The sequence below is a fragment of the Klebsiella sp. JB_Kp042 genome, assembly GCF_040065275.1.
Taxonomy (GTDB): Bacteria; Pseudomonadota; Gammaproteobacteria; order Enterobacterales; family Enterobacteriaceae; genus Klebsiella; species Klebsiella quasipneumoniae.
On the sequence record NZ_JBEAJL010000091.1, the window covers coordinates 1 to 56,977 of the forward strand.

The 56,977-nt window shown below is 59.3% G+C and carries 53 protein-coding genes (1 of these 53 cut by a window edge); 13 read left to right on the top strand and 40 right to left on the bottom strand.

Annotated features, from left to right (window positions below; translation table 11 throughout):
* Window positions 1–173: 173 nt before the first annotated feature.
* The gene (gene mtnK, locus ABLV54_RS16885; protein WP_023288798.1) at window positions 174–1,373 is read right to left on the bottom strand and encodes an S-methyl-5-thioribose kinase; all 1,200 of its coding nucleotides are present in this window, start codon (window positions 1,371–1,373) and stop codon (window positions 174–176) included.
* Window positions 1,374–1,474: 101 nt separating this feature from the next.
* Here mtnK and mtnA point away from each other — a divergent pair, with 101 nt between their 5' ends.
* Window positions 1,475–2,503, top strand: coding sequence for an S-methyl-5-thioribose-1-phosphate isomerase (gene mtnA, locus ABLV54_RS16890; protein WP_050532997.1), 1,029 nt, complete (start codon window positions 1,475–1,477; stop codon window positions 2,501–2,503).
* A 59-nt stretch (window positions 2,504–2,562) separates the two neighbouring features.
* Here the strand turns inward: mtnA and ABLV54_RS16895 are convergent, their stop codons facing one another.
* From ABLV54_RS16895 to codB, 7 genes are all read right to left on the bottom strand, one after another.
* Complete coding sequence (locus ABLV54_RS16895; RefSeq protein ID WP_101881417.1) at window positions 2,563–3,831, bottom strand: histidine phosphatase family protein; 1,269 nt, start codon at window positions 3,829–3,831, stop codon at window positions 2,563–2,565.
* 26 nt (window positions 3,832–3,857) lie between these two features.
* Window positions 3,858–5,216 carry an MFS transporter gene (locus tag ABLV54_RS16900; protein WP_023288801.1) on the bottom strand — a complete coding sequence of 453 codons (1,359 nt, stop codon included), beginning with the start codon at window positions 5,214–5,216 and terminating at the stop codon, window positions 3,858–3,860.
* Between the two features lie 110 nt (window positions 5,217–5,326).
* Window positions 5,327–6,136: an inositol monophosphatase gene (locus ABLV54_RS16905; protein WP_050532995.1), complete on the bottom strand. Its 810-nt coding sequence runs from the start codon at window positions 6,134–6,136 to the stop codon at window positions 5,327–5,329.
* 121 nt (window positions 6,137–6,257) lie between these two features.
* A complete protein-coding gene (locus tag ABLV54_RS16910) occupies window positions 6,258–7,214 on the bottom strand; it encodes a LacI family DNA-binding transcriptional regulator (RefSeq protein WP_072096504.1) in 957 nt (318 codons plus the stop codon).
* A gap of 145 nt (window positions 7,215–7,359) precedes the next feature.
* On the bottom strand, window positions 7,360–8,598 hold the full coding sequence (codA, locus tag ABLV54_RS16915) for a cytosine deaminase (protein WP_023288804.1): 1,239 nt from the start codon (window positions 8,596–8,598) through the stop codon (window positions 7,360–7,362).
* Complete coding sequence (locus tag ABLV54_RS16920; RefSeq protein ID WP_348814197.1) at window positions 8,595–9,830, bottom strand: PucR family transcriptional regulator ligand-binding domain-containing protein; 1,236 nt, start codon at window positions 9,828–9,830, stop codon at window positions 8,595–8,597. The genes codA and ABLV54_RS16920 overlap by 4 nt, the downstream gene beginning before the upstream one ends.
* Window positions 9,827–11,089, bottom strand: coding sequence for a cytosine permease (gene codB, locus ABLV54_RS16925; protein WP_044521587.1), 1,263 nt, complete (start codon window positions 11,087–11,089; stop codon window positions 9,827–9,829). The genes ABLV54_RS16920 and codB overlap by 4 nt, the downstream gene beginning before the upstream one ends.
* 452 nt (window positions 11,090–11,541) lie before the next feature.
* Between codB and ABLV54_RS16930 the strand changes: the two genes are divergently transcribed.
* From ABLV54_RS16930 to ABLV54_RS16940, 3 genes are read left to right on the top strand one after another with little or no spacing between them, the layout of a single operon-like run.
* Entirely contained in the window at window positions 11,542–12,150 is a 609-nt protein-coding gene (locus ABLV54_RS16930; protein ID WP_050532994.1) for a methylthioribulose 1-phosphate dehydratase, read from the top strand.
* 12 nt (window positions 12,151–12,162) lie between these two features.
* Complete coding sequence (locus tag ABLV54_RS16935) at window positions 12,163–13,659, top strand: FGGY-family carbohydrate kinase (RefSeq protein WP_248860983.1); 1,497 nt, start codon at window positions 12,163–12,165, stop codon at window positions 13,657–13,659.
* On the top strand, window positions 13,656–14,684 hold the full coding sequence (locus ABLV54_RS16940) for a 2-hydroxyacid dehydrogenase (protein WP_023288808.1): 1,029 nt from the start codon (window positions 13,656–13,658) through the stop codon (window positions 14,682–14,684). The genes ABLV54_RS16935 and ABLV54_RS16940 overlap by 4 nt, the downstream gene beginning before the upstream one ends.
* 41 nt (window positions 14,685–14,725) lie before the next feature.
* Here ABLV54_RS16940 and ABLV54_RS16945 read toward each other — a convergent pair whose 3' ends face one another.
* Genes ABLV54_RS16945 through ABLV54_RS16965 form a run of 5 tightly spaced genes read right to left on the bottom strand, consistent with a single transcriptional unit; the run spans window position 14,726 to window position 20,193 of the window.
* Window positions 14,726–15,667 (bottom strand): sugar kinase, encoded by a 942-nt coding sequence (locus ABLV54_RS16945; RefSeq protein ID WP_050532993.1) that lies wholly within the window; start codon window positions 15,665–15,667, stop codon window positions 14,726–14,728.
* 11 nt (window positions 15,668–15,678) lie between these two features.
* A complete protein-coding gene (locus ABLV54_RS16950; RefSeq protein ID WP_032455105.1) occupies window positions 15,679–16,683 on the bottom strand; it encodes an ABC transporter permease in 1,005 nt (334 codons plus the stop codon).
* A complete protein-coding gene (locus tag ABLV54_RS16955; protein ID WP_050532992.1) occupies window positions 16,680–17,669 on the bottom strand; it encodes an ABC transporter permease in 990 nt (329 codons plus the stop codon). Before ABLV54_RS16955 ends, ABLV54_RS16950 begins: the two co-directional genes overlap by 4 nt.
* Window positions 17,666–19,168, bottom strand: a complete 1,503-nt coding sequence (locus ABLV54_RS16960; RefSeq protein WP_348814199.1) for a sugar ABC transporter ATP-binding protein — start codon at window positions 19,166–19,168, stop codon at window positions 17,666–17,668. The genes ABLV54_RS16955 and ABLV54_RS16960 overlap by 4 nt, the downstream gene beginning before the upstream one ends.
* A 44-nt stretch (window positions 19,169–19,212) precedes the next feature.
* Window positions 19,213–20,193 carry a sugar ABC transporter substrate-binding protein gene (locus ABLV54_RS16965; protein ID WP_049015310.1) on the bottom strand — a complete coding sequence of 327 codons (981 nt, stop codon included), beginning with the start codon at window positions 20,191–20,193 and terminating at the stop codon, window positions 19,213–19,215.
* 408 nt (window positions 20,194–20,601) lie between these two features.
* Between ABLV54_RS16965 and ABLV54_RS16970 the strand changes: the two genes are divergently transcribed.
* Window positions 20,602–22,911 (top strand): molybdopterin-dependent oxidoreductase, encoded by a 2,310-nt coding sequence (locus ABLV54_RS16970; protein ID WP_050532990.1) that lies wholly within the window; start codon window positions 20,602–20,604, stop codon window positions 22,909–22,911.
* Window positions 22,912–23,018: 107 nt separating this feature from the next.
* On the opposite strand, the gene ABLV54_RS16975 is transcribed toward ABLV54_RS16970, so the two are convergent.
* Window positions 23,019–23,561 carry an acireductone dioxygenase gene (locus tag ABLV54_RS16975; RefSeq protein WP_023288815.1) on the bottom strand — a complete coding sequence of 181 codons (543 nt, stop codon included), beginning with the start codon at window positions 23,559–23,561 and terminating at the stop codon, window positions 23,019–23,021.
* On the bottom strand, window positions 23,558–24,247 hold the full coding sequence (mtnC, locus tag ABLV54_RS16980; protein ID WP_023288816.1) for an acireductone synthase: 690 nt from the start codon (window positions 24,245–24,247) through the stop codon (window positions 23,558–23,560). Before mtnC ends, ABLV54_RS16975 begins: the two co-directional genes overlap by 4 nt.
* A 141-nt stretch (window positions 24,248–24,388) precedes the next feature.
* Here mtnC and ABLV54_RS16985 point away from each other — a divergent pair, with 141 nt between their 5' ends.
* Window positions 24,389–25,534: a pyridoxal phosphate-dependent aminotransferase gene (locus ABLV54_RS16985; protein ID WP_072096474.1), complete on the top strand. Its 1,146-nt coding sequence runs from the start codon at window positions 24,389–24,391 to the stop codon at window positions 25,532–25,534.
* Here ABLV54_RS16985 and ABLV54_RS16990 read toward each other — a convergent pair whose 3' ends face one another.
* The 4 genes from ABLV54_RS16990 to dsbG all read right to left on the bottom strand — a co-directional run bounded on the left by ABLV54_RS16990 (window position 25,535) and on the right by dsbG (window position 29,345).
* On the bottom strand, window positions 25,535–26,161 hold the full coding sequence (locus ABLV54_RS16990) for a ParB/RepB/Spo0J family partition protein (RefSeq protein WP_023288818.1): 627 nt from the start codon (window positions 26,159–26,161) through the stop codon (window positions 25,535–25,537).
* Window positions 26,146–27,369 (bottom strand): DUF3440 domain-containing protein, encoded by a 1,224-nt coding sequence (locus ABLV54_RS16995; RefSeq protein WP_050532988.1) that lies wholly within the window; start codon window positions 27,367–27,369, stop codon window positions 26,146–26,148. The genes ABLV54_RS16990 and ABLV54_RS16995 overlap by 16 nt, the downstream gene beginning before the upstream one ends.
* A gap of 113 nt (window positions 27,370–27,482) precedes the next feature.
* Window positions 27,483–28,415 carry a LysR family transcriptional regulator gene (locus ABLV54_RS17000; RefSeq protein WP_044521604.1) on the bottom strand — a complete coding sequence of 311 codons (933 nt, stop codon included), beginning with the start codon at window positions 28,413–28,415 and terminating at the stop codon, window positions 27,483–27,485.
* Window positions 28,416–28,595: 180 nt separating this feature from the next.
* Window positions 28,596–29,345, bottom strand: coding sequence for a thiol:disulfide interchange protein DsbG (gene dsbG / locus ABLV54_RS17005; RefSeq protein WP_023288821.1), 750 nt, complete (start codon window positions 29,343–29,345; stop codon window positions 28,596–28,598).
* Window positions 29,346–29,755: 410 nt separating this feature from the next.
* On the opposite strand from dsbG, the gene ahpC reads away from it, so the two are divergent.
* Window positions 29,756–30,319, top strand: a complete 564-nt coding sequence (ahpC, locus tag ABLV54_RS17010) for an alkyl hydroperoxide reductase subunit C (RefSeq protein WP_002894394.1) — start codon at window positions 29,756–29,758, stop codon at window positions 30,317–30,319.
* A 241-nt stretch (window positions 30,320–30,560) separates the two neighbouring features.
* On the top strand, window positions 30,561–32,126 hold the full coding sequence (gene ahpF / locus ABLV54_RS17015; protein WP_017899084.1) for an alkyl hydroperoxide reductase subunit F: 1,566 nt from the start codon (window positions 30,561–30,563) through the stop codon (window positions 32,124–32,126).
* A gap of 76 nt (window positions 32,127–32,202) precedes the next feature.
* On the opposite strand, the gene uspG is transcribed toward ahpF, so the two are convergent.
* The 4 genes from uspG to dcuC form a co-directional block, all read right to left on the bottom strand.
* Window positions 32,203–32,631 (bottom strand): universal stress protein UspG, encoded by a 429-nt coding sequence (uspG, locus tag ABLV54_RS17020; protein WP_002894401.1) that lies wholly within the window; start codon window positions 32,629–32,631, stop codon window positions 32,203–32,205.
* Between the two features lie 188 nt (window positions 32,632–32,819).
* A complete protein-coding gene (rnk, locus tag ABLV54_RS17025) occupies window positions 32,820–33,230 on the bottom strand; it encodes a nucleoside diphosphate kinase regulator (RefSeq protein WP_032455114.1) in 411 nt (136 codons plus the stop codon).
* 177 nt (window positions 33,231–33,407) lie between these two features.
* Complete coding sequence (rna, locus tag ABLV54_RS17030; protein ID WP_023288823.1) at window positions 33,408–34,205, bottom strand: ribonuclease I; 798 nt, start codon at window positions 34,203–34,205, stop codon at window positions 33,408–33,410.
* Between the two features lie 92 nt (window positions 34,206–34,297).
* Window positions 34,298–35,671 (bottom strand): anaerobic C4-dicarboxylate transporter DcuC, encoded by a 1,374-nt coding sequence (gene dcuC / locus ABLV54_RS17035; RefSeq protein ID WP_048297043.1) that lies wholly within the window; start codon window positions 35,669–35,671, stop codon window positions 34,298–34,300.
* A 335-nt stretch (window positions 35,672–36,006) separates the two neighbouring features.
* Here dcuC and pagP point away from each other — a divergent pair, with 335 nt between their 5' ends.
* Together pagP and cspE are read left to right on the top strand one after the other, a co-directional pair.
* The gene (gene pagP / locus ABLV54_RS17040; RefSeq protein ID WP_023288825.1) at window positions 36,007–36,528 is read left to right on the top strand and encodes a lipid IV(A) palmitoyltransferase PagP; all 522 of its coding nucleotides are present in this window, start codon (window positions 36,007–36,009) and stop codon (window positions 36,526–36,528) included.
* 194 nt (window positions 36,529–36,722) lie between these two features.
* Window positions 36,723–36,932 (top strand): transcription antiterminator/RNA stability regulator CspE, encoded by a 210-nt coding sequence (gene cspE, locus ABLV54_RS17045; RefSeq protein ID WP_002439184.1) that lies wholly within the window; start codon window positions 36,723–36,725, stop codon window positions 36,930–36,932.
* A 67-nt stretch (window positions 36,933–36,999) separates the two neighbouring features.
* Here the strand turns inward: cspE and crcB are convergent, their stop codons facing one another.
* A complete protein-coding gene (gene crcB / locus ABLV54_RS17050) occupies window positions 37,000–37,383 on the bottom strand; it encodes a fluoride efflux transporter CrcB (protein ID WP_002894459.1) in 384 nt (127 codons plus the stop codon).
* Between the two features lie 89 nt (window positions 37,384–37,472).
* Here crcB and ABLV54_RS17055 point away from each other — a divergent pair, with 89 nt between their 5' ends.
* Together ABLV54_RS17055 and tatE are read left to right on the top strand one after the other, a co-directional pair.
* Complete coding sequence (locus tag ABLV54_RS17055) at window positions 37,473–38,261, top strand: deaminated glutathione amidase (RefSeq protein ID WP_050532987.1); 789 nt, start codon at window positions 37,473–37,475, stop codon at window positions 38,259–38,261.
* 242 nt (window positions 38,262–38,503) lie between these two features.
* Window positions 38,504–38,710 carry a twin-arginine translocase subunit TatE gene (gene tatE / locus ABLV54_RS17060; RefSeq protein WP_023288827.1) on the top strand — a complete coding sequence of 69 codons (207 nt, stop codon included), beginning with the start codon at window positions 38,504–38,506 and terminating at the stop codon, window positions 38,708–38,710.
* 190 nt (window positions 38,711–38,900) lie between these two features.
* Here the strand turns inward: tatE and lipA are convergent, their stop codons facing one another.
* The 15 genes from lipA to leuS all read right to left on the bottom strand — a co-directional run bounded on the left by lipA (window position 38,901) and on the right by leuS (window position 54,371).
* Window positions 38,901–39,866: a lipoyl synthase gene (lipA, locus tag ABLV54_RS17065; protein ID WP_023288828.1), complete on the bottom strand. Its 966-nt coding sequence runs from the start codon at window positions 39,864–39,866 to the stop codon at window positions 38,901–38,903.
* 180 nt (window positions 39,867–40,046) lie between these two features.
* Complete coding sequence (locus ABLV54_RS17070) at window positions 40,047–41,006, bottom strand: YbeF family transcriptional regulator (protein WP_071997598.1); 960 nt, start codon at window positions 41,004–41,006, stop codon at window positions 40,047–40,049.
* A 129-nt stretch (window positions 41,007–41,135) separates the two neighbouring features.
* Window positions 41,136–41,780: a lipoyl(octanoyl) transferase LipB gene (gene lipB, locus ABLV54_RS17075; protein WP_023288830.1), complete on the bottom strand. Its 645-nt coding sequence runs from the start codon at window positions 41,778–41,780 to the stop codon at window positions 41,136–41,138.
* 104 nt (window positions 41,781–41,884) lie between these two features.
* On the bottom strand, window positions 41,885–42,148 hold the full coding sequence (ybeD, locus tag ABLV54_RS17080) for a DUF493 family protein YbeD (protein ID WP_002894474.1): 264 nt from the start codon (window positions 42,146–42,148) through the stop codon (window positions 41,885–41,887).
* A 112-nt stretch (window positions 42,149–42,260) separates the two neighbouring features.
* Window positions 42,261–43,460, bottom strand: coding sequence for a D-alanyl-D-alanine carboxypeptidase DacA (gene dacA, locus ABLV54_RS17085; RefSeq protein WP_248860985.1), 1,200 nt, complete (start codon window positions 43,458–43,460; stop codon window positions 42,261–42,263).
* A 139-nt stretch (window positions 43,461–43,599) separates the two neighbouring features.
* Window positions 43,600–44,748 (bottom strand): endolytic peptidoglycan transglycosylase RlpA, encoded by a 1,149-nt coding sequence (gene rlpA, locus ABLV54_RS17090; RefSeq protein WP_050532986.1) that lies wholly within the window; start codon window positions 44,746–44,748, stop codon window positions 43,600–43,602.
* 11 nt (window positions 44,749–44,759) lie between these two features.
* Window positions 44,760–45,872, bottom strand: coding sequence for a peptidoglycan glycosyltransferase MrdB (mrdB, locus tag ABLV54_RS17095; RefSeq protein WP_004885876.1), 1,113 nt, complete (start codon window positions 45,870–45,872; stop codon window positions 44,760–44,762).
* A complete protein-coding gene (gene mrdA / locus ABLV54_RS17100; protein WP_023288833.1) occupies window positions 45,872–47,773 on the bottom strand; it encodes a peptidoglycan DD-transpeptidase MrdA in 1,902 nt (633 codons plus the stop codon). Before mrdA ends, mrdB begins: the two co-directional genes overlap by 1 nt.
* 27 nt (window positions 47,774–47,800) lie before the next feature.
* Window positions 47,801–48,268, bottom strand: a complete 468-nt coding sequence (rlmH, locus tag ABLV54_RS17105) for a 23S rRNA (pseudouridine(1915)-N(3))-methyltransferase RlmH (RefSeq protein WP_002894620.1) — start codon at window positions 48,266–48,268, stop codon at window positions 47,801–47,803.
* Between the two features lie 3 nt (window positions 48,269–48,271).
* Window positions 48,272–48,589 carry a ribosome silencing factor gene (gene rsfS, locus ABLV54_RS17110; RefSeq protein ID WP_023288834.1) on the bottom strand — a complete coding sequence of 106 codons (318 nt, stop codon included), beginning with the start codon at window positions 48,587–48,589 and terminating at the stop codon, window positions 48,272–48,274.
* A gap of 222 nt (window positions 48,590–48,811) precedes the next feature.
* On the bottom strand, window positions 48,812–49,441 hold the full coding sequence (locus tag ABLV54_RS17115) for an adenosylcobalamin/alpha-ribazole phosphatase (RefSeq protein WP_023288835.1): 630 nt from the start codon (window positions 49,439–49,441) through the stop codon (window positions 48,812–48,814).
* Window positions 49,442–49,509: 68 nt separating this feature from the next.
* The gene (gene nadD / locus ABLV54_RS17120) at window positions 49,510–50,160 is read right to left on the bottom strand and encodes a nicotinate-nucleotide adenylyltransferase (RefSeq protein WP_032455122.1); all 651 of its coding nucleotides are present in this window, start codon (window positions 50,158–50,160) and stop codon (window positions 49,510–49,512) included.
* Window positions 50,153–51,184, bottom strand: a complete 1,032-nt coding sequence (gene holA, locus ABLV54_RS17125) for a DNA polymerase III subunit delta (protein ID WP_049015338.1) — start codon at window positions 51,182–51,184, stop codon at window positions 50,153–50,155. The genes nadD and holA overlap by 8 nt, the downstream gene beginning before the upstream one ends.
* Window positions 51,184–51,774, bottom strand: a complete 591-nt coding sequence (lptE, locus tag ABLV54_RS17130; RefSeq protein WP_004885890.1) for an LPS assembly lipoprotein LptE — start codon at window positions 51,772–51,774, stop codon at window positions 51,184–51,186. The genes holA and lptE overlap by 1 nt, the downstream gene beginning before the upstream one ends.
* A gap of 14 nt (window positions 51,775–51,788) precedes the next feature.
* Window positions 51,789–54,371 carry a leucine--tRNA ligase gene (leuS, locus tag ABLV54_RS17135; protein WP_044521615.1) on the bottom strand — a complete coding sequence of 861 codons (2,583 nt, stop codon included), beginning with the start codon at window positions 54,369–54,371 and terminating at the stop codon, window positions 51,789–51,791.
* Between the two features lie 226 nt (window positions 54,372–54,597).
* Between leuS and ABLV54_RS17140 the strand changes: the two genes are divergently transcribed.
* On the top strand, window positions 54,598–55,080 hold the full coding sequence (locus ABLV54_RS17140; RefSeq protein WP_025999140.1) for a zinc ribbon-containing protein: 483 nt from the start codon (window positions 54,598–54,600) through the stop codon (window positions 55,078–55,080).
* Window positions 55,081–55,389: 309 nt separating this feature from the next.
* Here the strand turns inward: ABLV54_RS17140 and ABLV54_RS17145 are convergent.
* Window positions 55,390–56,977: part of a filamentous hemagglutinin N-terminal domain-containing protein coding region (locus ABLV54_RS17145; protein ID WP_348814198.1), annotated on the bottom strand (this coding region is incomplete at its 5' end). The annotated region continues 157 nt past the right edge of the window; the window shows 1,588 of its 1,745 annotated nt.

The following is a 56,977-nucleotide window of genomic DNA, read 5'->3' on the forward strand; positions in this document are numbered from 1 at the left end:
TGGCGGCTTTCGCCTTACCCGGCCTACAAAAGACTGCAATATCAAACCGTTATGCAGTTATCTGTAGGCCCGCGCAAGCGCAGCGCCGCCGGGCAATCTCAGAAGATTGCACTTTTTAGGCTTTGCTCCCTCTCCCTGGGGGAGAGGGCCGGGGTGAGGGCAACAGGCCGCGCTCAGCTGTACTGGCGCACCCGCGCCAGCAGCTCGTCGACGCTGTCGATACGCTCGGCCAATACGATCAGCGCTTTGCCCAGGGTAATGGCGTGGCGCAGGCACTCATGCCGCATGGCGTCATCCTGGATAGTGTCGATATCCGCGACGTGCGACAGCCCGACGCTGCGGCGGATCAGTTCGCTGCCGCAGAAGCCGACCGCGTCCGCCCAGACCTTTTTCAGAAAGGCGGAGGCGTAGCCGGGGTAAGCCAGCGCCGCGTCGCGGGTTTTCTCCGCCGCCAGCGCCTGGAAGCGCTCGGCAAAGGTGGTCCACAGCTGGTGGATGTCGTTCAGCCGCTGCTCGCGCGCGGCGGCGGCGTCGCGAATGCCGAGCTGGCCCGGCAGGCCGCAGTAGTTCAGCAGCAGGTTGCCGATGGCGGTGCCGATATCGAAGCCGATGGGGCCGAAGTAGCCGAACTCGGCGTCGATGGCCTTCAGGCTGCCTTCGGCAACGAAAATCGACCCGCTGTGGATATCGCCATGCAGCAGCGCTTCCGCATGGGCAAAGAAACGGTGCTTCAGCGCCGCCACCGCCAGCTTAAGCTGGGCGTCGTCGCGCAGGGCGGCGACATCGGCCTCCAGCTCCGCCGGGTAGTTATTGCGCGCGTGGATCTGATACGGGTCGTTAAAGAACAGATCCTCGGTGATCTCGCACATCGCCGGGTTAATAAACTGCGCCACCTGCGCCTTTTTCTCGTGGGGATGGAGATAGAAATCGCTGGTGTGAAACAGCACCTGTGCCAGATAGTCGCCAAGCTGGCGGGCCGCCTGAGGGTAGTAGACGTTAGCGATAAGCTCCCCGCGCCAGATGCGGTGGTCAGAAAGATCTTCCATCACCATCACCGCCAGTTCGGGATCAAAGTGATGGATTTTTACCGTGTGCTGCGGGCTGTGCTGATAGTGGGCGACCAGGGTCTGCGCTTCCAGACGGGCGCGGTCAAGGGTCAGCGGCCAGGATTCGCCGACGCAGCGCACGTAGGGCAGGGCCTGTTTGACGATCGCCCGGCTGACGCCCTGGCGATCGAACACTTTAAACACCAGATTGAGGTTGCCATCGCCCACTTCCTGCGCGCTGACCAGCTCAGATGGGTTGTCGATGCCGGCGAACTGCTGCGCGTAAGCCACGGCGTCGTGGGCGGTGAAGGTATGGTATTGCGACATTGCCTCGATCCTCGAATTCTGATTAAGCCGTTCAGACGTCTATACTTCTGGATTTCATCCTGACACAATGTGATACAACAACGCAACAGGGATTTAACGACATGCAGACATTACAGACCACCAGCCTGCGGGTGAGTGAAAATCAGCTTTTTATTCTCGACCAGCAGGCCTTGCCGCAGGAAAAACGCTGGCTGGCGGCGGATAACGTTGCGCTGCTGGTGGATCATATTCACGCCCTGCGGGTGCGCGGCGCGCCGTTGATTGGCCTGTCCGCCAGCCTGCTGCTGGCCCTGCTGGCCCAGCGCGGCCTGAGCCGGGATGAACTCCAGCAGGCGCTGGAGACGCTGCGCGCGGCGCGGCCGACGGCGGTCAACCTGATGAATAATCTGGATCGCATGAAGCAGGCGCTGGCCCGGGAGGATTACCCGCAGGCGCTGGAAGCGGAAGCCCTGCGTCTGGTCGAAGAAGATAAACAGCTGTGCGACCGCATCGCTGAGGCAGGCAGTGCGCTGGTGAAGCCCGGTAGCCGCCTGCTGACCCACTGCAACACCGGTGGCCTGGCGACCGCCGGGGTGGGGACCGCCCTGGGCGTTATCGCGCTGGCGCACCGGCAGGGAAAGGTGGCCAGCGTGTGGGTCGATGAAACCCGGCCGCTGCTGCAGGGCGGACGTTTAACCGCGTGGGAGCTGGGCGAGATGGGCGTGCCCTATCAGCTGATCACCGATTCAATGGCCGCCAGCCTGATGGCGCAGGGGCAGGTGGATGCGGTGTGGGTCGGCGCCGACCGTATCGCCGCCAACGGCGATGTGGCGAATAAAATCGGCACCTATTCGCTGGCGGTTTTGGCCCATTACCACCAGATCCCGTTCTACGTCGCTGCGCCGCAGACGACCCTCGATCGCCATTGCCCGAACGGGGCGGCCATCCCCATTGAGCAGCGCGCCGCGGCGGAAGTGACCGGGGTGGCGGGCAGCTTTGGCGCGGTACAGTGGGCGCCGACCGGGGCCGCCGTTTACAATCCGGCGTTCGACGTCACGCCTGCCGGGCTGATTAGCGGCTGGGTGCTGGACAGCGGGGTGGTCACCCCGGCGCAAGTTGCCGCCGGGGCGTTTGCGCCGGACCACGGATAGCGGACCCTGTGCCGGGCCTGGAAAAAACGGTTTCCCGGGCCCGGGCAATCGCCTGGCCGCTACGGCAGGACCATCGCTACCGCCGGGGCGGAGGGCCGGTCGATACGCTGACCCAGCGCGGTGATAGCCGCCTGGAAGGGACACAGCGTACCGACGTCGGTCTGACGGCAGCCCGGCTGACGCCACTCCTGACGCAGCATCGGGTGCTGCGCGTCCGGCGTCTGCAGACGACGCAGGTCGTCGAGGCCTTGCGCCTGGAAATAGACCCGCAGATAGCGTTCCCCGCTCTTCGCGTCGCGCCAGCGCTCCAGCACCAGGCTACTGCCCGGCGGGATATTTCCCCGGCTGTAGCCCGGCAGCTGCCAGCTAAAGTTCATCAGCGTGCGCACCATGGCGATATTGGTGTCATGGGCCACCAGCAGCAGCCAGCGTACGTTCGGATTCGCCTCTGGTTTGACGCCGTCGAGCATGGCGTTGAGCAGCACCGACCCGCGTTTTTGCGCGGTATACAGCACGTCGTTGCTCAGATCGTAGTTTTCCGTTAACAGCGGCAGCAGGGCGGTGATCTGACTGGCCTGGGCGATCTTGCCCCACGCCAGCTGGCTGAGAGGCAGGTTTTCACTCCAGCCGAGACGCAGCGTCTCCACCATATTGGCCATCACGCTCAGTCCGCTAATGGTGGTTTTCCCGCTTTTACTCTGCTCGACCTGCCACGGGGTGTCGAAGACCGGACAGGGCTTATCGGCCTGACAAACCGCCTGTTTCAAAAGCTGGATGGCCGGCGCCAGCGCCTGCCGACGCTGCGCCAGATCCCCGGCCTTCTCTTTTACCGCCGCCAGCTGGCGGGCGGGGTCGGTTTGCGTGGCGGCGAATTTGTCGGTCTGAAACAGCGGATCGGCGTCCCCGCTGACGTAATGGATAGCGACGCCGCAGCCGGGGAAGGCGCCATCCACCAGCGCCTGGGCGGTCGCCCGCGTCCGCTGCAGCGGGCTGGCGCGCACGTAAATCGACTCCGCCGTCGGGCATCCCGACTGCAGCAGGCCAAGCTGGCGATAGTGCTGGCCTTCCTCACGCCCTTTATTGACCACGGCGGCATAGCCATGACCGGTGAGCTCGCCGTCATGGGTGGTCCACTCGGTCCACGGTCGTCCGGTGGCGGCCTCGATGGCTTCCCGGTTGCCGGCCGTCGGCGGACGAATCCCGTGGCGGCTAAGCTCCACCACTTTCTCCAGCTGCCAGTCCGCGGCGGCGGCAGATTGCAGCGCCAGCAGCGGCAGCGCGCAGGCGATAAACAGGCGTAACAGCCCCTGATGTCTTGCAGGCATCATATCTTCTTCCTTAATTCGTTAATCGGTTATGAGGAGAACGAGGTCTGCCGTTCGACGGCATGGCGCCGGGCGACGATGGCGGCAGTGGTAAAACAGAGTAGCGCGGAACCCAGACCGGTACCCACCCAGAACAGCGCCAACGTGCTGAAATCATACAGCGTTTTGCCGTTCTCAAGGATAGCCGTTTTATCAATAATGATCCCGGTGAGAAACTCGCCCAGGCCGGCGCCGGCGTAGCTGGCGATGCCGATGGTGCCGAGCGCGGCCCCCGCCGCTTTGCGCGAGGAGATATCGACGGCGATCAGCCCGCCGAGAAAGCAGGTCAGAGCGCCAATGGTTGCCCCGAAGATAATCATCGCCAGAATATCAGTGTAATAATTGTGCGGCGACCAGAGCATCAGGGCGAAGCCGGCGGTGTTCAGCAGGCTGATAAACCCGGCCATCACGCTGCGGTTGCGCGGGAAAAAGCGGTCGGAGAGCATGCCGGCGATGATGGTCCCGGCGATGCCGGCGATGGCGTTGACGCCGATAATCCCGGACGCCTCCAGCGTGGAGTAGGCTTTATCCTGCTCCAGAAAGAAGATCCCCCAGGAGTTGACGGCGTAGCGGTCGATGTACATAAAGGCGGAGGCGAGGGCGAGGGTCCACAGCGCCGGGTTGCGCAGCGCCAGCAGCTGGTTTTTAAACACCGAGCCGCGGGCTTCGGCCTCCTCCTGCGGTTCATCGCGGATGACGTTGATGGACGGGAAGCCGCTGCTCTGCGGCGAATCGTGCATGAACAGCACCAGCAGCACCACGCCGGCGGCGCCGAGCGCGGCGGTGGACAGGTAGCCCATCTGCCAGCCAAACCCGGCGATCACCGCGGCGATCACCATATAGGTGACGGCCTCGCCGATATTATGTGCCGTCGACCAGATGCCATAGAAGGTGCCGCGCTCCTTAACGCCGTACCAGCGCGCCAGCGAGACCGCGCAGGGGCCGACGCCCATCGACTGCGCCCAGCCGTTGATCCCCCAGAAGATGGCCAGCAGCAGGGCGTTGGTGGTCATCCCCATCATCAGGTTCATCCCGGCGCTGAGCAATAAACCGAGGCTCATATAGCGCACCACGTTGGCGTGATCGGCGATAAAGCCGTTGACCAGTTTGCCGATGGCGTAGCTGAAGAACAGGGTGGAGCCGATCATGCCGAGCTCCGTCGGGGTGATCCCCAGCTCCACCAGCGCGCTTTTGGCGACGGTGAACGATAACCGGCAGACGTAAAAGGTGACGTAGGCCAGGGTCATGGCGATAAAGGTTTGCCAGCGCACCCGGCGAAAACGGTGTTCATCAAACGCGGCGCCCGCTTTCGGCGGCGACGCCCGGAAAAAAGCGATAATTCCAGACATAGGTGGTTCTCCGCAGGTCGGAGGCCTGACTGATTGATGTGGTTCGTCCGTGAATGAAGTTATCGTTACTGTGTAGAGTACATAATCAGAAATAGCCTGACCCGTAAGGGTTAATGTAATGGTTGTAGGATCATCTTTTTCAGCTGCGGGTAGAGCGTCTGGCTGGCCAGCAGCAGCGGGTTGCCGCGCTGGATCCCCTCCAGCGCCAGAAAATCGTTGCTGGCGCCGCCCGCTTCGCGCATCAGCACCAGCCCCGGCAGGGCGTCCCACGGGTTCATGTGCGGCTCGTAGTAGCCAATCAACCGGCCTGCCGCCGCCCAGGCGCTCATCAGCGCGCCGGAGCCGTTGCGGATAAACATGCCGCCGTCGCTGAGCAGCGCCTGCAGAAACGGCAGAAAGTCCGCCGGGGTGACGCGATGCGAGGTGCCGACGCCCATCACCCCCTCCCTGACCGTCGTCGCGGGGTGCGGACGGATCGGGGCGTCGTTGAGCCAGGCGCCATGGCCCCGCAGGGCGTGAAACAGCTCGCGATGGTTGGGGTCATAGACCACGCCGATGACCGGTTCGCCGTCGGCGACGATCGCCAGCGACAGGCACCAGGTGTGCAAGCCGTTGAGGAAACAGCTGGTGCCATCGATGGGGTCGACCACCCACAGCACCCGCGCGTCGGACAGGCGGGCGCCGCTCTCTTCGCCGAGAAAACCATCCTCCGGAAACGCGCTCTGAATGCGCTGTTTCACAAAGGCCTCCACCCGCTTATCGGCCACGCTGACCACATCCTGCAGATCGTCGCCCTTATGGTCGACGGTCAGCGCTTCGCGTTGTTGATAGTATTCAAACGCCAGCTCAGCCCCCGCTTTCGCCAGCTCGCAGGCCAGGCGGTAGCGGGTCTGTAGCGCTTCTGATTCCTGAGATTGCATAGTGACTCCCTATTTTGCACACGTGTGCATTTTGCGTGAAAAAAACAGCCCCGAAGGGCCGAATGAGTGTGGCCGGGTTTCACAGAAGATTCTGTGATCGATCCAGCATAAAATGATTTTTTCATTTCGCACTTTGACGAATAATTAGTTTCACTGGCACTTCGCGATGGCGCGAGGGCAGGCTGAAGCGGGCGATCCGCGTCATCAACAGATCCACCGCGTGGTGGGCCAGCAGGGCGGTATTCTGTTGAACGGTGGTGAGCTGATAGGGGCGCCAGTCCGCCTGCGGGATATCGTCAAAGCCGACGATGGCCGGTAGCGGGGCGGCGGCGGGGGCGTCCCGCAGGCCGTCCAGGGCGCCCAGCGCCAGCATATCGGTGGCGCAGAACAGGGCCTGCACCCCGGGGTTTTCAGCAACTAATTCTCTGGCGGCCTGGTGGCCGGCCTGATAACCGCCGCCGTCGCAGAAGCGGCTGGTCACTGTCATGCCCGACGTCTGAGCGATGAACGCGTCATAACGCTGGCGGGTGCTGAAGTTCTCGCGATTTTCGCCAATAAAGCCAACCTGCCGCCAGCCTCGACGACTGAACAAGCCCGCCACCAGCTTCGCCCCCTGGGCGTTATCGCTGCACACCCGGTCGCAGCCGGCGAGGTCCGCATGACGGTTGATCAGGGTGACGGGGATCTTGCGCGCCAGGTACTCTTCCGCCAGCGACAGCGGCGGCGCGCCGGAGGTGATGATCACGCCGGCGACGTGGTAGCTCAGCAGCTGTTTAAGCGAAGGGGCGAGCTGCTGCGGATCGTCAGCGTTCATCAGCAGCGGCATAAAGCCGTTGAGCGCCAGCTGATGGACCAGCGGCGCCAGCAGTTTGCTGCGAAACGGGTTGTCGAAACCGGCGGTGACGATGCCGATAAAATTACTGCTGCCGGTGATCATCGTCCGGGCGATGATATTCACCTGATAGCCCAGAGCTTCCGCGGCGCTCAGCACCTTCTGCCGGGTCTTCTCCGACACCGAGGCGCCGGGGGTGAAGGTCCGGGAGACCGCCGAGCGCGAGACGCCGGCCAGTCTGGCCACATCCTCGGCCTTAATCCATTTTTTATCGCTCATCGTCGTTTCGCGCCGTCTGTTTTCCAGGAAGCCGACGCCCGGGCGGGCGTCGGTCACGCACACTGCCTGAAAAGGTATCACAGAAAGGCGCCGACGCGCAGCGCCTTGCGCCTTATGCCGGGTAGCGGATGTGCTCCACCTCACGCTGTAAAATCACCTTACCGTGGCGAATGGAGGTTAGCACCCGCGCCTGGCGGCGGACGGCCTCGTAGTCGTTTTCCGCATCGAGGATCAGCAGGTTAGCCGGGCGGCCTTCGGCGAGGCCGTAGTTATCGCCCAGACAGAGCGCCCGGGCGCTGTTGTCGGTGACGAAGTCGAGGCAGCGCTGCAGATCGTCATAGCCGAGCATATGGCAGATGTGCAGTCCGGCATCCAGAATGCGCAGGATATTGCCGTTCCCCAGCGGATACCACGGATCCTGAATCGAGTCCTGAGCAAAGCAGACGTTGATGCCGGCGCGATCCAGCTCCGCCACCCGGGTGACGCCGCGCCGTTTCGGCCAGCTGTCAAACCGGCCCTGCAGATGAATGCTTTCGGTCGGGCAGGAGATAAAGTTGATCCCCGAGGCTTTCAGCAGGCGAAACAGCTTCGAACAGTAGGCGTTGTCATAAGAGCCCATCGCGCAGGTGTGGCTGGCGGTGACCTGCGCCCCCATACCGCGCACCCGGGCCTCTTCCGCCAGCACTTCGAGAAAACGCGACTGCGGATCGTCGATTTCATCGCAGTGGACATCCACCAGGCGGCCATAGCGCTGGGCGAGGTCCATCAAAAACATCACCGAACTGACCCCTTTGTCGCGGGTGTTTTCATAGTGCGGAATGCCGCCCACCACGTCGGCGCCCATCTCGATGGCGCGCGTCATCAGCCCCCGACCGTCGGGGTAGGATTCAATCCCCTCCTGCGGAAAGGCGACAATCTGCAGATCGATGAGATCGGCGGCCTCTTTTTTCACCGCCAGCAGCGCCTGCAGGGCCGACAGCGACGGGTCGGTGACATCCACATGGGTCCGGACGTGCTGGACGCCGAAATCGCGCAGCATGCCGATGGTTTTCAGCGCCCGCTGGCGGGTGTCCTCCGGGGTGATGCTCGCTTTGCGCTGGCTCCAGCGGGTGATGCCTTCAAACAGGGTGCCGCTGCGGTTCCACTCCGGCTCGCCCGCGGTGAGGGTGGCGTCAAGATGAATATGCGGCTCGACGAAGGGGGGGATCGCTAGCCGGCCCTGGGCGTCGATATCGCCGGCGACGGCGGTCTGCATCGCGGTTTGGGCGGTCATGCGCTGAATCAGGCCGTCCTGCAGCTCAAGGGTAAACAGCGCCTCCTGGCGGCGCAGGCGGGCGTTAACAATTTTCATGGTTGGTCCTGTAAATGGTTTTGCGATAAACGCCAGATCACCAGCGCGACCGAGGCGTTGAGATGAAACTGAGGGTGGCTGACCGGGTAGCCGGTCAGTTTTTCAATACGCTGGATGCGCTGATGCAAGGTGTTGCGATGGAGACCCAGCCGGTCGGCGGCCCGCACCACGTTGCCGTTCTCCTGCTGCAGCGTCTCGAGGGTCTCCAGCAGCAGCCACGGCGCTTTACGGCCCGGCTCGATCAGGCAGCCCAGGGTGTCGTGCATAAAATCGTTGAGCAGCGCCGGGTCGCTGACCGCGGACAGCAGTTTGATAAACCCCAGCTGCTGATAGTCGCTGATCCGCTGGGTCGGCCGCAGGGTATCGCAAAGATCCAGTGCCTGTCGCGCCTGCGACAGCGCCCGCGGGTAGCCCTGCAGCTGCCTGACCGGCGCGGAAAGGCCGCAGAGCAGCGACAAACTCTCTTCTCCCTCCGCCAGCGTCTGCAGCCACTGCTGTAGCCACTTTTTCTGCTGAAAGCCTTCCCCCTCCTCATCCGGCAGCAGGAAAAGGAACATATTGCTGCGCTCCAGCAGCGGGAAGGGGTTGCCCTGCTGGTTGAGCTGCAGCTGCAGCTGCTGGCGCACGCTGCGGTGGGCCTGCTGCAGCCAGGCTTCGGCCTGTTCGGGCGGAAACTGGCGAAACAGGCGGGACAGTCCCTCCAGGCGCAGCGCCGCCAGCCGCAGCGGGCGGGTAAAATCGAGCTGCTGGTGGAGGGCGCGCAGGTGGAGCATCTGCAGGTCCGGATAGTCGCCGGTGACCAGCTGCATCAGGATGTCGCGCTGCGACTGCAGGGCGCTTTCGCTGCGAACCAGCGCGGTGCCGACCCGCTCGGTGACAATCACCATCTTCAGCAGGTAGGGCTGCTCGATCAGTGGAATGCCCAGCTCGTCGGCAAGCGCGATCAGCGTGGCGGGAATGGCGTGGATATAGGCCTCGCCGGTGAGGATCACCATCCCGGCGATGCCGCGCTGTTTGCCCTCCATCAGCAGCTGGATCAGGTTGGCTTCATCCCGGGGATGGTTGATGCCAGTGATAAAGACCAGCTCGCCGCCCATGATCCACTCGGCGATATGCTCATTTTCCGCCACGTAGTACCAGCGTACCGCCCGCTGCAGCCCTTGCTTTCCCGCCCGCAGACGCAGGGCGGAGAGTCCCTCAAGGGCCAGCAGTTCGCTGACCGTCAGGCTCATGGCTCCTGCTCCGCGACGGCGGCAGGCTGACGCTTGCTTAGCAGGGTCAGGGCGATATAGACCAGCGCGGAGACGGTGATCCCCACCAGCGGCGCGATCCACGGCGACAGATAAGCCACCACCGCGCCGGCGGCGTAGGCGCCGAGTCCCAGCCAGTTAAAACGCGGCAAGCGGGCGTTCTGCAGCAGGGGATAGCGCCCGCCGCGGGCGAACCAGTAGTCGGCGAGGATCACCCCGCCGATGGGCGGGATAATGCTGCCCAGCAGCACGAGGAACGGGATCAGCATTTCGTACATACCGCCAATGGCCAGCACAATGCCCACCCCGGCGGCGGCGAGGGTCAGCGTGCGGCGACGTTCGCTGCGCAGCAGATGGCAGGCGGCGGCGGAGACGTTATAGATGGTGGGGCCCTGGATGGTCAGCAGATTGAGACACAGCATGATCACCGCGGCCACCGACAGCCCCTGCAGGATCAGCACTTCGACGATATCGGCCTGTTGATAGACGATAGCGCACCAGGCGCCGGCGACGATCATCAGCCCGTTGCCGACGAGGAAGCTGCCCATGCTGGCGAGAATGGCGGTACGGCTGGAGTTGGCCAGCCGGGTCCAGTTTGTCGCCTGGGTGGCGCCGCTGGCGAAGGTGCCAAAGACCATGGTGATGGCCGCCGACCAGGTCATGGCGTCGCCTGGCGCAATGCGGGTCATCGCCTGCCAGCCGCCGGCGTGGCGCAGCGCCAGATACATGGAGACCACCAGCAGCACGAACATCAGCGGCACCGACAGGCGCGACAGCGCGTCCAGCCCCTTGTAGCCCACCAGCGCGGTGACGCAGAACAGAATGCCAAACAGCACCATCAGCGGCAGGGTCAGCGCCTCGGGCAGGGCGAGGATCTTCACCAGCGAGATAGCGACCGTGGCCGTCCCCCACGCGTACCAGCCCAGCTCGGCAAAGCCAAGGATAAAATCGGCCAGCTTGCTGCCGATCTCGCCGAAGCAGAAGCGGCCCATCAGCACCGTATTCAGGCCGCTGCGCGCGGCGATCCAGCCCAGCGATGCGGCATACAGGGCCAGCAAGGCGTTGCCGATGAAGGCTATCCACAGCAGATTGACGATGGAAAAGGAGACGCCGAGTTTACCGCCGGCGAACATCGTGCCGGTGAAAAAGGTAAAGCTGAATAACACCATGGCGATGGAAAATACGCCTTTACGTCCGGCGGCAGGCGCTTCGACGAGGGGAAAATCATTGCTGTTTGACATCCTGGAACCTCTGGCTGGTTAGATGGGCGGTGATAGCCGGAAGTAGCAAGAGATGTGCCAGGAAAAACCGGGCACGGGGAATAGCGCGCGGTGTGCAATATGCACAGTTATTGCAGGATGCAGGGGAAGTAATGCCATTTTAGTGTGCATCATGCCATGTTTTGCACCAGTCGGGGGCAGAGGAGAGCGGCGACGGTATTCCCGGCGCAGGCGGAGAATTTCAGCCAGCAGAATCCGCCAGCGTTTTGGCGCCAGACAGGAGGGAATCGTAGCGGAATCACCGCGGTTGGTTAAATTGCTGTGAATAAAGGTTATTTAATATGCATTTATGATATAACCATTTGGCTTATGTGTGTTTCCTGAAATATTGTTCCCTCCGGTTAGCGGTGTTAGTATCGGGTAAATAGCCATTTAGACGGCTAAATAAATTATCGCTAACCTAAGGAACTGCTATGTGGCAAGAAAGACTCGCGCAACTGGTTACCACCTGTCATTGGATCGGCGCGAAAGGCTGGGCGCCGGCGACCGGCGGCAATATGTCGGTGCGTCAGGATGACACCTGGTGCTGGCTAAGCGAGTCGGGCCGCGACAAAGGCAGCCTGACGACCGAGGATTTCCTGCAGGTGGAGATCGCCACCAACCAGGCCCCTTCCGGACGGAAACCGTCGGCCGAGACCGGCCTGCACACGCTGGTCTATCGCCTGTTCCCGGAGGCCAACGTGGTGCTGCATGTGCATACCGTCAACGCCACCGTGCTGTCGCGCATCGAAAAAAGCGACACGCTGGCGCTGCAGGGGTATGAAATGCAGAAAACCCTCAGCGGGCAGCACAGCCATCTCGACACCATTCCGGTCGCCATCTTCGATAACGATCAGGATATTGACGCCCTGGCGGCGCGGATTGCCGATTATGCGCAAACCCGCCCGCTGCGCTACGGCTTTCTGCTGCGCGGACATGGCCTGACCTGCTGGGGGAAAGATATTCAGGAGGCCCGCCGACAGCTGGAAGGGCTGGAGTTCCTGTTCGAGTGCGAGCTGATGCGCCGCCGCTACGAGCCTTGAGCCGGAGCAGGTATGGATTTTTATCTTGGTATCGATATCGGCACCTCCCGGGTGAAAGCGGTGCTGTTTGATCAGCATTTCACCGCGCGCGCCAGCGCCGCGGAAAACACCTCCCCCCGCCTGTCGGCCAATGGCTACGCGGAACAGGATATGACCCAGCTGTGGCATTCGGTGCTGGCTATTCTGCGCCAGATTGCCCGCCACCCGGCGCTGCAGGCGGGGCGGCTGCGGGCCATCGGCCTCGCCGGGCAAGGGGAGGGAGTCTGGCTCAGCGATGAGCAGGGCGAACCGGTGGGCCCGGGGATCCTGTGGAGCGATACCCGCAGCCACGCGCTGATGAGCGACCTGCTGCGCCGGCCCGGCTTTGACCGGCGCTATTTCGCCGATACCGGCACCCACCTGCAGCCCTGCAATACCAGCCTGCAGCTGTACTGGCTGAAACAGTATCAGCCGGAGCGGCTGGCGGCCGCGCGCTATCTGTTTTTCGCCAAGGACTGGATCCGCTTTCGCCTGACCGGCGTGGCGGCGCTGGAGCTGACGGACGCCAGCAGCTCGTTACTCAATCAGCAGAGCGGCAGCTGGTCCTCGGTGGTGATGAACGAGATGGGGCTGGATGAACTGCTGCCGCTGTTTCCCCCGCTGCTGGCCCCGGATGCTCCGGCCGGCACGCTGAGCGACGCGGTGGCGGCGCTAACCGGGCTGCCCGCCGCGACGCCGGTGGCCGCCGGGGCGCTGGATCTCTGCAGCGCCGCGCTGGGCTGCGGCGCGGTCAACGAAGGGGACATCTACACGATCCTCGGCACCACCTGCTGCACCGGGATCGTCTGCCGCGGCCCGCAGACGGTGAACGAGGCGACGCGCTTTGTCACCCATACCGAAGCCGGACAGGTGATCTCGCTGTTTCCGATGCAGGCCGGTACGCCAAACATTGACTGGCTGCAGCAGCATATTTCGCTGGACGCCGATCTGGGTCGGCTGGAGCAGGCGATCGCGGACGTGGAGCCGGGCAGCGGCGGCGTCTTCTGGCAGCCGTACCTCAATGGCGAACGCGCGCCGTTTTACAGTCCCGACGCGCGGGCCGGCTTTATCGGCATTAGCCCGCACACCACCCGCGCCGAACTGCAGCGCGCGGTGTTTGAAGGCCTGGCCTTCGCCATTGTCGATGCGCTGCAGGGTTATCCGCAGGGCGGCGAGCTGTATCTGACCGGCGGCGGCGCCGCCTCGGCCACCTGGCTGCAGATTATCGCCGACTGTACCGGGCGCACGGTGGTCTCCAGCGCCTTTAACGAACTGAGCGCGCGCGGGGCGGCGATTCTGGCGGCCCGCAGCGTCGCTGCGCTGGCCGAGACGCCTCCGCTGGCGCAGACCCGCTATCAGCCGCGCCCTCAGGCGCATGCCCGCTATGCGGCGCTGTATCCCGTTTATCGCCTGCTGCGCGAGCAGATGCTGCCGGTATGGCAGGCCAGGCAGGCCGCTCTTCAACATCTTTCTCAGGAAGTACAACCATGAAAATCGTTTTTACCGCCGAGCATGCTGGCGACCTTAGCGCCTTCCACCAGCTGGGCGAGCTGCTGGTGGAGGGATGGGCGCTGGGCAAACCGAAACTCAGCGCCGGCCAGCTGATTGAGCTGGCCCACGACGCCGAGGTGCTGGTGACCAGCTATGATGAAGTGACGGACGCGGTGATGGCCGCCTGTCCGCGCCTGCAGGTGATCGCCTGTACCCGCGCCAATCCGGTGAATATTGATACCCAGGCCGCGCAGGCGCGCGGCATCCGGGTGCTCTACACCCCGGGGCGCAATGCCGATGCCGCCGCGGAGCTGACGCTTGGCCTGATGCTCAGCCTGGCGCGCCACATTCCGCAATCCCATGCGGCGCTGAAGCGGGGGGAGTTCACGCAGGCTGATAATGCCGCCGCCGCCACCCAGCAGGGCCTGCGGCGGGATGTGGTCTGGGACGTGAGCCCGGAAAGCCCCTATGAAGTGTTTAAGGGCAGTGAACTGCGCAATAAAACGTTGGGGCTGGTGGGCTATGGCAACATTGGCCGCCGGGTGGCGCGTATCGCCCGGGCGTTCGGCATGGCGGTGCGGGTGGTGGATCCGTTCGTCGCCGCAGAGGATATCAATGAGCCAGGGCTACAGAAAACGACCCTCGAGGCGCTGTTCCGCGACGCGGATATCGTCAGCCTGCATCTGAGCAGCGGACCGCACAGCGACGGGCTGGTGAATGCGGCGCTGTTAAACAGCATGAAGCCCGGCGCGCTGCTGATCAATACCTCCCGCGCGGCGGTGGTCGACGAAGCGGCGCTGATTGATGCCCTGCGTCACGGCCCGCTGGGCGGCGCGGCGCTGGACGTGTATCACCGAGAACCGCTGTGGCGCGATCACCCATTTGTCACCGAGTTTGATAACGTGATTATTACGCCGCATATCGCCGGGGCTACCCGGGAGAGTATCGCCAAACACACGGCGATGATTGCCGCCGATCTTCAGCGCTATGTCGCCGGAGAGCCGCTGCTGTACCAGTGGCGTTAAGCCGCTAGCGCCGCCGCGCCTGCGGCAGCGCGGGTCCAGCGTCAGGGGCGATGGGCCGCCATAAAAGCCTGGGTCTGTTCCCAGTCCACCACCCCGGCATCCGATCCCATCCCGGTCGCCACCAGCGCGGCCACCGCCGAGGCGACGTCGCACGCTGCTTTCACGCTGAGTCCGCGCGCCAGCGCGGCTATAAACCCGCCGCAGTAGCTGTCGCCGCAGCCGGTGGTATCCACCGCCTCGACCGGCCACGGCGCAATATGCTCCAGCATGCCATCGCGGCCGATAAGCCAGGAGCCGTTCTCGCCGTCTTTCAGAATGCAGGTGCCCACGCCCAGCGCAAAGAAAAAGCGGGCGATGGCCTCCGGCTGCGTCTCCCCGGAGAGAAAGGCGGCTTCCTCCAGGGAAGGCATGAAATAATCCACCGACGGCAGCAGGGGCCGCAGCAGTTCCAGAGTGTGTTCATTCGGGGCGATAAGATCAAAGCTGGTGGTGACCCCGCGCGCTTTGGCCGCCTGCAACAGCCGCGCGCTCTGTCCCTGGTCCATTGCCGCCAGCAGTCCGGTCCCGCCGTGATGCAGGAAGCGACAGTCAAGGACGGCGTCAAATTCCGCCTCACTGACGAACAGGGCGTCAGACGCCCCCCGGCAGTGCAGGGCCGGACGTTCGCCGTTGGGGCGAATCGGCAGGATCGTCGCCGAGGTCTCCTTCAGCGCGGTGCGCTGGATAAGCGAGCAGTCGATGCCCAGCCGGGCATAGCTGGCGAGGATAAAGTCGGCTTTTTCATCTTCGCCCAGGCAGGCCACCGCTGCGGTGCGGATCCCGAGCTTCGCGGCGTTAATATTGGCCCCCGCGGCGGTGCCGGCGGGGTTGAGGCGAATTTGCTCAATAAAGGCGACGCCGCCGCGCGGCGGGATCGCCACCACCGGGCGCCCGGCGATATCCAGAATAGTCAGGCCGACAAACACGGCGTCAAAGGTTGCCATCGTTCTCCCGTTTAGCGATGCGTTTGGCGCAGGCGCGCCTGCCAGAAGGATAGGGCGAGGGCCACCACCAGAATCACGCCGACCAGCGCGTCTTTCACCAGATAATTGAGCCCCATCAGGTTCAGACCATTATCAATAATGGCGAGGAACAGCACGCCGCCCAGCGTGCCGGCGATGCTGACCCGGCCCAGACGGTTAAAGGCGGTGCCGATAAACACCGCCGCAATGGCGTCCATCAGATAAGACTGCCCGGCCAGCGGGGTAAATTGCCGCAGGTTGGCGGAGAGGATCACCCCGCCGACGGCGCAGAGGGCCGAGGCGGCCACCAGCACGCCGAGCATGGTCAGGCGATCGCGGATCCCGGCGATGCGCGCCGCTTCGCTGTTCTGACCGATGGCGCGGATATATTTGCCCCACAGGGTACGCTCGGTGACCAGCCAGGCCGCCAGCCACAGCGCCAGCACGATCGCGACCGGCGTGGGGATGCCGCCAAGGTTACCCACCGCCAGGTCGTGATACTCGGGGGCCATCCGCCGATAGGCTATCGCGCCGCCGCCATCGGTATAGATGCGTTCGGCGCTGCTGGCGATAAACCAGGTGCCGAGGGTGGCGAGGAAGGGGCGGATCCGGCAGATGAGGATCAGAAAGGCATTGAGCAGGCCAATCAGCACCCCGCCGAGCAGGGCGCAGCCCACCGCCGCCTGCCACGGCAGATGCCAGGTTTTCAGGGCGACGAGGGCGAAGGCGGCGCCAAAATCGAGCGCGACGCCTACCGACAGGTCAATCGCGCCCGCGCTGACGATCAAGGTCATCGCCATCGCCACAATCAGCAGGATCGCGCTGCCCTGCAGCAGGTTGGCCCAGTTATCCACGGTTAAAAATACCGGATTCGCCCAGCCGAACAGGGCAATGGCCAGCAGGGTGATGACGCCGAATCCGGCCCGCGACAGCCAGGCCAGCGGGCTGCTGACCGTCTGTTCCGCAGGCGCTGGGGTTTTCAAGGTGATTTGGCTCATGCCTCGCCTCCTTTGTGTCTGACCGCCGATGCCGCCAGCACCACCAGGATCAGGCCGCCTTTAATGGCGCCCATCCAGAAGATATTGACCCCCAGCAGGCCGAGCCCGTTAGAGAGGGCGTTAACCAGAATCGCCCCCAGCAGCGCGCCCCAGATGGTGACCACCCGACGACGCGAGAAGGCGGCGCCGATAAAGGTCGCCAGCACGGTTTCCAGCAGCAGCGGCGTAGCCGTTCCGCTGGAGCTGCCGGAGCCCTGGCTGAGCAGCGGCAGAATAGCCAGCCCGGCGGCGATGCCCGCTAACAGCCAGACCAGCAAGGTTAAGCGGCGCACGTTCAGGCCGCTCATCTGCGCCATATCGCGATTGCCGCCCACCGCCTGCACATGCTGGCCGAAGCGGGAGTGATGGAGCAGGAACTGGAACAGGATAAACACCCCCAGCAGATAGACCAGCGGCCAGGGCAGGCCCAGCACGCTGTTTTCGCGAAAGGCGACCATCAGCGGATCGCTGACCGCGATGCGCCGCTGGCCGGTCAACAGGTCCGTCAGGCCGGTAAACGCCACCGAGGTCGAGAGGGTGGCCAGCAGCGGCGGCAGGCCGGCCGCCAGCACCAGGAAGCCGTTGATCGCCCCGCAGAGCAGGCAAACCGCCGTCAGCAGCGCCAGCAGCAGGAGATACGGCGTGTGCCATTCGGCCAGCCCAAGGCTGAGCAGCGCGACGCCGAGCACCGCGGTCGCCGGCAGGGAGAGGTCGATGCCGCCGGAGACCACGTCATCTCCGCCAACGGCGATGACGCAGACCAGGCCGAAACAGAGGATCGCCAGCGGAACGCTCTGGACCAGCATCAGGCTGATATTTTGCCAGCTGAGGAAGTAGGGCGACTGCACGCTCAGCCACACCAGCAGCGCCAGAAACAGGATCAGGGGGAATTTTTCAATAATCGTCGCCAGGCCCGGACGGCTGCGACGCTGGATAGCGGTACTCATGGTGAAGGCTCCTGTCCGCCATTGATCGCCACCAGCAGGGCGTCGAGGGTCAGCCCGCGGGTGGGCAGATTGGCCGCCAGCGCGCCGCGCCAGAGGACGAGGATCCGGTCGCATAGTCCGAGTAATTCGGTGGCGTCGCTGGAGGAGACCAGCACCGCCCGTCCTTGATCGGCCAGCCGGCGCGTACGTTGATAAATATCGCGGCGGGCGCCGATATCAACCCCAAGGGTGGGTTCATCGAGAATAAACAGCCGGGCATCGGTACCGAGCCAGCGGGCGAGGATCGCTTTTTGCTGGTTGCCGCCGCTCATGTAGCGTACCGGCAGGGCCGGGCGTCCCGGGCGGATCGCCAGCTGCGCTATCCAGTCGCGCGCTTTCTGCTCGGCAAGCCCCCGCCGCTCCCAGCCAAAGGTGGCGGTCTCCGGCAGCGAGGCGAGATTAATGTTGTCAGCGGTGGTGAAAGGCAGGATCAGCCCCTGATGACGGCGGTCACGCGGGACCAGCGCCATTCCGGCGCGGATCGCCTGCTTTGGCGTACGGATACGTCGCGGCTGGCCGTCGAGGTGGATCGTACCGCGCTCCGCCGGGCGTAAGCCGTAGAGTAAGTCGACCAGCACATCGCGCCCGGCGCCGAGCAGGCCGGCGACGCCGACGATCTCCCCCGGGTGAATATCAAAAGAGAGGTCCTGTAGCTGCCGTCCGTCGCTCAGCTGGCGCACCGAGAGTAATGGAGCCGCCCCGTTGTCTGCCGCCGGGCGCTGGCGCGGGGTATACAGCTGGTCGATTTCCCGGCCGACCATCATGGCGATCAGCGTCTCGGTATTCTGCAGCAGGTCGCGGTCCGGGTAGCCGACCACTTCCCCGTTGCGCAGCACGGTGCCGCGGTCGCAGAGGGTGGCTATCTCATTGAGGTAGTGGGAAATATACAGAATGGCAATGCCCTGGTCGCGCAGGCGCAGAATGGCGGAGGAGACCAGACTGGCCTCCTGGGCCTCGAGGGGGGCGGTGGGCTCGTCGAACACCACCAGCCGCGCCGCGCCGTCGATCAGCGCGCGGGCGATTTGCACCAGCTTGCGCTCGGCCAGGCTCAGATCCCGCACCAGACGTTCGGGGTCGATCGCCAGCTGCCAGTTTTGCTGGAAAAATTGCGCCGTGGCGGCCCTCATCCGTCGGCGATCCAGCGCCCCCCAGCGGGTGCGATACTCCTGACCCAGAAACACCGATTCCGCGACGGTAAAGTGCGGGATCAGGTTGAGCTCCTGGTGGATCACGCGGATGCCGGCGGCTTCGATGGCTGCCGGGTTGCCGAGGGGCAGCGGGCGGCCGTCGAGGGTCGCGCTGCCGCTGTCGGCCTGATAGACGCCGGCGAGGATTTTGATCAGCGTCGATTTACCGGCGCCGTTCTCGCCAATCAGGCCATGAATTTCCCCCGGATTGAGGCGCAGGGTAACCGCATTAAGCGCCGTTACGCTGGCAAAACGTTTGCCGATCTGGTCCATGACCAGACCCGCGGCGGGGCGCTCCCCGCCAGGGTGTTGATTTATCACTGCAGTTCGCCGTATCCCAACTGTTTATACACCGCTTTCGCTTCCTGCGGACCTTTCACCGGTATGACCGGGATAAAGGTTTGCACCGGCAGTTTCTGACCGGCAAAGTAGCGGGCCACGTTATCGGCGGAGGTCTGGCCGATCAGATGCGGCTGCTGCGCGACGTTAGCCACGAAGGGGCTGCCGGGCTCCGCCATGATCTCCAGTGTCTCCGGGCCGGCATCGATGGCCGTCACTTTCACGTCCTTATCACGACCGGTCTCTTCCAGCGCCTGGACGATGCCGATGGCCGGTTGATCCCAGCAGGCGACATGGATGGCATCCAGTTTGCCTTTCGGATACTGGCTGAGTAATTCGAGGGTTTTCTTCCGCGCGTCTTCCGGCGAGTTGGCGAACTGTTCCGCGAGTTCAGGCTGGATAATATGAATATCCGGATAATCCTTAAGGACATATTTCCACTGATCGTAGCGAATTCCGCAAATACGCAGCGCGCTGGAGAACGCGTTAAATACCGCCACATTACCTTTGCCGCCTAATTCGTCCGCCATGTAGCGACCGATGGTGGAGCCCAGAGTGTAGTTATCGGAGGTGGAATTGTTGACCGAATATTGTGAAACATGATCCACGGTGAATACCGGGATGCCGGCATCACGTAAGGCTTTAAATTTGGGTTCGACGGCGCTGTCGCCGAGAATACTAATTACCGCGTCCACCTTGCGTGACAGTAAAATATCGTGATTATTGGCATGAACCTGATTATCCCGGCCGCCATCGACGCCAATGACTTTGCCCCCCAGCTTCTCCACTTCTTCTGTCGCGCCTTTGAAAGCCTCGCGATCCCAGAAATGCTGGGTGCCTACGACGGCAACGCCAATGGTTTTTCCCTGTAAGGAGAGGGCGTCAGCGGCGGTGACGCTCAGCGAGGCAAGGGAAAGCAGTCCCAGCGCGGCAGGCAATAATTTTTTCTTCTGCGACATTGTTATTATGATCCTGTGATGAAGGTGGTTGCGGACCGGTAGCATGACAAGAAGCACCTCGCCACCTCAAATACAAAATAAGTCTAAGTTATGCCGGCAATGTTATATCGCGGAAACGCCAGAGAAAAAGTTTATTTTGTCATGAAGAACCTGAAAATATTTCATGATGCCGGCTAGGCCTTTTTATTTTGTGGTTTTATTTTTGGTTTGTTCTGTGTTTATTTAGCGGATAAAGACAGTTTTCTTAATATTATGAGTGCATGGGAAATACGGCCTCTACTGCGAAAAAGAGAAGATTGCGCGGGCTAATGCTTTTTTTAGCAGAGCAATGTCTGGCCGGGTAAACAATATTACCGCATTTCCCCGCTTTATTTTAACGAACCTTAGGCTGAGAAGAACGCGGGCGCTATGAAGAAACAGCATAATTATACGGTGATGCACTGGGGAACCTGGCAGGTGGAGAGCCGCGAGGGCGAGATCGTGGCGGTTAAGCCGGTGCCCTGGGATAAAAACCCCTCACGCATCGGTCAATCGCTCCCCGACGCGGTGACCAGCCAAACGCGCATTCGCCGCCCGGCGGTGCGCGTCGGCTATCTGCAGCACGGGCCGGCGTCACGAGAAGGACGAGGCAAGGAGCCCTTTGTCGAAGTCAGCTGGGAGGTGGCCCTGGACCTGGTGGCTCGCGAGCTGCGCTCGGTCAAGGCGCGCTGCGGCAATGCGGCGATTTACGGCGGCTCCTACGGCTGGGCCAGCGCCGGGCGCTTTCACCATGCGCAGAGCCAGCTGCACCGTTTTCTTAAGGGCTTTGGCGGGTATACCGCCAGCACCAATACCTATAGCAGCGCCGCGGGCGAGCGCATTCTGCCGCATATTCTCGGGCCGCTGAGCCCGCTGCACCGTCAGCATACCCATTTTTCCGAGCTGGCGCGGGAGTGTCAGCTGTTTGTCGCAATTGGCGGTCTGCCGCTGCGCAATGCCCAGGTCAACGGCGGCGGCGCCAATGACCATATGCTGCCGTACTGGCTGGATAAGATGCAGGCCAACGGCACGCGGTTTATTAATATCAGTCCGGTGCGCAATGACCTCAGCGCAGTGGCCGACGCCGAGTGGCTGGCTATTCGGCCGGGCACCGATACCGCACTGCTGCTGGCGCTGAGCTATGTGCTGATCGCTGAGTCCCTCTACGACCAGGCGTTTGTCGCCAGCCATACCGTCGGGTTTGCCCCCTATCGCGCCTATCTGTTGGGCGAGCATGACGGCGTGGCGAAAACCCCGGCGTGGGCGGCGGCGATAACCGGCCTGGACGCGCAGCGCATCGCCGACCTGGCGCGGGAGATGGCCCGCCACCGGACGATGGTGAATATCTCCTGGTCTATCCAGCGCGCCCGTCAGGGGGAGCAGGCCTACTGGGCGACGGTGGCCCTGACCGCGCTGCTGGGACAGATCGGCACGCCGGGCGGCGGCCTCGGGTTTGGCTATGCCTGTACCAACCTGGCGGGCGCGGTGCGAAAAGCGTTTTCCGGCCCGCGCCTGCCCGCCGGGGAGAATGCGGTGGACAGCGTCATCCCGGTGGCGCGGCTGTCCGATATGCTGTTGCACCCGGGAGAAGCCTATGAGTTCGACGGTCAGCAGCTGCATTATCCCGACATCCGTCTGGTCTACTGGGCGGGAGGCAATGCGTTTCATCATCACCAGGATATTAACCGACTGTGCGAGGCCTGGCGCCGTCCGGAGACGGTGGTGGTGCATGAGCAGTACTGGACCGCGCAGGCCAAATTCTCCGACATCGTTCTGCCGGCTACCACCTCGCTGGAGCGAGAGGATATCGGCAGCGGCGGTCACGACGGGTTTATGATTGCCATGAGCGCGCAGATCCCGCCGGTGGGCGAGGCGCGTGATGATTACGCTATTTTCCTCGATCTTGCCGGGCGGTTGGGCTTCGGAGAACAGTTCAGCGAGGGGCGGGACGCCGGGCAATGGCTGCGCCATCTCTATGAGGAGTCAAGACCGCGGGCGCAGGAGGAGGGCATTGCGCTGCCCCCGTTCGAAGACTTCTGGCAGCAAGGGGTGCTGGAGTACAGCGCGCCGGCGCGGCCGCAGGTCTTTCTCGCCGATTTTCGCGCCGATCCGCAGCGCTATCCGCTTTCCACGCCCTCCGGCAAGATTGAACTCTTTTCCGCTACCGTCGCCGGGTTTGGCTATCGCGAATGCCCTGGCCATCCCTGGTGGGATGAGGAAGAGGCCGCCCGGCAGCGACAGGAGGCGGCGCGCTGGCCGCTTCATCTGCTCTCCAGTCAGCCGCGCGCCCGTCTGCACAGTCAGTACGACCACGGCAGCGTCAGTCGGGCGACGAAAATTCAGGGACGCGAGCCGTTGTGGATGCATCCGCAGGATGCGCAGGCAAGAGACATTCGCGAAGGCAGCGTGGTGAAAGTGTATAACGACCGTGGGGCGATTCTGGCGGGCGTGCACCTGAGCGAGCAGATTTTGCCGGGGGTGGTACAGATGTCCACCGGCGCCTGGTATGACCCTCTGGATCCGAATGAAAAAGGATCTCTCGATAAGCACGGTAATCCCAACGTGTTAACCGAGGATCGCGGCAGTTCGCGCCTGGGACAGGGCTGTAGCGCCCAGAGCTGTTGGGTGGAGATCGCCCCGTGGCGAGAGGAACTGCCGCCGATCACCGCCTTTGACCCGCCGAAGTTTATTGCGGTTTAGGTGTCAGGGATCGCCGGCGGCGGGTCGGCTATCCCGGAGAAGGCGCGGTATGCGCCGCCTCCGGGAAAGCGCGCGCCAGGCGGTTTAAGGCTGATGACAGGGCGACGTTACGCCAGCCGTGGGTAGGCGCTGGCGATATCGTCGCCGGTAAACTGGGCGATCCAGCCTTCCGGGTTATCAAAAATGCGAATGGCGGTGAAGTTCGGTTCTGAACCCATATCAAACCAGTGCGGAGTGTGGGCGGGAACCGAAATCAGATCGTTCTTTTCGCACAGCACCTGGAACACCTCGTCGCCAATGTGCAGGCAGAACAGGCCGGCGCCCTCGACAAAAAACCGCACCTCGTCTTCGCCATGAGTGTGTTCGTTCAGGAATTTTTCCCGCAGCGCCTCTTTCTGCGGGTTATCGGCGCGCAGGCTGATGACGTCCCAGCTCTGATAGCCCTTTTCGGCGACCAGTTTGTCAATCGCATGCTGATAGGCGGCAATCACAGTTTCTGCGCTGGGGGCCGCGCCGAGATCGCGGTCAGCCTGCCAGCGCTCAAAACGGACGCCTTTGGCGTTAAGCTGCTCCTGAATCGCTTTGGCGTCGGTGCTGTGCCAGACCGGCGTTTGCGGATCTTTCACGGAAAAAAGGGTTAATGCGCTCATGCTGGGATCTGCTCCGGATGAATGTCGTCAAAACGCTGAACCTGAGGGTGGCGGCTTGCCGGGTCGCGGTCGCCGCGTACCAGCTGGACAGTGCGCAACCCCGCGGCTTCGGCGGCGTCGAGTTCCTGATGGATATCCGACAGGAACAGGATGGCCCCGGGGGCGTGGCCCAGGTGTTCAGCAATATTGCGGTAGGACTGCGCTTCGCGTTTGGCGCCTACCAGGGTATCGAAATAGCCCGTAAACAGATGAGTAATATCACCTTCATCGCTGTAGCCAAATAACAATTTCTGCGCTGCCACGGAGCCAGAAGAATATACATACAGATCAATGCCCTGTGCTTTCCATTTCTCCAGCGCCGGCAGCACGTCCGGGTAGAGATGGCCGGTAAAGTCGCCGTTGAGGTAGCCATCGCGCCAGATGATCCCCTGCAGCGCCTTCAGCGCAGTGGATTTCCGATCTTCGTCCATAAAAGCGAAGAGGGTAGCAATCAGGTCGGCGGTGCTGGCGGCGGGGGCGTCTGTCTCGCGGCGCAAGTTGTCGAGGATCGTTCTCACCGGTTCAGCGTGCTGTTGAGCGGTCACAAAGCCGGCCAGTCGTTCGCGGGCGTAGGGGAACAGCACGTTATGCACGAAGCGGATATCGCTGGTGGTGCCTTCTATGTCGGTCACGATGGCGCGGATCATGGTTTCTCCAGAGTGGGCGTAGCGTGGAATAACATTAGCATTTAGACGTCTAAGCGTCTTGATTGCCAAATATTAACATCGTGTTATAGTGGCTTCAACAACAGCATTACAATCGGTACAAAAAGAATGAGTAATAACCCATTGATTCCAGAGAGTAAACTCCCGTCACTTGGCACCACCATTTTTACCCAGATGAGCGCTCTCGCCCAGCAGCATCAGGCCATAAACCTGTCGCAGGGCTTTCCCGATTTCGACGGCCCGCGCTATCTTCAGGAGCGTCTGGCGTACCACGTGGCGCAGGGGGCGAATCAGTATGCCCCGATGACCGGCGTGCCGGCGCTGCGCGAGGCGATCGCTGACAAGACGGCGGAGCGGTATGGATATCGACCCGACGTCAACAGCGATATCACGGTCACCGCCGGGGCGACGGAGGCCCTGTACGCGGCGATTACCGCTCTGGTGCGCCGCGGCGACGAGGTGATCTGTTTCGATCCCAGCTACGACAGCTATGCTCCCGCGGTGGCGCTGGCCGGTGGCGAATTACGCCGTATTGCCCTTCAGCCGCCGCATTTTCGCGTCGACTGGCAGCAGTTTGCCGCGACGCTGAGCGACAAAACCCGGCTGGTGATCCTCAACACCCCGCACAATCCCTCGGCCACGGTCTGGCAACGCGAGGATTTTGCCGCCCTGTGGCAGGCGATTGCCGAACGCGAGATCTATGTTCTCAGCGACGAGGTCTATGAGCATATCAACTTTGCCGAAGACGGCCACGCCAGCGTGCTGGCGCATCCGCTATTGCGCGAGCGGGCGGTGGCGGTCTCTTCGTTTGGCAAAACGTTTCATATGACCGGCTGGAAGGTTGGCTACTGCGTGGCCCCGGCGGCCATCAGCGCGGAGCTGCGCAAGGTGCACCAGTATCTGACCTTCTCGGTAAATACCCCGGCGCAGCTGGCGATCGCCGACATGCTGCGCGAGGCGCCGGATCACTACCGAGAACTACCGGCCTTTTACCGTGAACGCCGCGATCTGTTTATTGAGGCGCTGCGCCCCAGCCGGCTGGAGCTCCTGCCGTGTGAGGGGACCTATTTCCTGCTGGCGGACTACAGCGCCATCTCCGACCTTGACGACGTCAGCTTCTGCCGCTGGCTGACGACAGAGGTTGGGGTGGCGGCGATCCCGCTCTCCGTCTTCTGCGCCGACCCGTTCCCGCATAAGCTGATCCGCTTGTGCTTCGCTAAACAACCGGAGACCCTGCTGGCCGCGGCGGCGCGTTTGTGCGAGCTGTAGTTACTTTATGGTCCACGCCTGAGAGAACTGGCGGTCGGCGAACATCTCTGCCAGGCCGCTAATCTGCTTCAGGCGCAGCACCTCATCGGCATCCATCCCCAGCTCTTTGCCGATCTTCTGCGGCGTCCAGCCGAGCCGGGTTAGCTCGCGGACAATATCTGACATGGCGTGAATTTGGTGGCGTCCGCGCGCCCGGTTGTGGCGTATTGTCGCTGCCATCAGCCCGTCGCGTGAGGCGTTTTCATGCGTCAGGCAGGTGACCGGTAGATAGCCTTTCAGCTTTTTTTTCAGCGACGCTTTGCTGCAGGCCAGCTCATGGCGGTGAAAACCGTCGACAATCGCGTACCCCTGCGGTCCCTGCCTGATGACCACCACCGGCTGGGTAAAGCCATCGGCCTCCAGCGAGGTCTGCAGCAGGCGCTTCTCCGGCGGCGCCACGTTATTCGGATTATAGTCGTTCGGGATAACCTGCTCCTGTTTGACCCACAGCACACAGTCAACGGGCTGCGAGCGGAAGGGGCTGTGTTGGTGGAGCACCTGGCGAAACGCGTTGATAGCCTCGATACGCGCTTCGTCATCCAGCGTTTGCAGGAAATCCTCCAGCGCCTGCGTTAGTTGTTGTTGCATAATATCCCCCATTGTTGGCGATGTTTTTCCATACGTTTTCGGTAGCGCTGATAGTGGCTGCTTTTGGTTGGGCTGAAGGAGAGCTGGCGGCACCAGTAGTCATTATTGAGTAGCACTTTGCAGATCCGTCGCCAGGAGGGGATATCTTTGGTGCCAACGTCCGCGGGCTGAGTATCAGGGATCTCTTCCATGCCTTTTTTCTGGTACCAGCGCAGGTAGACGGCGATCTTATTGCGGTAATGCTCGGCGGTGGTTTCCGGCATGCTGTCGAGCAGAAACAGCGCATAGCTTTTCCATGTCAAATGGTCCGGTTTGTCGATTTTTCGGTGACCGTAGAATTGGTTATCATGCCCGGCATAGACGCCGCCGCTGTGCGCGCCGCTCACCCGCTGGCACATCGCGGCCCAGCGCTCCGGCTCCAGCACATGGTACAGCCATAGCCCCTGGCGCTGCTCCGGACCGAAGGGCTCGCAGATGCGCATATAGCGCAGCGGCACACCGGCCTGATACATCAGATCGTACAGCGGGTTATAGGGCTGGCCGCTTTTAGCAAACCAGGTCCAGACATCGGCGGTTTTCCAGTCATAGATCGGGTAGATGTACCAGGCGTGGCCGCCCGGCGCCGAGGTGGTCCACGGTTTATCGTCGGCGAAGCGCTGTTTTCGCTGAGAAGAGATGGTCATAAAGCGATTCAGCGACTCATCTGCCCGAATACCCACCAGCACGGCGGCGGGACGGCGCTGTGAAAACCACTCGGCAAAGTGGCTGACGAAGGCTTCAAAGCTCATCCCCGGCTGATAAAACGAAAAATAGCCCGGGTGGGTAATGGCCCAGGAGGGGGGCTGGCGGACCCAGGCGGTGCCGGGCTGCCAGCATTGCCATTGCGGCTTATACTGCGTCAGGGCATTTTGGGTAGTGAGCGGCAGGGCGACCCAGTAAAAGGTATCGATAACATCCTGATAGAGGGCGCGCAGTTTTTCACAGTGAGCGATGGTGCAGGAGAACTGCGCTTCCCAGTCAATAAACAGCACACTGATTTTCTTACCCTGCAACCGCGCTGCCTGCGCGGTTAAATGGAGCATAACGGTAGAGTCTTTTCCGCCAGAGAAAGAGACGCAAATGCGTGAAAAATTATCCATAACCCAATCGATCCGCTGCTCCGTCGCCTGCAGCACCGATTCCGCTAAGGGATATTTGATAAACGACATGACCATTAATCCTTTAATAGTAGAGATTCCCGTTCGCTCAGTATAAACGATGACGAGCGGGAAATTAATGGTCGACTTTCCCTTCCTTTGGGGAGGGTCAATAAGTCGGATCGTTATTGGCTGTTATTGAATTGGGGACGTGATATCTCTCTGTCATTCATTAAAATGGTGATTAATTCAGATAAAAAATGATTTTGTGCGGATGATTGATGGTAGTTAATATATATCGTAATGTCTGGAAAAAGTTCGTTTATATCGAGGACGTGAAGTTGCATGGCTGGCGAAATAAAATCATATAAATAGGACGGCAAGAAACCAATCAAATCGGTTTTATTGATCATGTTAAGAATGGTCATAAAAGAGTCGCTGCGAAAGGCAATATTACGCGGGTTCAGCCAGGGCGTGCTGCTTTGCTGAACGCGCTGGATAACGGGATCGTTGGTAATATAGTGGGTGAAAAACTCCTGCGCCAGCGCGTCAACTGACGTGAGCGCCTCGCGCCGCGGATGGTTCGTCCGACACACCGCGAGGGTCTGCACCGTCTGATAGGGCTGACAGATGGTGGCGCGGTTGGTGATGGGCATTCGGGTGAACACCAGGTCAGCCTGGCGATATGCCAGCAGCTCCTCAGCCGATTCGGTGGTGGTCAGGTTATGATGCTCAATTTGCAAGTTGGCCTGATGACAAAGCTGGTTAATCATAAAGTGGCTGTTTACTGAACAGAACAGCGGGGGGCCATATATTACAATACGTTTACGCAGATCGGAGCGGTTATTGAGATTGATCGTTTTTTCCAGCTGCTCCAGATTTTGCTGCAGGTGGTAATGAAGATTCACGCAGGCGGTGGTGGGCGTCATTCCCTTCCCGACGCGCACAAATAGCGGATCGTCTAACTGCTGACGCAGACGCTGTAATGACTGACTTACCGCTGACGGGGTGATAAATAACATCGCCGCCGCTTTGCTGATGCTTAAATGCTGATAGATACATTCAAAAATAACCAATAAATTTAGATCGAACTTTTTCAGATCGTAAAGATTTGCCATTAACACAGTCCTGTTTATTGCCAGTATAAGTTAAAATATTTCTAACGATAATATATTGCGTCTTAGTATTTGCGGTGTGAATTTAATTGTGGGCAAATAAAATTAAGTTTTGCTTAATATATCTTACTATCGGCAGTGGCACCAGCGGTCGGATTCGCCAGGCGCCACACCGGGACGAAATTACTCTTTTTCACCCATCATAATAGACAGCTTCTCTTTATCCGGCAGGCCGACCACCTGCTGCAGCATATTATCCTTATTCATATAATAAATAGCTGGCGTGACGTTGGCCCCCAGATCGTCCATTAGCTGCTGGTTGACGTTGAGCATTTTCATCTTCTCCGGCGGGATAGCCTTCGGTATCGTCAGGGCCATTTTGCCGTTCGATTGCTCGTAATCGTGCCAGGTTTTCGCCGGATCTTTACTGGCGAGGATCGCCGCGGCGGTGGCCGGGCTCTCCGGCTTGATCACGCCCACCAGCAGGGTGCGGATCTGCACTTTACCGGCCTCCACCCAGGGACGGGACTGCTGCCAGAACTGTTTGCAGTAAGGGCAGAAGGGATCGGCAAAGACATACAGCACGATGGGGGCGTCCTTGTCGCCATCCTGCAGCCAGTGGGCGCTGGCCATCTTCTTCCACATCTCCTGTCCCGCCGGCGTGTAGAGCGCTTTTTGAAATAACTGCTCGCTGAGGTTGTTGCCGTTTTCGTCGTACATATAACCGGAAATGGCATGTTTGCCGTCAGGCGTGAGGTAGATGGCGACGCCCATATCCTGGTATTTCCCCAGCCAGCCCTTCATTCCCCCCGGCGCGTCAAAGGGTTTGATGATGGTAATGCCCTGTTTTTCAATTGCTTTTACCGGGGCGGGCAGTTCTTCCGCATAGCTACAAAAAGGTAAAAGGCTGAGCAACAGCAGACGTTTTAACATGAGTATTCCTTGTAAAATCAGCAGGAAAGGAAGAAACATTGCCAAACCTATTACAGTTATAGGCAGGATCAGCAGAACGACGGATTGTCCTTTCCTGGCGTGGGTGATGTAATCCTGGATGCTGTTACATTAAGGTAATGTAGAGCGCAACACATAGCCAGTCTGACTGGCGCTGAACCTACCTTCGGGTATTTCAGGTAACGGGGCCGCCTGAAAGGGTGGCCTTTTTACTTTTGTCGCGGCAAATGATGCGAAAAACAGCGAACTGCGCTGAACGCGTCGACAGGTTCACATAGTTGTCTTGTTCCGGTTGTTAGATAACGCTTATTGATTCGATAATGTAAACGCATTGGTCGGGTCAGGAAAAATTCGTTAACTTAGACCTCAACGAAAACACGGAGGAAGTATAGATGTCCTTAATTAACACCAAAATCAAACCGTTCAAAAACCAGGCATTCAAAAATGGTGAATTCATCGAAGTCACCGAGAAAGACACCGAAGGCCGCTGGAGCGTCTTCTTCTTCTATCCGGCTGACTTCACCTTCGTCTGCCCGACCGAACTGGGCGACGTGGCTGACCATTACGAAGAACTGCAGAAGCTGGGCGTAGACGTTTACTCTGTTTCTACCGATACCCACTTCACCCACAAAGCGTGGCACAGCAGCTCTGAAACCATCGCGAAAATCAAATACGCGATGATTGGCGACCCGACTGGCGCCCTGACCCGTAACTTCGACAACATGCGTGAAGATGAAGGTCTGGCTGACCGCGCCACCTTCGTGGTTGACCCGCAGGGTATCATCCAGGCGATCGAAGTTACCGCTGAAGGTATCGGCCGTGACGCGTCTGACCTGCTGCGTAAAATCAAAGCGGCGCAGTATGTTGCTTCCCACCCAGGCGAAGTGTGCCCGGCGAAATGGAAAGAAGGCGAAGCGACGCTGGCTCCATCCCTGGACCTGGTCGGCAAAATCTAATAATCACGGCGTCTTTCGCATCATAGCGGCGTTGGCTGCGCTTGATCACCCCGGTCACTTACTCGTGTAAGCTCCCGGGGGTTCATAAGCTTGCCGCCTTGCTCTGACGCGAAATACTTTGGAAATTACTTCAGTCATGGGCGCACCTGCGCCCATTTCATTCCAACACCATGATGCAAGCGCATTCAGGCAGCCTGACAAGGCCGCTTGCATGATGATGTTTTAAGCCCAGGAGATAACAATGCTCGACACCAACATGAAAACCCAGCTCAAGGCCTATCTTGAGAAGCTGACCAAGCCTGTTGAGCTGATTGCCACGCTGGATGACAGCGCTAAATCGGCAGAAATCAGGGAACTGCTGGCTGAAATTGCTGAACTGTCAGACAAAGTCACCTTTAAAGAAGACAACACGCTGGCGGTACGCAAGCCATCGTTCCTGATTACTAACCCCGGTTCCGACCAGGGCCCACGCTTTGCGGGCTCCCCGCTGGGCCACGAGTTTACCTCGCTGGTGCTGGCGCTGCTGTGGACCGGCGGTCATCCGTCGAAAGAGGCTCAGTCTCTGCTGGAGCAGATCCGCGATATCGATGGCGACTTCGAGTTTGAAACCTACTACTCGCTCTCCTGCCATAACTGCCCGGACGTGGTCCAGGCGCTGAACCTGATGGCGGTGCTCAACCCGCGTATCAAACATACGGCGATTGACGGTGGGACGTTCCAGAATGAGATCACCGAGCGCAACGTGATGGGCGTGCCGGCGGTGTTCATGAACGGCCAGGAGTTTGGTCAGGGGCGGATGACGCTGACGGAAATCGTCGCCAAAGTGGACACCGGTGCGGAAAAACGCGCAGCGGAAGAGCTGAATCAGCGTGACGCTTACGATGTGCTGATCGTCGGTTCCGGCCCGTCCGGCGCGGCGGCCGCGGTTTACTCTGCGCGTAAAGGGATTCGTACCGGCCTGATGGGCGAGCGCTTCGGCGGCCAGGTGCTGGATACCGTGGATATCGAAAACTACATTTCGGTGCCGAAAACCGAAGGCCAGAAGCTGGCCGGGGCCCTGAAAGCGCACGTTAGCGACTATAACGTCGATGTGATCGACTCCCAGAGCGCGACCAAACTGACGCCAGCGGCGACAGAGGGCGGCCTGCATCAGATCGAAACCGCCTCCGGCGCGGTGCTGAAGGCGCGCAGCGTCATCATTGCCACCGGGGCGAAATGGCGCAACATGAACGTGCCGGGCGAAGATCAGTATCGCACCAAGGGCGTAACCTACTGCCCGCACTGCGACGGCCCGCTGTTTAAAGGTAAGCGCGTGGCGGTGATCGGCGGGGGGAACTCCGGCGTGGAAGCCGCCATCGACCTGGCGGGCGTCGTGGAACACGTGACCCTGCTGGAATTCGCACCGGAGATGAAGGCCGACCAGGTGCTGCAGGATAAAGTCCGCAGTCTGAAGAATGTCGACATCATTCTCAATGCGCAGACCACGGAAGTGAAAGGCGACGGCAGCAAGGTCACCGGTCTGCAGTATCGTGACCGGGTGAGCGGCGATGAGCATCACGTCGCGCTGGCGGGCATCTTCGTCCAGATCGGCCTGCTGCCTAATACCACCTGGCTGGAAGGCGCGGTTGAGCGTAACCGTATGGGCGAGATCATCATCGATGCGAAGTGCGAAACCAACGTTAAAGGCGTATTCGCCGCCGGTGACTGCACCACCGTGCCGTACAAGCAGATTATCATCGCGGCAGGGGAGGGGGCGAAAGCGTCGCTGAGCGCCTTCGACTATCTGATCCGCACGAAAACCGCATAACAAGTCAGACAATAGACCTGCATAACAAAGAGGCTACCCAGGGGTAGCCTCTTTTTTTATGCGCTTTTCCTCAGCCTTACCTGACGACCATCACCGGGATATGGGCGTGACGGATGACGCTCGAGGCGTTGGAGCCCAACAGGTGAGTACTGATGGAGGGATTGCGTGAGCCAATCACCACCACGTCGGCGTTTATTTCGCTGGCCAGTTCGTTGACCATGTCGCGCACGCTGCCGAAACGCACATGCAGCTTGATCCGCGATGGGTCAATGCTGAAATGGCTGACCATGGTCTGCAGGCGGGTTTCCGCCTCGTGCTGCAGATGTTCCTCAAAACGCCGCAGGTCGGCGGTAAAACGGCTCATCGTGAAGCTCGCTGAACCGGGTAAGACGTGGAGCAGATGGATCACCCCGTCCTGCTGGGCCAGAAACTCCGCATGCCGGACGGCTTTATCGCTCAGCGCCATCTCAAAGACATCAACCGGCATAATGATAGTCTTATACATATGCAATCCTCCTTGTTCGTTTGCGTCTATATCAACATATTATATGCGGATATTGTGTCATTCAGGTCGCAAAACTGTCAGTCAGGCAGGCGCAAAGCGTAAAAAAAGGTTAGCGGGGGGAAAGACAGCAGAAAGAGGATGTGTGGACATCCTCTGAATAAAGCGCGATACGCCTCAGGCAGCGGGGATTAACGGTGGAATTCGCCAGCGGCTTCCGGCTGGTACAGCAGCGCCAGCACTTCCAGGTGCGTCGACGCCCCGCCCGGCAGCTCCCAGTGAATGGTGCTGCCGACCTTGAGGCCGAGCAGCGCGGCGCCCACCGGCGCGAGGACGGAGAGCTGGCTGGCGCTGTCGGTCACCTGCGTCGGAAACACCAGCGTCCGCACGCGCTCTTCACCGCTGGTTAAATCGCGGAATTTAACCGTACTGTTCATGGTGACGACATCGTGCGGCATCGCTTCCGGCGCAAGCATTTGCGCGCGGTCGAGCTCGTCGTTCAGGGCATCGGCAACCGGCGAGCTGGCGAAAGCCGGCTGCTCCAGCAGCCTGTCGATACGTTCGGCATCCAGTTCGTTAATGATGATTGCGGGTCTGGTCATTGCATACTCCATGTTATCCAGGAACCTGTCCGTAAAAGAAAACCCTCGCCGAAAAAGGCAAGGGTTAAGGTTCTCCCATCATACTGAGAGTTGCCGGCAGTTTGAAGTGATGAAACGCACAATCAGCGCGCAACGCCTCCGGCGAAGGGCGTTTTCTGAACAGTATGCCGCGTTGCGCTAGTGGCCAACCTTATCGAGGATAAACTGCGCGCCGCAGTTACCCGGGTGAGGCTGGGGCAGAAAGGCGGAGGTGGCCAGTGGGGCGTTGATGGTCGCGGCGTTGAGCGAGATTTGCATCTCGGTCAAATAGGCAGGATTACCGTTACAGGTTAATTTAAACGCCTTCACGCTCTGCGGACCCCAGGCGCGGGCCACGGCGGCGTCGAAGTCGGCCCGACTGACGGTTTGGCCATAGTGTTTGGCAAGGAAATCACCAACCGGGCTGCGCTTAATTTCCCCGTTCAGGCGCACCATGGCGCCAAAATAGCTGTCGGGATCGAAGCCGAAGCAGACACCATGTTTGGCATATTCGTAACGTTCGAGGCAGGAGGTGCCGCCCGCGCCCGGCATTACGCTATTCAGTTTGTTGGCCATCTCCAGCGACAATCCCGTCTCCGCCGCCTGACATTTGCGGTTCGCTTTCACCTCCGGCATGTCGGGCAGCGGGCGCGTGGCGCAGCCGTAGCGCATCCAGCGTCGTTCATCCACTCCGCGCGCGGCAATGGACTTTGGCAGCCCGGGCCACAGGCCGTGCACGGTCAGAAAATCGGCTTTATTCGCGGTTTCCTGCTGCAGGCGGCACTCTTCCGGTTCGTTGCGGTTACGGTCATACATGCTCTGACAGAATCCGGTTTGCCAGGAGAGGGCCAGGACATAGCGGTCAAAATCAGCGTATCGCGTCGCGGTGAGCGGTTCAGCGCCGGCCTGAGTGGCGGTAAGCACAAGGGCAAGCGCGGCGAATTCCTTCCTGAACATGTTTATTCCTGATTGTGGATGGCAAAAGATAACGGGGAGTTATTAAAGCATAAAAAAGGCGCCTGCTGGCGCCTTTTCACGTGGTTAGACCATTAGCGGACCGCGCTGCCCGGGACGAGGATCTCGGTCGCGACAATCACCACCAGCAGGCCAACCATCACCGGCACCGAGGTGCGTTTGACCACTTCGAACGGGGAGATCTTCGCCATCCCGGCGACGGCCACCACCACGCCGGAGACCGGCGAGATCGTGCGGCCAAGGTTAGAGGCCTGCAGCATCGGGATCGACAGATAGGCGGGATTGATGCCGGAGGAGTGCGCCAGCTTGGGGATCATCTCGACAAAGGCGTAGAACGGGGCATTGCCGGAGCCGGTGGTCATCGCTGCCAGCATGGTCAGGATCACCAGCACCAGCATCAGAATAATACTGGCCGAGCCGAAGGAGGTGGCGATGGAGATCAGACCGTTGATGAAGCCGATGGTGCTTAATCCCTGAGCAAAAACGCCGGCGGCGACCAGCAGCATCACCACGCCGGCGAAGGCGTCAGCCATCCCGCGGTAGGCGACTTCCAGTCCGCTGAAGACGTTTTTGGTGTTGAACCCGCGCAGGAATTCGAGGATCGCCGCCAGCAGCATGCAGCCGACGAGGATGGTAATAATGTGCAGTTCCGGTCCCCATTTGCCATCAAAGATCAGTACGCCAATAATCGGGGTAAACGGCAGGATGGCGTACAGCGCCGGGGCATTGGTGGTGATCTCGTTGACGTCGAGCATTTCGTGGGAAATGTTCTCTTTCTTATCCAGGTAGCGCTGCCAGAAGAAGTGGGCGATCGCCATGCAGATGATAGCGGCGATGGAGATCGGCAGCGTGGTCTTGAAGGCAAAGTCGATCAGCGGCATTTCGGCCGCTTTTGCCGCCAGCACGACGTCACCCGAGGTAGGCGAAAGGATAATCGCCGCCGGGGAGGCGCAGATGGCCGCCGCCGCACCGCGGCTGATACCGACGTTTACCATCACCGGGAACAGCGTCGCCATCAGCAGGACGCCGAGGCCGGTCGCGGAGGAGACGGCCAGCGACATCAGGCAGGCGACAAAGTAGGCGGCAATCATCAGCAGATAGGGCGAATTGATATAGCGCAATGGCTTTGAGGCTAATTTCACCACCATATCATTGGCGCCAATATGCGTCATATAGGTGGCGAAACCGCACAGCATCATGATCATCATACCCAAATCGCCGCCACGGCTCATGAGTAGAATCTTAATGTATTCAATAATGTCAGTGGCGGAGTAACCGGTGCCCTCGGTATTGCCTGGTAAGACTTTATGACCCAGCAGGGCGCTGACGATCAGCAATATTAAGCCGCCGACGAACAGCACGCCGGTGGCTGAATAGCCCTTAATGATATAGCGGGCGACGCCCACAATGACCGCAATCCCGATCAGGATCTCAACAAACGTCAGCATTCATTTCCCCTAAGCCCAAAGAATATGTAGTTAAAAAGCGCCACACCAAATTTTAATGTGCGAATGTGCCGAAAAAACGGACGAAACTCGCTGATGCAAATCAATAAAGCGATAAGAACTACGCCCCTCCCGTCCCGCCTGGATATAATCACCAGATGGATAGTTAAGCGGTTCTGATGGTCAGTGGGCGAAAATCAGGAGTTTGCCTTATTTCGTTCAACCTGTATTGAGACTATCTTTGCTATCTTAGGTGGCTTTTAAATGAAAGTGGTAATAGAAAAGTGTTGATGTTACGTCGTTTTTCATTGTTTTCTCTTGGTTTTTTAGGATGGTTATTGGTATCCGGAAACGCCAGCGCGTCGTTTTCATCGACCCTTAGCGAAGGTTACCATACCTTAAGTAATAACGTTGCGCAGACCTGGAATGAGCCGGAGCACTATGATCTGTACGTTCCAGCCATCACCTGGCACGCGCGCTTTGCTTATGATAAGGAAAAGACGGACAAGTATAATGAACGTCCGTGGGGGGCAGGCTTCGGCGTTTCGCGCTGGGATGAGAAAGGGAACTGGCACGGCCTGTACCTGATGGCGTTTAAAGACTCTTTCAATAAGTGGGAACCCATCGGCGGCTACGGTTGGGAGAAAACCTGGCGTCCGCTGACGGACCAGAACTTCCACCTCGGTCTCGGCTATACCCTCGGGGTGACGGCGCGCGATAACTGGAACTACATCCCGATTCCGGTGATCTTGCCCTTAGCGTCAATAGGTTACGGTCCGGCAACGTTCCAGATGACCTATATTCCCGGTACCTACAATAACGGTAACGTTTACTTCGCCTGGGCTCGCATACAGTTTTAATTCGCTAAGTCTTAGCAATAAATGAGATAAGCGATGCGTCTTGTGGAAAAACAAGGACTAAAGCGTTACCCACTAAAAAAGATAGCGACTTTTATCACTTTTTAGCAAAGTTGCACTGGACAAAAGGTACCACAATTGGTGTACTGATACCCGACACAGCATTAGTGTCGATTTTTCATATAAAGGTAATTTTGATGTCTAAGATTAAAGGTAACGTTAAGTGGTTTAATGAGTCCAAAGGATTCGGTTTCATTACTCCGGAAGATGGCAGCAAAGATGTATTCGTACACTTCTCTGCAATCCAGTCCAACGGTTTCAAAACTCTGGCTGAAGGTCAGCGCGTAGAGTTCGAAATCACTAACGGTGCCAAAGGCCCTTCTGCTGCAAACGTAATCGCTCTGTAAGCAACGCGTCAGTAGAATATAAAAACCCGCTAATCAGCGGGTTTTTTTTTGCCTGTTGATTACGCCTTTAGCGGCTGGCGGCCTGCGAGAAGAGCCAGAAGGCGACAGCCGTCATGGCAAACGAGCCCAGCAAGTTCACCGCGACGTTGAGGAGCGCCCAGCTCACTCGCCCCTGCTGCAGAAGAAACACCACTTCCGCAGAGAAGGTGGAGAAGGTGGTCAACCCGCCGCAGAAACCCGTGGTGATCAGCAGTTTCCACATCGGGTCAATGCCGGTCAGTCTATTAAACCACGCCAGCCCGGCGCCGATCACAAAGGCGCCTAACAGGTTGGCAGTCAGCGTCCCAATCGGGATAGCATGGTGCACAGGATTGAGCTTCATGCCGAGCCACCAGCGCAAAACGCTGCCGGTGCCGCCGCCAATAAACACGGCGCAAAGAAGTTGAAACACGGTCGTTTCCTGCTATTTGATGTAAGAGAGTGTCAAGTGTAGCGCGCAACGGGCGCAATTGGCTATTCATAACCTGACGGGAGAAAAACATGCGGGTAGCGGCAGGGCAGTTTATCGTCACGCCAGTATGGCGGACGAATGCGCAAACTTGTGTGGCGATGATGCAGCAGGCGGCGCGTGAAGGGGCGGCGCTGCTGGTGCTGCCGGAGGCGTTGCTGGCACGTGATGACAACGACCCGGATCTGTCGGTGAAATCGGCCCAAACGCTGGATGGAGAGTTTTTACAGCTGCTGCTGGCCGAGAGCGCGCGTAACGGTCTGACGACGATCCTGACGCTGCATGTGCCGTCGGGGGAGGGGAGAGCAACCAACACGCTGGTGGTATTGCGTGAAGGGAAGATTATTGCCCATTATCACAAACTTCATTTATACGACGCCTTCGCAATGCAGGAGTCCCGGCGGGTGGATCCCGGCCGGCAAATCCCGCCGGTGATTGAAGTGGCGGGTTTCCGCGTTGGCCTGATGACCTGTTACGATCTGCGTTTTCCGGAGCTGGCGCTGTCGCTGGCGCTGAACGGGGCGCAGCTGCTGGTGCTGCCCACCGCATGGGTGAAAGGGCCGCAAAAAGAGCATCACTGGGCGACGCTGCTGGCGGCGCGCGCGCTGGACACGACCTGCTACGTCGTGGCGGCAGGCGAATGCGGGACGCGTAACATCGGGCAGAGCCGCATCGTCGATCCGCTGGGGACCACCGTGGCGGGCGCGGGGAGCGAGCCGCAGCTGATCTATGCCGATATATCCGCAGACTACCTTGCGCGGGTTCGCGAGCGTTTGCCGGTGCTGCAGAACCGACGGTTTGCGCCACCGCAATTATTGTGACGTTTTTTTAAACAAGGCTTGATTCACCTTGTTACAGATTGCTATTGTGTCCGCGCGCCAAATACCCGTATTGTTTATCCCAATAATTCGCTGTGCACGTCAGGACGGACACCCCAGCGCTCGCTCCCGGAGGGGAGGCCTCGGGCTGAATCACGCAGCCCACGCACAGGTGGATTACAATATGACGGATAAATGCGTGTATGATGGCGTATTCGCAGCTTGTATAGAGAAGAAGGTTAGCTATGGGTGAGATTAGTATTACCAAACTGCTGGTAGTCGCAGCACTGATTATCTTAGTGTTTGGTACCAAGAAATTACGTACGCTGGGCGGCGACCTGGGATCGGCTATCAAGGGCTTTAAAAAAGCCATGAACGAAGATGACGATAGCGCGAAAAAAACCACCGCTGAAGACGAAGCACCGGCGCAGAAGCTCTCTCATAAAGAGTAATTCTCCGGCTGCGTCCCCTGGCGGGATGCGGGTGGTACGGCGAAGAGGCCGCGACGTTTGACGTTGCGGCCTTTGTCGTTTTTGTCGACGCCGCGCAGGAAAGATGCAACTAACTGTTACGGGAAGGCGAAGCGAATGAAGCGGAGAGCGCCGCTGCGCCAGGACGTGACGCAGCGGGAGAAGCGGCAGGTTATTTAACTTCCATCCCTTTAGCCTGCAGGTCGGCGTGATAGGAAGAGCGAACGAAGGGGCCGCAGGCGGCGTGGGTGAAGCCCATCGCCATGGCTTCCGCTTTCATCTCTTCAAACTCTTCCGGGCTAACGTAACGCTGCACTGGCAGGTGGTGACGGCTCGGCTGCAGATACTGGCCTAACGTCAGCATGGTGACGCCATGACGGCGCAGGTCGCGCATGACTTCGATGATCTCGTCGTTGGTTTCGCCCAGGCCCACCATCAGGCCGGATTTTGTCGGGATCTCCGGGTGCGCTTCTTTGAAACGCTCCAGCAGCTTCAGCGACCAGTTGTAATCCGCGCCCGGACGCACCTGACGATAGAGGCGCGGTACGTTTTCGAGGTTGTGGTTGAAGACGTCCGGCGGGGTCACCGTCAGAATATCCAGGGCGCGATCCATGCGGCCGCGGAAATCCGGGACCAGCGTTTCGATTTTAATCGTCGGGTTTTTCTCGCGAATGGCGCTGATGCAGTCGGCAAAATGCTGTGCGCCGCCATCGCGCAGGTCGTCACGGTCCACCGAAGTGACCACCACGTAGCGCAGCCCCATATCGGCGATAGTTTGCGCCAGCTTCTGTGGCTCGTTCGCATCTGGCGCGACCGGGCGGCCATGCGCCACGTCGCAGAATGGGCAACGGCGGGTACAGATCGCGCCGAGGATCATAAAGGTCGCGGTACCGTGGTTGAAGCACTCTGCAAGGTTCGGGCAGGAGGCCTCTTCGCACACGGAGTGCAGGCCGTTCTTACGCATCGCTGCTTTGATTCCCTGGATACGGGACGAGTCTGCCGGAAGTTTGATTTTCATCCATTCCGGTTTTCTGAGCAGAGCTTCACGCTCAGTTGCCACGTTCTTCACCGGGATAAGGGCCATTTTATCGGCGTCGCGGTACTTAACACCGCGTTCCATCACAATGGGTTTACTCATAGCGTGCGTGTTCCAGTTGCGAGTCACGAAGGAAAGCGAATTAATTCAATGAAATGTTGCAATTATCAACTATTTTTGAATCAAGAGCAGGCAGTATACCATTGAAAAGGGGCAGAAAGCAGCCTGCCTGCCCGGCAAATTGTAAAATAGTTGTTGTTTTATCCTTTTCCCTTCCGTGCGCTACGCCTTAAACGCCTGGATCACGGTCTCAATGATCTCTTTCAGCAATGGCTCTTTCCCGCTCTGCTTATTGAAGTGCAGCGCAACATCAATCTGCTCTTCCCGCAGGGAGGGAAAGTCCAGGGTCTGCAGCGGCCAGAGACGGGATACCATGGCGAACAGGCGCTCGGTGGTCAGCCCCAGCATGTCGCTCTCGGCGATCATTGCCGCCTGCGTTAGCAGGTTGAAGGTGCTGAAACCGCAGCGGCGCTCGCCCATCTCCTCCTGCAGCCGACGGTGCAGCGTAGGGTAGCGCTGGCCTTCCGGCAGCAGCAGCGCAAACTCGTATTGTGCAAGGGCGGATTCATCCTGCGGACCGTCCAGCGCGGGATGCCCAGCGCGGCAGTACATCTGCACCCGTTCCTGATACAGCACGTGATGGCTTATCGCCTGGCCGCTGTGCAGATGGGTATCAATCAACAAATCCACCTGGCGCTGGTCAAGCTGCCGCGCGGCGTCGGTGAGGGCGATGTTGTGCAGCAGGATCTGCGGAAAGACCGGCTTCAGCGCGCTGGCCAGGCCAGGCATCAGCAGCGCCCCCATGGCTGGCGTGGTGGCGATAGTGATCACCCGCTGCTGGTGCGGGCTGCCGGTGATATCCAGCGCGCTGAGGAAAGCCTCCATACCGCGGCTGATGTACTGGTGAAGATGGGTGGCATAGGCGGTGGGCGTTACGCCCTGGCCTTTACGGATAAACAGCGGATCGGGGAACAGCGCCCGCAGTTTGTTTATTGACTGGCTAATGGCCGACGGCGTGATATTGAGTATCTTCGCGGCATTGACGATACCTTTGTGTACGTACACGGCTTCGAAGATGGTTAACAGATTAAGGTCAATATTACGCAGGATGCGAAACATCTGACGGTCGTAACGTTCGTCCTGTCGGTCAGGAGATTCTGACGGCGGCGTATTCTCTGGCACGCGATGAGTCCGGTTGGGAATGATAGGCCAAGTATAGCGGCCCACCGCGTTGCCGTGCGTGACAATTGATTGCAAAAATAATGTGTTACTCGTTCAGCACCCCGCCGTCAGCGGGGCGCTGGTCTGCCCTTAACCCTGAGGAAGGTATTCGTGCGGGGGATTGTTCAGCAGCGCCAGCAGATGGGCGACCAGCCGCGGAGCGACCGTCTCCGGAGTGGCTTCCGGCTGCCACTGGCGCATTTGCGTCATCTCCATACCGGCATAGCCGCAGGGGTTGATACGCAGAAACGGCGTCAGATCCATCGCGATATTGAGCGCCAGGCCGTGGAAAGAGCAGCCTTTACGGATCCGCAGCCCCAGAGAGCATATTTTGCGATCGCCGACGTAGACGCCAGGGGCGTCGGCGCGGGGGTGCGACTCAATACCGTATTCGGCAAGGGTATTGACGACCGTTTGCTCCAGCAGCGTCACCAGTTCACGTACGCCCAGCTTGCGGCGCTTGAGGTTCAACAGGACGTACATTACCTGCTGTCCCGGGCCGTGATAGGTTACCTGGCCGCCGCGATCGCTCTGGATCACCGGAATATCACCGGGCACCAGCAGGTGTTCCGCTTTGCCGGCCTGACCCTGGGTGAAGACCGGGTGATGTTCCACCAGCCAGATCTCATCGAGGGTGTCTTCATCACGGGCGTCGGTAAATTCATGCATCGCCTGCGAGACGGGTTCGTAAGGTTGCAGGCCTAGCTGCCGGATTAGAATTTTATTGTGCTGCAAAACAATATCTCCGCCGGGAAGAGAGAATTCAGGTCGGGGAGTATATCACAGCCGTGCGGAAGGGAATGAGAAGACCCGGCACGGCGGCCGGGTCAGGGAAAAGGTTACAGCACCATCCGAACGATATCGATATTGCCTAACTCTTCGTACAGCGTTTCCACTTGTTCAATGTGAGTGGCGTTGATGGTGATGGAGACCGAGTGGTAGTTACCTTTGCTGCTCGGTTTTACTGACGGCGAGTAATCACCAGGCGCATGGCGCTGTACCACTTCCACCACCTGATCAACCAGCTCAGGCAACGCCTGCCCCATTACTTTGTAAGTAAATGGCGTAGGGAATTCAAGCAGTTCGTTAAGTTTGGTTTTCATGTCAGCTCCGGTGTTACGACAAAATAATAACTCCCACCAAGGGCGGGAGTTATCAGGTTACTTGGATGAATAGTATATGGGGATGGAAATCACACTTTCAAGTGTTCGATTTTTAACCAAACCAGTGGTGGAACATTAATTTAATGTAATCAATAATTTTACCGAAGAAATTACCTTCCGGAATTTCCTGCAGCACCACCAGCGGGCGCTGGTCAATGGTTTTACCATCCAGCTGGAAGTTAATGGTGCCGACGACCTGGTTTTTCTGCAGCGGGGCGTGCAGCTCAGTGTTATTCAGCACGTAGCTGGCTTTCAGATCTTTCATCCGGCCGCGCGGGATGGTCAGGTAGACGTCTTTATCCACCCCCAGCGAAGCGCGATCGCTGTCGCCGAACCAGGCCGGTTCGGAAGCAAACTCTTTGCCGGCTTTAATTGGGTTGACGGTTTCGAAGAAGCGGAAGCCCCAGGTCAGCAGTTTTTTGCTTTCCGACTCACGCCCTTTGAACGTCCGGCCGCCCATTACCGCCGAGATCAGACGCATCTGCCCTTCGGTGGCGGAAGCGACAAGGTTGTAGCCCGCTTTGTCGGTGTGGCCGGTTTTGATGCCGTCGACGTTCAGGCTGTTATCCCACAGCAGGCCATTACGGTTCAGCTGGCGGATCCCGTTGAAAGTGAACTCTTTCTCACGATAGATGGAGTACTCGTTCGGCACGTCGCGGATCAGCGCCTGGCCAATCAGCGCCATGTCGCGCGCTGAGCTGAACTGACCGTCAGCATCGAGGCCGTGAACAGTCTGGAAATGGGTGTTTTTCAGGCCGAGGGCGTTGACGTAGTTGTTCATCAGGCTGACGAAGGCGTCCTGGCTGCCGGCGACATAGTCGGCCATCGCCACGCAGGCATCGTTACCGGACTGCAGGTTGATACCGCGGATCAGCTGGGAAACCGGCACCTGCATCCCCGGCTTGAGGAACATCAGGGAAGAGCCTTTGAATACCGGGTTGCCGGTGGCCCAGGCGTCGTTGCCGACGGTGACCAGATCGGACTCTTTGAATTTGCCCGTTTTCATCGCCTGACCGATAACATAGCTGGTCATCATTTTGGTCAGACTGGCCGGGTCGCGGCGGGAGTCGGCGTTGTTTTCAGCCAGCACCTTGCCAGAGTTGTAATCGATAAGGATCCAGGATTCGGCGTCAATCTGCGGGGCGCCTGGGATCATCGTTTTGATATTCAGGTCATCGGCGCGGGCAGCGGAGGAGAGCGCTGCAACGGAGAGCGCCGTGATGAGTAAACGAGCGGTGAAAGAGGTCTTCATGGTCAGAACAACGGCATCCGTGATGGAGTTAAAAAAAGTGCCTTACTATAGCAAATGCTCTGCGGGCCAGCATCCGACATTGCGCATGAGTTTGTTAATGACTTTTACATGCGCAAGGTAAACGGGCTGCCCGCGGCCTTTAGTTGGCGCGAGTAATAAAGGACTGCAGTTGCGCTTCGCTTTGCAGGCGCTGCTGAACGGCGCTGGCCTGCGTCTTGTCGGCAAACGGCCCCAGCTGAATACGCCACACCGCGCCGTTTTGCATGACCCGGCCTGGCACAGAGAACTGCTGGCTCAGACGCTGCTGATACTGCTGCGCCCGCGCCTGGTCGCTCACTGCGCCCACCTGCACGACAAAGCTACCGCTGGCGCTGGAGGCGGCGGAAGACGAAGCGGCAACGGCGCCGGCGGCTGCGGCGGTGGCCGCTGCGGGCGCGACGCTACCCTGGATGGAGCCGGGCGCGGTCACCGGCGCTGCTGGCGTGGCGCCGGCGGCAGGTGCCGTCGCGGCGGCGGCTGCGGGTTCGCTGCTCTCCAGCACGCCGCTGTTCAGCGGCGTCGGGGCGCCGAGAAAACCGCCGCTGTTCACCGGTGCGCCAACGCTGTCTTCCGGCTTCAGCGTGCTGTTGCTGATCGGGCGAACGTCAGTGGGCGCGGGCTGGCTCATGCCAGCGGCGTCACCGCCGTCCAGATTCGGACGGGCGGGCAGGGCGTAAGTCTGTTTGGCGACGGTGGTACAAGCCATTCCCGGGCCGGAAAGCGAACCGTCAGGCGCGACGATGATCGGGTCGATACGCACTTTGGTGTTATTCGAGGTGTTCAGGCGGTCGGCGGACGCGCGGGAGAGCGAGATAACCCGATCGTTGCCGTAGGGACCGCGATCGTTAATCCGCACGACGATCATGCGCCCGTTGGCGAGGTTGGTGATCCGCGCATAGCTTGGGATCGGCAGCGTCGGGTGCGCCGCGGTCAACTGCGTCGGGTCGAAGGTTTCACCGCTGGCGGTCAGGTTGCTGTTGGGTTCCGCGTCATAGATCGCCGCGAAACCGGCCTGAGTAAAGTTTGCCGGATCCTGGACGATGTTGTAGCGCTTACCGTCGCGCTCATAATCCTGATTCGCCGTCGCGTTCGGCGTTTCATACTGCGGATCGGCGCCGCTGATCTCAACCGTCGGGCCATTACAGACGGCCGGCTGTGGAGTACTGACCGTCTTTTGTTGCACGTCATCACTCGAACATGCCGCCAGCAGCCCCGCTGCTATGCAGATCCCCAGCCATTGCTTACGCATTGCGAACCCCTTTAAACGCTTTTCGACAACATTTTTCTGTGGGTATGGATCGACATCACGATACCAAACCCGGCCATCAATACGATCAGGGCGGAGCCCCCGTAGCTCACCAGCGGCAACGGTACGCCCACCACCGGTAAAATACCACTCACCATACCAATATTTACGAAGACATAAACGAATAAAATCAACATTAAACCACCGGCCATGACCCGGCCAAAGGTGGTCTGCGCCTGGGCGGCGATCCACAGTCCGCGCATGATCAGCAGAATATAGAGCGCCAGCAGGATCAGTACGCCAATCAGGCCCAGCTCTTCGGCGAGAACGGCGAAGATAAAGTCGGTATGGCGTTCCGGCAGAAACTCCAGCTGCGACTGGGTGCCGTGCAGCCAGCCTTTGCCGCGCAGACCGCCGGAGCCAATGGCAATTTTAGACTGAATAATGTGATACCCCGCGCCCAGCGGGTCGGTTTCCGGATCGAGCAGCATCATCACGCGCTGGCGCTGATAGTCGTGCATCAGGAAGAACCACAAAATCGGGATAAAGGCGGCGACCAGCACCACCGCAATGCCGATCAGGCGCCAGCTGAGGCCGGAGAGGAACAGTACAAACAGACCGGAGAGGGCGATCAGAATCGAGGTCCCGAGGTCAGGCTGCGCCGCCACCAGCAGCGTCGGCAGGAAGATCAGCACCAGGGCAATACCGGTATTCTTCAGCGAAGGCGGGCAGACGTCGCGGTTAATAAAGCGCGCCACCATCAGCGGCACGGCGATTTTTGCAATCTCCGACGGCTGAAAGCGGACGATACCGAGATCCAGCCAGCGCTGCGCCCCTTTGGAGATGGCGCCGAAGGCGTCGACGGCCACCAGCAGAATAATACAGAAAATATAGAGGTAGGGCGCCCAGCCCTCATAGACCCGCGGCGGGATCTGCGCCATGACGATCATGATCACCACGCCCATGGCGATCTGGCCGATTTTACGCTCCATCATGCCGACGTCCTGACCGCTGGCGCTCCAGATAACCAGCGCGCTGTAGGTCAGCAGCGCCAGCAGGATCAACACCATAGTGGGGTCAAGATGGATCTTATCCCACAGCGATTTTTTGTTCGGATTATCCGTCATTATTGATCCTCCCCTGCGGTTACCGCTGGGTTTTCGCTTGGCAGCGTGGTGTTGTTATCGCCCAGCATGATGTGATCGAGGATTTGGCGCATAATCGTACCGACCGCCGGGCCGGCACCGCCGTTTTCCAGGATCATCGCCACGGCAACCTGCGGGTTGTTATAAGGCGCAAACGCCGTCATCAGTTTATGGTCACGCAGACGCTCAGAGATTCGGTGCGCGTTATAGGTTTCGTTGGCCTTCAGGCCGAACACCTGGGCGGTACCGGACTTGGCCGCGATTTTATACGGCGCGCTGGCGAAATATTTGTGCGCGGTGCCGTTGCCGCGGTTGGCCACGCCGAACATGCCGTCTTTGGCGATTTCCCAGTAGCCGGAATGGATGTCGCCTACCGGCGGCTCATGAGGCTGGACCCACGGAACGGGCTTGCCGTCTTCCACGGTGCTTTGCAGCAGGTGCGGTACTTTCACCACCCCGTCGTTAATCAGGATCATCAGCGCTTTGTTCATCTGGATCGGCGTGGCGGTCCAGTAACCCTGGCCGATGCCCACCGGAATGGTGTCCCCCTGGTACCAGGGTTTCTTAAAGCGTTTGAGCTTCCATTCGCGGGTCGGCATGTTGCCCGAGCGCTCTTCGGCGAGGTCGATACCGGTATAGTGGCCGTAGCCGAACTTGCTCATCCACTCCGAGAGGCGATCGATGCCCATGTCATAGGCGACCTGATAGAAATAGGTATCCGCGGACTCCTCCAGCGCTTTGGTGACGTTCAGATGGCCGTGGCCCCATTTTTTCCAGTCACGATAGCGTTTTTCCGAGCCGGGCAGCTGCCACCAGCCCGGGTCGAACAGGCTGGTATTGCGCGTGATCACCCCGGCGCTCAGCGCCGAGACGGCGACGTACGGTTTGACCGTCGATGCCGGCGGATAGACCCCTTGCGTCGCACGGTTGACCAGCGGCGTGTTGGGATCGTTGAGCAGGCCGGAGTAATCTTTGCTGGAGATGCCGTCGACGAACAGGTTCGGGTCGTAGCTCGGCGTCGAAACCAGCGCCAGAATGGCGCCGGTACGCGGGTCGGTGACCACCACCGCGGCGCGGCTGCCGGCCAGCAGCGTTTCGATATACTGCTGTAGCTTGAGGTCGAGGGTGAGGTAGATGTCGCGTCCGGCCTGCGGAGGCACCTCTTTGAGCTGACGAATAACGCGGCCGCGGTTGTTCACTTCAACCTCTTCGTAGCCGGTCTGACCGTGCAGGACGTCCTCGTAATAACGCTCAATACCCAGCTTACCGATGTCATGGGTCGAGGCGTAGTTGGCCAGTTTGCCCTCTTTATCGAGGCGGTCGACGTCTTTATCGTTAATTTTCGACACGTAGCCGATGACGTGCGTCAGCGCCGAGTTATAGGGGTAGTAACGGCGCTTGTAGCCTTTGACTTCCACGCCGGGAAAGCGGTACTGGTTGACGGCAAAGCGGGCCACCTGCACTTCGCTGAGGTTGACCTTGACCGGAATCGAGGTAAAACGATGGGAGCGGGCGCGCTCCTTTTTGAAACCGGCGATATCATCGTCGGTTAAATCGACGACGTCGCGTAGCGCATCCAGCGTCTGTTGCACGTTATCGACTTTCTCCGGCATCATCTCCAGCTGATAAATGGTGCGGTTAAGCGCCAGCGGGGTGCCGTTGCGATCGTAAATAATGCCGCGGCTCGGCGGGATCGGCACCAGCTTGATGCGGTTTTCGTTCGAGCGCGTCTGATAGTCGTCGAAGCGAACGATTTGCACATTGTACAGGTTGGCGATCAGAACGCCGGTAAGCAGCAAAATCCCCAAAAAAGCGACCAGCGCCCGGCGCACGAACAGCGAGGATTCAGCCGTATAGTCGCGGAAAGAATTCTGTAATTTCATTCGCTGCTCAGTCTACCCTGATCATCATTACTCACGGTGGTACGGATGGTTGGTGGTAATGCTCCACGCCCGATACAGGCTCTCGGCCACCAGTACGCGCACCAGCGGGTGAGGTAAGGTGAGGGTGGAGAGCGACCAACTCTGTTCCGCCGCTGCTTTACAGGCTGGAGAGAGGCCTTCCGGGCCGCCGACCAGCAAACTGACGTCGCGCCCGTCCTGTTTCCAGCGTTCCAGTTCGCGCGCCAGCTGCGGCGTATCCCATGGTTTACCCGGAATATCCAGGGTCACGATGCGGTTTTTACCGGCAGCGGCTAACATCATCTCGCCCTCTTTTTCGAGGATGCGCTTGATATCAGCGTTCTTGCCGCGCTTACCGGCAGGGATCTCCACCAGTTCGAACGGCATATCTTTGGGAAAACGGCGCAGATACTCGCTAAAGCCGGTCTGTACCCAGTCCGGCATTTTGGTGCCAACGGCCACCAGCTGCAACTTCACGCATTAACTCCAGAGTTTTTCCAGCTCGTACAGACGACGGCTCTCTTCCTGCATGACGTGAACCATCACGTCGCCGAGGTCGACGACGATCCAGTCGGCGGCGGCTTCCCCTTCAACGCCCAGCGGCAGCAAGCCGGCGGCGCGGGATTCCTGGACCACGTGGTCGGCGATGGACATCACATGACGCGTGGAGGTGCCGGTGCAGATAATCATGCAATCGGTGATGCTGGATTTGCCATGTACATCAATGGCAACGATGTCCTGACCTTTCAGGTCATCAATTTTGTCGATAACAAAATCCTGGAGTGCTTTACCCTGCAAGTGTTCCCCCTGGGTGCGTGAAGATTGATAATCATAAAGAGCCTGACAGTATACCTGAACTAATGAAAAAGTCGGGTGAAATGTCTGTCGGCGGGCGTTCGCGGCGGAGTATCATCCCATCCCTCGCCGAGGATTGCATCGCCATTTTTGTAAAACAATTTCTGCAAACCTGCTTTGGCGGATGCTGCCTGGCAGCGGAGAATAGCAGCCTGCTCTGGCCTGTCAATGGTTCGGCGGGAATTCTTCTTGCGGCTGCCAGACGGCCTGGCTATTTAATACCCGCAGGGTGGTGAAATCGTCGCGAATGTCGAGGAGACTCCAGGCGCCATGGGCTATCGGAAAGTGCCACATCGCCGCGGCGGGCATCTGCAACAGCAGGGCGGTCAGCAGGCTCAGGACGCCCTGATGGCCGACGATCAGCAGGTGGTCAAGATGGCGGCAGTCGGTCAGCGTGGGGGTAAATTCGCTGACGCGGCGGGCAAAACGCTGAAAGCTTTCGCCGTTGGTCGGGGCCGCGTGCTGCCAGTCAGCGCACCATGCGGCATAGTTTTCCGCATCTTCTCGCTGGAGGTCGCGATGATGGCGCATCTCCCAGTCGCCGAAAAACATCTCATTGAGCGCGGCATGGCATTCGCGCGGGATAGCGCGATCGCCAAGCAGCAGATCGGCCGTTGTCCCGGTCCGCGCCAGCTCGCTGCAGAAGACTTTATCGAAAGGCACCGCGCGCAGTCGTTCACCGAGCGCTCGCGCCTGAGCGACGCCGCGCGGCGTCAGGGGCGTGGGAGCGTGGCCGCTATATAACCCGGCAACGTTAGCTTCGGTTTCGCCATGGCGAACTAACCACAATTTCATGAACAGGCTCTGGGCGTTGGAGAGGTGGCGTTACGATAGCGCTTTTTTTGCGCCAGGCCCAGCCCGGGTCAGCAATAGAGACCCTGCTCGCGGATGTAGTCCAGCACCGCGGCCGGCAGCATCTCGGCGCAGGACTCGCCGCGCTCAAGGCGCTGGCGAATGATCGTCGCCGAAATATCGAACCACGGGGTCTCAGCCAGGTAGATCACGCCGGAAGGGCGGTGATGCAAAGACTCCACGTCGTGGGTTAAATGGCGATCCAGCCAGCGCTGATCGGCCTCATGGGCCATGGTCAGCGGGTAACCCGGCCGGCGGCAGACAATCAGGTGGACATTGTCGAGGATGGTTTCATAGTTATGCCAGGTGGGAAAGGTGAGCAGCGAATCCTGGCCAATGATAAACGCCAGCGGCTTGTGCGGCCCCTGCTCCTGGCGCCACTCCTGCAGCGTTTGCGCCGTCCAGGAGGGGGTATCGCGCCGCAGTTCGCGTTCATCGAGCGTGAACAGCGGCTTATCGGCAATCGCCAGCTTCAGCATGTGCACGCGCTGGGCGCTGGTGGCTTCCGGCTGGGGACGATGCGGCGGGACGTTATTAGGCATGATGATGACCTTGCTCAGGCCAATCTGATTCGCCAGGATCTCGACCGGCTTGAGGTGACCATAATGCACCGGATCGAAGGTGCCGCCATAGATTGCCTGTAAGTGAGTCATATCAACCATCAATAAAAACGTCCGCCAGGGCTTTGTGGCAGAGCAACAACGAAAGACTTTCCAGTTCGGGCCAGACGTCGTACCCGTAATCCTGTTTAAAGGTCAGTTCCGCGCGGGTCAGAAGGGTCACCGCCTGGCGCAGCTGTTCGCCGCTGAGTCGGGCGAGGGCGTCGCTGAGCAGCTGACGGCGGTTTTGCCAGACCCGATGTTTATCAAACAGCGAACGCAGCGGCGTCTGCGCCGACTGGCGCTTGAGGGTGACCAGCAGCAGCAGCTCCCGCTGTAGCGTACGCAGCAGGATCGCCGGCTCGCAGCCTTCAAGACGGAGCTGCTGCAGAACGTGCAGCACGCGCTTACTTTTGCCTGCCAGTAGGGCATCGACCCAATGGTAAGGGGTAAAGTGCGCGGCATCGTTCACTGCCTGCTCAACGCGGGGCAGGGTCAGCTTACCGTCCGGCCAGAGCAGCGCCAGACGCTCCAGCGCCTGCGCCAGCGCCAGCAGATTGCCTTCGTAACAGTAGCACAGCAGCTGGCTGGCCGCGTCGTCGAGCTGCAGCTGATGCTGCTTGGCCCGCGCGGCAAGCCAGCGCGGCAGTTGCGCGTATTCCGGCGTCTGGCAGCTGACCTGGACGGCGCGCTGAGCCAGCGCGGTGAGCCACGCGGCATTCTCCTGGGCTTTAGTCAACTTACTGCCGCGAACGATCAGCAGCAGGTCGTCGTGCAGAAGACCGGCCAGCGTCGCCAGCTGTTCGTTGATCGCCGCGTTGGGGCCGTTTTCCGGCAGGATCAACAGCAGGGTTTGCCGGCTGGCAAACAGGCTCATCGCCTGGCTTAAGGCGAAAAGCGCCTGCCAGTCGGTGCTGCTATCGATAGTGAAGGTGTGGTGTTCGGTAAAGCCCTGCGCGGCAGCGGCTTCGCGAATAGCGTCCTGGCTTTCCTGCAACAGCAGAGGATCGTTGCCAAGCAGCAGATAGGCCGCGCGCAGCCCTTCAGTGAGCTGCGCGCGGAGCTGTTCCGGGTACAACCGAATCATCATTGACCCAGCGTGGTGGAGACGCGGTTACCCGAGGACGCCGGCGCGGTGCTGCCCGCGACCGGTTTTTCTTCCTGCTGGGTGGCTTCAACATCCGCTACCTGAACGCTTGGCAGTTTACGAATCAGCTGTTCCGCCGCTTTATCGTACATTTCCTGGATAATCATATCCTGCTCGGCGTCTTTGGCTAGCGCCGCCTGCGGGTTATCAAAGAACGAACGATAGACCTTGGTGGTTATCGGATAGATATCGTGACCCGGGATCAGGACGCTGGCATGAACGGTCATGACCATCTGATATTCCGCCGTACGACCGTCCTGGAACACCGATGCCGTATCTTTCTGAATCGACGATCCATCGAGGCGCAGAGAAGGGACATCTTTACGCAGCGTGCTGGCGTCGATCAGTTCCACGCCGTTAAGACGCAGCTGATTACGCACCGCGCGGCTTAACGGCCCGTTCGGATCGCTCGACTGGAAGATCATGGTTTTCATGGTGGTGGGCACCTTGGTAGTGCTACGCAGATGCCAGCCACAGCCGGCGGTGGCAAGCACCGCCAGAGATAACAACATTGTTACCAGATATCGCACGCTTCCTCCCGCGCTTAGCCAACGACCAGATTGAGCAGTTTACCCGGAACGTAAATCACTTTACGCACGGTTTTGCCGTCGAGATACTTCGCCACCAGATGCTCCTGGCCGGCGCGCTCGCGGACCTGTTCTTCAGTTGCGTCTACCGCAACGGTAATTTTACCACGAACTTTGCCGTTGACCTGGACGACGACGAGGGTGCTGTCTTCCACCATCGCGCTTTCATCTGCCACCGGCCACGGCGCGTTGTCGATATCGCCTTCACCGTTCAGCTCACGCCACAGGGTGAAGCTGGCGTGCGGGGTGAACGGGTTGAGCATACGCACGACCGCCAGCAGGGCTTCCTGCATCAGAGCGCGATCCTGCTCATCTTCCTGCGGCGCTTTCGCCAGCTTGTTCATCAGCTCCATAATCGCCGCGATGGCGGTGTTGAAGGTCTGACGACGACCGATGTCATCGGTCACTTTGGCGATGGTTTTGTGGATATCGCGACGCAGCGCTTTCTGATCTTCACTCAGCGCCGCCACGTTCAGGGCCGCAACGTCCCCTTTGGTGGTGTGTTCGTAGACCAGCTTCCAGACGCGTTTCAGGAAGCGGTTCGCCCCTTCGACGCCAGATTCCTGCCACTCGAGGGTCATATCCGCCGGGGAGGCGAACATCATGAACAGACGCACGGTATCCGCGCCGTAGCGCTCAACCATGACCTGCGGGTCGATGCCGTTGTTTTTCGACTTGGACATCTTGCTCATGCCGGTGTACACCAGCTCGTGGCCCGCCGCGTCTTTCGCTTTCACGATACGGCCTTTTTCGTCACGTTCGACGATGGCGTCAACCGGGGAGACCCAGTTACGTTCGCCGTTTTCGCCTACGTAGTAGAAAGCGTCAGCCAGCACCATGCCCTGGCACAGCAACTGTTTCGCCGGCTCATCGGAGTTGACCATGCCCGCGTCGCGCATCAGCTTGTGGAAGAAGCGGAAGTAGAGCAGGTGCATGATCGCGTGTTCGATACCGCCGATGTAGATATCGACCGGCAGCCAGTAGTTGGCCGCTTGCGAATCCAGCATCCCTTCCTGATACTGCGGGCAGGTGTAGCGCGCATAGTACCAGGAGGACTCCATAAAGGTGTCAAAGGTGTCGGTTTCGCGCAGCGCCGGCTGGCCGTTAACCGTGGTCTTGGCCCATTCAGGATCGGCTTTGATCGGGCTGGTGATGCCGTCCATGACCACGTCTTCCGGCAGGATCACCGGCAGCTGATCTTCCGGGGTCGGCAGCACGGTGCCGTCTTCCAGGGTGACCATCGGGATCGGCGCGCCCCAGTAGCGCTGACGGGACACGCCCCAGTCGCGCAGGCGGTAGTTAATTTTACGTTCGCCGACGCCCATGGCTGCCAGTTTGTCGGCAATGGCGTTGAAGCCCGCTTCATAATCGAGGCCGCTGAACTCGCCGGAGTTAAACAGGACGCCTTTCTCGGTCAGCGCCTGCTCCGAGAGATCTGGCTCAGAACCGTCGGCGGCGAGGATCACCGGCTTGATGTTCAGCCCGTATTTGCTGGCGAACTCGTAGTCGCGCTGGTCGTGACCCGGAACGGCCATCACCGCGCCGGTGCCGTACTCCATCAGCACGAAGTTAGCCGCCCATACCGGAATTTCTTCGCCGGTCAGCGGGTGGATAGCTTTAAAGCCGGTATCGACGCCTTTTTTCTCCATCGTCGCCATGTCGGCTTCCGCCACTTTGGTGTTGCGGCATTCGTCGATGAAGGTGGCCAGCGCCGGATTGTTGGCCGCAGCTTGCTGCGCCAGCGGGTGACCCGCAGCGACCGCCAGGTAGGTACAGCCCATAAAGGTGTCCGGGCGGGTGGTGTAGACGGTCAGCTTGTCGGCGTAATGGTTAACGTCAAAGGAGATTTCCACCCCTTCAGAACGGCCGATCCAGTTGCGCTGCATGGTCTTCACGGTGTCCGGCCAGTGGTCCAGCTTATCCAGATCGTTCAACAGCTCATCGGCGTAGGCGGTGATTTTAATAAACCATTGCGGGATCTCTTTACGCTCGACTTTGGTGTCGCAGCGCCAGCAGCAGCCGTCGATAACCTGCTCGTTGGCCAGTACGGTCTGGTCGTTCGGGCACCAGTTCACCGCGGAGGTTTTTTTGTACACCAGGCCTTTTTTGTACAGCTCGGTGAAGAACTTCTGCTCCCAGCGGTAGTATTCCGGGGTGCAGGTCGCCAGCTCGCGGCTCCAGTCATAGCCGAAGCCCAGCATTTTGAGCTGGTTTTTCATGTAGGCGATGTTGTCGTAGGTCCACGGCGCTGGCGCGGTGTTGTTTTTTACCGCCGCGCCTTCCGCAGGCAGACCGAACGCATCCCAGCCAATCGGCTGCAGGACGTTTTTACCCAGCATGCGCTGATAGCGGGCAATCACGTCGCCGATGGTGTAGTTACGCACGTGACCCATGTGTAGTCGACCAGAAGGATAAGGAAGCATCGACAGGCAGTAATACTTCTCTTTGCTCTCGTCTTCAGTTACTTCAAATGTACGATTTTCGTCCCAGTGAAGCTGGACTTTCGATTCTATCTCTTCCGGGCGGTATTGCTCTTGCATGGCAGCCAGTGGTCCTGTTTTCAATACAGCTACAAAATGTAGCCAATGGATGTGTTATTTCAGATCGGCATAGCATAGCCCAAACGCCAACGTCAAAACAGCTTTTCGCACATCAACATCGGCAAAAGCTGGGCAGATTATTTCGCGAGTCTGTGGCTTGTCAGACACAGCGGGAGAGGAATAAGGTCTATTATCAGAAGACGTTAACCACACCGGAGGCGAAATGATGAACAAGGTAGCTCAATATTACCGTGAACTGGTCTCCTCGCTCAGCGAACGGCTCCGCCATGGAGAACGCGATATTGACGCGCTGGTGACGCAGGCACGCGATAAAATTGTCCGCGCCGGCGATCTGACGCAGAGCGAGATTGAGTCGGTGATAGCCGCGGTCAAGCGCGATCTTGAGGAGTTTGCCCGCAGCTATGAAGAGAGTCATGAAGACGAGAGCGACAGCGTGTTTATGCGGGTGATCAAAGAGAGCCTGTGGCAGGAACTGGCCGATATCACTGACAAAACCCAGCTTGAGTGGCGGGAGGTTTTTCAGGATCTGAATCACCACGGCGTATACCACAGCGGCGAAGTGGTCGGTTTAGGTAACCTGGTGTGTGAGAAGTGTCACTATCACCTGGCGGTGTATACCCCGGATGTGCTACCGCGCTGTCCGAAGTGCGGCCACGATCAGTTCCAGCGTCGCCCGTTTGAGCCCTGATCGATCGGGCCCGGTGCTGAATGATTGCGCCGGGCCGGTGAAAAAATAATTAATGATAAATCTAATGGGGCAATATAAACCTTATAGATTTATTGGTGTTATGCTCATATTTTTTACACCGCCACGGATTATCGTGGAGCATAACGCGCAGCGTATCGCAGCCAGCTCAGCGTATGATATTGACCAAATTAATTTGGAATAAGATGCGCGGTGCGCTTGCTAATGGGGCGTGGGCGCTGTCTGATAGCAAGGCTATATCATTTGCAGAGACTCATCGGCGATGCGCTGTCGCCAGCGCATCGCTTATTGTCAACGAATAGTATTTATTTCTGCCTGTTTATACTGCTGGCGACCACCCATGTCAGAGGCGTAGTTATGGTAAGAATTGACCACTAACTTATCAGCAGAAAGAGAACCTGCATTACAAATTGAAAGGTTCAGGAAACCGCAGCGGTAGCCACCATTTTTAACATACCGGGTGGTCATCGTCAGGGAACCATCCGCCTTAATCGTTTTATAGTTGGTGATGTCAGCGGTTTGTTGCGTATACAGAGTCATGTCCCCGCTACTCATCATTTGACCCTCATTAAGTATGCCGTTATTCGCGGTGATGTTGACAGCATTCCCGTCGATCGTTGCCCTGTTCCGCAGGTAGTTACTCTCGATGCTCAGCGTGTCGCCGTAAATATAATAAGTATTATCGATCACATCGCCTTTAATCGACAGGGAATGTTGACCAACAATATTCCCCTCCTGATCCAGATTACCGTTAGTCACTATGGATACATCATTACCTTCAATGCGACCTTTGTTATATATCTTCCCCGAAGTGATGTTGTCATCCTTTTTAGCTTGCACGGTCAGGCTGGAGTTAGCCCGGATGTTGCCGGTGACGTTAAGCGTATTGCCGCTGAAAGCAATGTTTGTGACATCGCCCAGGATTGAGCCGCCGTTATCGATATTGACGGCGGACACGGCTAACTGGCCATCGGTGTCGATATAGGACCCATAGCGAGTAGTGAGATTGCCCCCGCTGGCTACGGATAGCATCTGAGTTCCCCTCAAAGTACCCGCGTTAACGAGATCGCCGGTAGCATTTACGCCAAGTGTTTTGCTGCTGGCAATAGTGCCTTCATTGTTTAATGTCCCCAAACTGGACAACGCCGTAGCGTAAGCGGTGCTATTGATGGTACCTTTATTTTTCATATCCCCTGCAGACACCATATTAGCGACAAGGCCGTTCACGTTGATGGCGCCCTCATTAATCAGAGAACCATAGCTCGTCATCATAAGCATAGAGTTTGCGCTAATAACGCCTTTATTACGCACGCCGAGGCCTAAGGTATTCCCCACCATACTGATGCTATTGGCCTTGATACCGCCTAGATTGCTGATATCAATACTATATTCCGGTATGAGCATCTGCATGACCGTAGCCGTTTTCCCATGGTTTGCTATCTCTCCGGTAGCGTTATTATATGTGAAGTTACCCGCGCTGAGGGCGGTGCTGGCGGCGTTCAGGGTACCGTTAATCGCAATGGCATCCGCAAGCAAGATCGCATAGTTTGAGGAGGCGTTCATGCCTTTATCACCGATGGTGATTTTACCTTGCGTGACCGTATAGCTATCAATCGCGCCGGTGTCGCTCAGATTGACCTGGCCTGTCGTCAGCACTGCTTTGTTAGTATTAATAAAACTGCATCCGGAGCAGGAGATACCGTTAGGGTTGGCGATAACGACATCGGCTTTTTGTCCGTTAACCTCGATAAAGCCCTGCAGGTTACTCATTTTATTGGAGGTCACTTCATTTAAAATGACGGAAGCGCTGCCGTTGGTCAGATTGTTATTCTTTGCGATATTACCGTGAGTTTCGTGATTAACGTCACTGGCACTATTG

Excerpts from the sequence above, each read along its gene's own strand:
- mtnK (WP_023288798.1), bottom strand. The coding sequence starts at position 1,373 with ATGTCGCAATACCATACCTTCACCGCCCACGACGCCGTGGCTTACGCG.
- mtnA (WP_050532997.1), top strand. The coding sequence starts at position 1,475 with ATGCAGACATTACAGACCACCAGCCTGCGGGTGAGTGAAAATCAGCTT.
- ABLV54_RS16895 (WP_101881417.1), bottom strand. The coding sequence starts at position 3,831 with ATGATGCCTGCAAGACATCAGGGGCTGTTACGCCTGTTTATCGCCTGC.
- ABLV54_RS16900 (WP_023288801.1), bottom strand. The coding sequence starts at position 5,216 with ATGTCTGGAATTATCGCTTTTTTCCGGGCGTCGCCGCCGAAAGCGGGC.
- ABLV54_RS16905 (WP_050532995.1), bottom strand. The coding sequence starts at position 6,136 with ATGCAATCTCAGGAATCAGAAGCGCTACAGACCCGCTACCGCCTGGCC.
- codA (WP_023288804.1), bottom strand. The coding sequence starts at position 8,598 with ATGAAAATTGTTAACGCCCGCCTGCGCCGCCAGGAGGCGCTGTTTACC.
- ABLV54_RS16920 (WP_348814197.1), bottom strand. The coding sequence starts at position 9,830 with ATGAGCCTGACGGTCAGCGAACTGCTGGCCCTTGAGGGACTCTCCGCC.
- codB (WP_044521587.1), bottom strand. The coding sequence starts at position 11,089 with ATGTCAAACAGCAATGATTTTCCCCTCGTCGAAGCGCCTGCCGCCGGA.
- ABLV54_RS16930 (WP_050532994.1), top strand. The coding sequence starts at position 11,542 with ATGTGGCAAGAAAGACTCGCGCAACTGGTTACCACCTGTCATTGGATC.
- ABLV54_RS16935 (WP_248860983.1), top strand. The coding sequence starts at position 12,163 with ATGGATTTTTATCTTGGTATCGATATCGGCACCTCCCGGGTGAAAGCG.
- ABLV54_RS16940 (WP_023288808.1), top strand. The coding sequence starts at position 13,656 with ATGAAAATCGTTTTTACCGCCGAGCATGCTGGCGACCTTAGCGCCTTC.
- ABLV54_RS16945 (WP_050532993.1), bottom strand. The coding sequence starts at position 15,667 with ATGGCAACCTTTGACGCCGTGTTTGTCGGCCTGACTATTCTGGATATC.
- ABLV54_RS16950 (WP_032455105.1), bottom strand. The coding sequence starts at position 16,683 with ATGAGCCAAATCACCTTGAAAACCCCAGCGCCTGCGGAACAGACGGTC.
- ABLV54_RS16955 (WP_050532992.1), bottom strand. The coding sequence starts at position 17,669 with ATGAGTACCGCTATCCAGCGTCGCAGCCGTCCGGGCCTGGCGACGATT.
- ABLV54_RS16960 (WP_348814199.1), bottom strand. The coding sequence starts at position 19,168 with ATGGACCAGATCGGCAAACGTTTTGCCAGCGTAACGGCGCTTAATGCG.
- ABLV54_RS16965 (WP_049015310.1), bottom strand. The coding sequence starts at position 20,193 with ATGTCGCAGAAGAAAAAATTATTGCCTGCCGCGCTGGGACTGCTTTCC.
- ABLV54_RS16970 (WP_050532990.1), top strand. The coding sequence starts at position 20,602 with ATGAAGAAACAGCATAATTATACGGTGATGCACTGGGGAACCTGGCAG.
- ABLV54_RS16975 (WP_023288815.1), bottom strand. The coding sequence starts at position 23,561 with ATGAGCGCATTAACCCTTTTTTCCGTGAAAGATCCGCAAACGCCGGTC.
- mtnC (WP_023288816.1), bottom strand. The coding sequence starts at position 24,247 with ATGATCCGCGCCATCGTGACCGACATAGAAGGCACCACCAGCGATATC.
- ABLV54_RS16990 (WP_023288818.1), bottom strand. The coding sequence starts at position 26,161 with ATGCAACAACAACTAACGCAGGCGCTGGAGGATTTCCTGCAAACGCTG.
- ABLV54_RS16995 (WP_050532988.1), bottom strand. The coding sequence starts at position 27,369 with ATGTCGTTTATCAAATATCCCTTAGCGGAATCGGTGCTGCAGGCGACG.
- ABLV54_RS17000 (WP_044521604.1), bottom strand. The coding sequence starts at position 28,415 with ATGGCAAATCTTTACGATCTGAAAAAGTTCGATCTAAATTTATTGGTT.
- dsbG (WP_023288821.1), bottom strand. The coding sequence starts at position 29,345 with ATGTTAAAACGTCTGCTGTTGCTCAGCCTTTTACCTTTTTGTAGCTAT.
- ahpC (WP_002894394.1), top strand. The coding sequence starts at position 29,756 with ATGTCCTTAATTAACACCAAAATCAAACCGTTCAAAAACCAGGCATTC.
- ahpF (WP_017899084.1), top strand. The coding sequence starts at position 30,561 with ATGCTCGACACCAACATGAAAACCCAGCTCAAGGCCTATCTTGAGAAG.
- uspG (WP_002894401.1), bottom strand. The coding sequence starts at position 32,631 with ATGTATAAGACTATCATTATGCCGGTTGATGTCTTTGAGATGGCGCTG.
- rnk (WP_032455114.1), bottom strand. The coding sequence starts at position 33,230 with ATGACCAGACCCGCAATCATCATTAACGAACTGGATGCCGAACGTATC.
- rna (WP_023288823.1), bottom strand. The coding sequence starts at position 34,205 with ATGTTCAGGAAGGAATTCGCCGCGCTTGCCCTTGTGCTTACCGCCACT.
- dcuC (WP_048297043.1), bottom strand. The coding sequence starts at position 35,671 with ATGCTGACGTTTGTTGAGATCCTGATCGGGATTGCGGTCATTGTGGGC.
- cspE (WP_002439184.1), top strand. The coding sequence starts at position 36,723 with ATGTCTAAGATTAAAGGTAACGTTAAGTGGTTTAATGAGTCCAAAGGA.
- ABLV54_RS17055 (WP_050532987.1), top strand. The coding sequence starts at position 37,473 with ATGCGGGTAGCGGCAGGGCAGTTTATCGTCACGCCAGTATGGCGGACG.
- tatE (WP_023288827.1), top strand. The coding sequence starts at position 38,504 with ATGGGTGAGATTAGTATTACCAAACTGCTGGTAGTCGCAGCACTGATT.
- lipA (WP_023288828.1), bottom strand. The coding sequence starts at position 39,866 with ATGAGTAAACCCATTGTGATGGAACGCGGTGTTAAGTACCGCGACGCC.
- ybeD (WP_002894474.1), bottom strand. The coding sequence starts at position 42,148 with ATGAAAACCAAACTTAACGAACTGCTTGAATTCCCTACGCCATTTACT.
- dacA (WP_248860985.1), bottom strand. The coding sequence starts at position 43,460 with ATGAAGACCTCTTTCACCGCTCGTTTACTCATCACGGCGCTCTCCGTT.
- rlpA (WP_050532986.1), bottom strand. The coding sequence starts at position 44,748 with ATGCGTAAGCAATGGCTGGGGATCTGCATAGCAGCGGGGCTGCTGGCG.
- mrdB (WP_004885876.1), bottom strand. The coding sequence starts at position 45,872 with ATGACGGATAATCCGAACAAAAAATCGCTGTGGGATAAGATCCATCTT.
- mrdA (WP_023288833.1), bottom strand. The coding sequence starts at position 47,773 with ATGAAATTACAGAATTCTTTCCGCGACTATACGGCTGAATCCTCGCTG.
- ABLV54_RS17115 (WP_023288835.1), bottom strand. The coding sequence starts at position 49,441 with ATGAAATTGTGGTTAGTTCGCCATGGCGAAACCGAAGCTAACGTTGCC.
- nadD (WP_032455122.1), bottom strand. The coding sequence starts at position 50,160 with ATGGTTGATATGACTCACTTACAGGCAATCTATGGCGGCACCTTCGAT.
- holA (WP_049015338.1), bottom strand. The coding sequence starts at position 51,184 with ATGATTCGGTTGTACCCGGAACAGCTCCGCGCGCAGCTCACTGAAGGG.
- leuS (WP_044521615.1), bottom strand. The coding sequence starts at position 54,371 with ATGCAAGAGCAATACCGCCCGGAAGAGATAGAATCGAAAGTCCAGCTT.
- ABLV54_RS17140 (WP_025999140.1), top strand. The coding sequence starts at position 54,598 with ATGAACAAGGTAGCTCAATATTACCGTGAACTGGTCTCCTCGCTCAGC.